This is a genomic window from Staphylococcus sp. SUC_1.2 (assembly GCF_026222585.1).
Window position 1 is genome coordinate 1 of sequence record NZ_JANJPM010000015.1, and the last position, 57,671, is coordinate 57,671.

Here is a 57,671-nt window from a genome sequence, read left to right on the forward strand (position 1 = left end):
ATGATTCATAGCATTTTGACCAGTTGCACCATCAATTTGTCTGTGGTCAAAGCTTAATGATAATGCTAATACTGGAGCTGCTACAATTTCACCATCTTTAACAATAGGTTTTTGAGCAATACGTCCAATACCTAAAATAGCTACTTCTGGGTGATTGATAACTGGAGTGAACCATTGTCCACCAGCTGAACCGATGTTACTAATTGTACATGTAGCACCGCTCATTTCTTGAGATGTTAATTTACCATCACGAGCTTTAACAGCTAATTCATTGATTTCATCTGAGATTTGGAAAATAGATTTACGATCTGCATTTTTAACTACAGGTACTAATAAACCTCTTTCAGTATCTGCAGCGATACCGATATTCCAGTAATGTTTGTGTACAATTTCACCAGCTTCTTCATTAAATGATGTATTAAGTGCTGGGTATTTTTTAAGTGCAGAAACAAGCGCTTTAACAACATATGGTAAGAATGTTAATTTAATACCTTGTTCAGCTGCAACTTCTTTGAATTTTTTACGGTGATCCCATAATTCTTGAACATCAATTTCATCCATTAATGTTACGTGTGGAGCAGTGTGTTTTGAGTTAACCATTGCTTTAGCAATTGCTTTACGCATAGCAGGGATTTTTTCTGTAGTTTCAGGGAAGTCTCCTTCAGGTACTGATTGAGTTTGAACTGCAGAAGTATCTTCTGATGTTGAAGCAGCTGCACTTTCATTTGAAGCTGTTGCTGCTTGAGCACCGCCACCATTTAAGTGGTTATCGATGTCTTCTTTAGTAATACGTCCATTTTTACCTGAACCAGAAACTGCTTTAATGTTCACGCCTTTTTCACGTGCATATTTACGTACAGATGGCATTGCTTTAATTCGTCTATTTTCGTCTACTTTTTCATCTTGTGATGTTGAAGCTGCTGGAGTTTCTTCAGTTTTAGCTTCTTCTTTTGCAGGTTCTTCTTCTTTAGATGAAGCATCGTCATCATCATGACCTTTAAATTGCATTTCTTCTGCATCTGGTGCGTCAATTTTAACAATGACATCACCTACAACTGCTACAGTGCCTTCTTCAACTACTACTTCTTCAATTGTACCGCTTACAGGAGATGGGATTTCTACTACAGATTTATCATTTTGAACCTCTGCTAATACGTCATCCTCTTCAATTGTATCTCCGGCTGAAACAAACCACTTAACGATTTCACCTTCGTGGATACCTTCACCAATGTCGGGTAGTCTAAATTCAAATGCCACGTTCTTATCCTCCTAAGATTTAAATATTTATTATTTAAAATAAATTTATAACATAGAGGAAGGACAGAATAATATGTCATGCCTGTCAACACTTTATCATTTTGTCCTACGTCTCTAGTTTACAATTAATTATATATACATAAAATAAATAGAAAGTACCTATTTTAAATATATAGATTCATATATAGCTTACTGTTTTGTATATACTATTAAAATTCTAAAGTAGCTTTAGCTTGTTCAATAATATCATTTTTATTTGGTAACCAAACATTTTCAGCTTGAGTAAATGGATATACAGTATCAGCAGCAGCAACACGTGCAATTGGAGCTTCTAATGAAAGAATAGCACGTTCAGCTAATTCAGCTGCTACAGTAGCACCAACACCAGCTTGACGTTGCGCTTCTTGAACAACTACTGCACGACCAGTTTTTTCAACTGATGCAACTAATGTATCAATATCGATTGGTTGAACTGTACGTAAATCGATAACTTCTACAGAGTAACCTTCTTTTTCAAGTTCTTCTGCAGCTTTTTCAGATTCTTGTACCATTGCACCGTATGCAATTAATGTAATGTCATTACCTTCTTTTTTGACATTTGCTTTACCAATTTCAATTGTATATTCTTCTTCAGGAACTTCTTCACGGAATGAACGATATAATTTCATGTGCTCTAAATATACAACTGGATCGTTTGATCTAATTGATGAAAGTAATAAACCTTTAGCATCATAAGGACCAGATGGAATAACTACTTTAATACCTGGTGATTGAGCTAAAATACCTTCTAAGTTATCTGCGTGTAATTCTGGAGTGTGTACCCCACCACCAAATGGTGTACGAATTGTTACAGGAGCAGTTTTAGAACCACCTGAACGGAAACGCGTACGAGCGATTTGACCAGCAACTTCGTCAAACACTTCAAATACGAATCCTAAGAATTGAATTTCCATTACAGGACGGAAACCTTCTACAGTTAAACCAAGAGCTAAACCACCAATACCAGATTCAGCTAATGGTGTGTCGAATACACGGTCTTCACCGAATTCTTTTTGTAAACCTTCAGTAACACGGAATACACCGCCGTTAACACCAACGTCTTCACCGAAAATTAAAACGTTTTCGTCATTTTGCAATTCAGTTTTAAGCGCATTGTTAATCGCTTGAACCATTGTCATTTGTGCCATGGCTTATTTCGACTCCTTCTCTTTGTAAATTTCATATTGTTCAGCTAAATTTTGAGGCATATCTTCATACATGATATCCATTAAATCAAGAACAGTTTGTTTTGGAGTATTGTCAGCCTCTTTAATTGCTTTCTTGATGTCGTCTTTAGCACGTTCAATAACTTCGTTTTCTTTCTCTTCGTTCCATAATCCTTTATTTTCTAAGAATTTTCTGAAACGAACTAATGGGTCTTTTTTCTCCCAATCTGCATCTTCATCTGAAGTTCTGTAACGAGTTGGATCATCTCCAGCCATTGTATGTGGACCATAACGATAAGTCATAGTTTCGATTAATGTTGGACCTTCACCATTAATTGCGCGATCACGAGCTTCTTTAGTAGCTTGATATACAGCTAATGCATCCATACCATCAACTTGGATACCAGGGATACCTACTGCAATTGCTTTTTGAGCTAATGTAGTAGCAGCTGTTTGTTTACTACGTGGAGTAGAAATAGCATAGTTATTGTTTTGGATAACAAAGATTGCTGGTGCTTTATAAGCAGAAGCAAAGTTAATACCTTCGTAGAAATCACCTTGTGAAGAACCACCATCACCAGTGTAAGTGATAGCAACTGCTTTTTTACCACGTTTTTTAATACCGAATGCCACACCAGCTGTTTGGATGTATTGTGCACCGATAATGATTTGTGGACTGAATGCGTTTACGCCTTCAGGGAATTGGTTACCTTTAAAGTGACCTCTTGAGAATAAGAAAGCATCAGTTAACGGTAAACCGTGCCAAATAAGTTGTGGTACATCACGGTAACCAGGTAAAATGAAGTCTTCTTTTTCTAAAGCATATTGAGAAGCTAATTGAGATGCTTCTTGTCCTGCTGTTGGAGCATAGAAACCTAAACGACCTTGTCTATTTAAAGAAATAGAACGTTGGTCAAGAATACGTGTCCACACCATTCTTTCCATTAATTCTACTAATTGTTCATCAGTTAAATCAGGTACTAAGTCTTCATTTACGACATTACCATCTACGTCCAAAATTTGAACCATTTCAAATTTCGACTGAGTATCATTTAATACTTTTACTGCATCGAATTGGGCTTGTAACTTAGGAGCCATTCAATTCACCATACCTTTCCCATATAATAGAAATTCATTTTATCCACTCATAGTGTACCACAATTATTTTAGACTGTTAAACATTTTCATAAAGTTCTGTATTACTAAAAAAAGATACAGTCTGAGAAACTGTATCAATGTAACAATTAACACTGTATTAGTGATGTTAAGAGATTAAATGATCGACGTCTTGTTTTTCTTTATTAACTGTATTCATTGCCTTAGCATAAGCCTGGAATTTTTTCTTAAAGTTTTCTTGAGCTTTATTAAGCGCATTGTTTTTTTCGTCTACTTGAGATTGCGTTACTCCATCTTGTTTGACTAATTCAAATAAATCTTTTTCTTTACTTAATACATTTCTATAAGCCTTAGCATAGTCGTCATGTGTTTTATATTTGTTTTTTATAGCATCATCAAGTTGTTTAACTTCTTTTCTTTTATTATCATTTTTAATATCGTTAATATGAGAATCGCCTTTTTTAAATTGCTTTTCGGAATTTTTTAAAATTGAAACTTCCTTATCAAAGGTTTTTTCTCGTTTATCAATATTATCAAGTACATCGTCAGCTGCTTTACTACGTGTATTACTGTCATTACTATTTGCTTTTTTATACAAACCTTGTTTCTTTTCTTCAAGTGAATTTAGTTTTTTACTAACCTCATTTATAGATTGTTCTTTATCAAATGCTTTTTGAACATTCTCGTCATAAGCTTTTACCTCTTTTTTATCAGTTGTACAACCAGCTAATAAAAGTGTAGAGGCAGCTGCAACAACTATGGTTTTACGTAATTTCATTAATGTCATTCCTCCTCATAGTGTTTCGATTGTAATATTATATAAAGATAGTTTATAAATCAAATGAAACTATATAATGTACGTAAATGTATATTATCTGTTATATTTTATATTATATAAGGAAGGTGTATAACATGTTAACAATGAAAGATATTATTAGAGATGGACATCCTACGTTACGCGAAAAAGCAAAAGACGTGAATTTACCTCTTTCTGAAGAAGACAAAAATACTTTGCGTGATATGCGTGAATTTTTAATTAATAGTCAAGATGATGAAATTGCTAAAAAATATGGTCTACGCTCTGGAGTAGGTTTAGCTGCACCACAAATTAATATTTCAAAAAAAATGATAGCTGTGTATTTACCTGACGATGGGGAAGGTAAATCTTACGACTATATGTTGGTCAATCCTAAAGTAATTAGTCATAGTGTTCAACACGCTTATTTACCTACTGGTGAGGGTTGTTTAAGTGTAGATGAAAATATACCTGGTTTAGTTCATCGTCATTATAGAACAACAATTAAAGCTTATGATATTGATGGTAATGAAGTTAAATTACGTTTAAAAGGTTATCCAGCAATTGTATTTCAACATGAAATTGATCATTTAAATGGTATTATGTTCTACGATTATATCGATAAAGATCATCCTCTTACTCCATTACCAGACTCAGTTGAAGTCTAATATTCAAGCCTAATGCATTTTTACATTATTGTAATAAATGTGTTAGGTTTTTCTTTTTTTATTCAATTTCCTCCTACTTTTACTACATATAAACTGCTTTATTTATTCTGATACATAAGGTAAAATAAAAATTAACTGAAATCATAGTAAATTACTATCTTTCAAAAAATGAACGACATGTATGATTTGCCTTTAAGCACAGTAAAATAAATATTATTTTATATTAAAAATTTAAAATACCTGTTATGTAGCATTCACGTTAGATGTGAAAATAAATAAACATGTATATTTTATTTATTTTCTACTTGTGCTCATAAGACAATAAATAAACATTTATTTAGGAGGAAATATATATCATGGCAGTATTTAAAGTATTTTTTCAACATAATAAAGACGAAGTAATTGTTCGTGAGAACACAAATACAATTTATGTTGAAGGTGAAACTGAAGAACAAGTAAGACGTTATTTAAAAGATCGCAATTATAATATCGAGTTTATTACTAAATTAGAGGGCGCACATTTAGAATATGAAAAAGAACATTCTGATCACTTTAATGTGGAGAACGCTCAATAATGAAACAATTACATTCTAATGAAGTAGGTGTATATGCTCTAGGCGGCTTAGGTGAGGTTGGTAAAAACACTTATGCTGTGGAGTATAAAGATGAAATTGTTATCATTGATGCTGGAATTAAATTCCCTGATGATAATTTATTAGGTATAGACTACGTTATTCCTGATTATACCTACTTAGAACAAAATCAAGATAAAATTGTTGGTTTGTTTATTACTCATGGACATGAAGACCATATAGGTGGTGTGCCCTACCTATTAAAGCAAATTAATGTGCCTATTTATGGTGGCCCTTTAGCTTTAGGTTTAATACGCAATAAATTAGAAGAACACAATTTACTGCGTAATGCTAGTTTAAATGAAATTACAGAAGATAGTGTTATAAAATCTAAACATTTTGAAATTTCTTTTTACTTAACTACGCATAGTATCCCGGAAGCATATGGTGTTGTTGTTGACACACCTGAAGGTAAAATTGTCCATACTGGTGACTTCAAATTTGATTTTACCCCTGTTGGTGCGCCTGCAAATATCGCAAAAATGGCAGAGCTTGGTAAAGAAGGCGTATTATGCTTGTTATCTGACTCTACAAATGCGCTAGTTCCTGATTTCACATTAAGTGAACGTGAAGTTGGACAAAATGTCGATAAAATTTTCCGTAACTGTAAAGGTCGTATTATTTTCGCAACCTTTGCATCAAACATCTATCGTGTTCAACAAGCGGTGGAAGCAGCAATTAAATATAATCGTAAAATTGTAACTTTTGGTCGTTCAATGGAAAATAATATTAAGATTGGTATGGAGCTTGGTTATATCAAAGCACCCCCCGAAACATTTGTTGAGCCTAACAAAATTAATAATATTCCTAAACACGAGTTACTTATTTTATGCACTGGCTCTCAAGGTGAACCAATGGCTGCACTTTCGCGTATCGCTAATGGTACACACAAACAAATTAAAATTATACCTGATGATACTGTAGTATTCAGTTCTTCTCCTATTCCAGGGAATACTAAAAGCATCAATCGTACAATTAACGCATTATATAAAGCTGGTGCTGATGTTATTCACAGTAAGATTTCTAACATTCATACATCAGGACATGGTTCCCAAGGCGACCAACAGTTAATGCTTCGTTTAATTCAACCTAAATACTTCTTACCTATTCATGGTGAGTATCGCATGCTAAAAGCTCATGGTCAAACAGGTATTGATTGTGGTGTTAAAGAAGAAAATGTCTTTATTTTTGATATTGGTGATGTCTTAGCTTTAACACACGATTCTGCGCGTAAAGCTGGTCGAATTCCATCTGGTAATGTATTAGTTGATGGAAGTGGCATCGGTGATATTGGTAATGTTGTCATTCGGGATCGTAAATTATTATCTGAAGAAGGATTGGTTATTGTTGTAGTAAGTATTGATTTTAATACAAATAAACTTCTTTCAGGTCCAGATATTATTTCACGTGGTTTTGTTTACATGCGTGAATCTGGCCAATTAATTTATGATGCACAACGAAAAATTAAAACGGATGTTATTTCAAAACTAAATTCAAATGATGATATTCAATGGCATCAAATTAAATCTTCAATCATTGAAACGTTACAGCCGTATTTATATGAAAAAACAGCTCGTCGTCCAATGATTTTACCAGTAATTATGAAAGTAAATGAAGAATAAACACACACGGTATTTCTTAAGAAATACCGTGTGTTTTACTATCTTACTATTTTTTTCTCAAAACGATTTAAATCATTATCGTGGCCGATCATTATCATAATATCTCCAATTTCAATATTCATGTTTGGATCTGGTGACACAATGATTTCTCGTCCTCTTTTTATTGCAATAATATTAATACCGAATTGTGCTCGAATATCTAAATCTCTGATTGTTTGACCAGTCAATTTTTCACTTACTTTTAACTCTACTAATGAATGCTCATCTGCGAGTTCAAGGTAGTCTAGTACACTTGCACTTGCTACATTATGTGCAATACGACGACCCATATCTCTTTCTGGATGTACCACAGTGTCAGCACCAATTTTATTCAAAATCTTTGCATGATAATCGTTTTGTGCTTTGGCCGTAACTTTTTTAACACCTAATTCTTTCAATATTAAAGTTGTTAATGTACTAGATTGAATATTCTCACCTATTGCCACAATGACATGATCAAAATTTCGTATACCTAAACTTTTCATTACCGCTTCATCTGTAGTGTCAGCTACAACAGCATGTGTCGCAATTTCACTATATTCATTTACTCGAGCTTCATCTCTATCAATAGCCATAACATCCATATCTAAAGCGTTTAACTCTCTTACAATACTTCCTCCAAAACGACCTAATCCTATTACTACATACTCTTTCTCCATGAATTCTGGAACTCCCATCTAAAAAATAAGAGCTAAAATGATAAGTTCATTTATATACTAGAAACTTATTCAAAGTTCTATAAATATAAATCACTCTCATTTCAGCTCCTCTCTTAATTTAAATTACTTTTTACCTTCCACATATTGTTTATCAAAAACGAATAATCTCAATAACAATATTAACGATGGAAGTAATAAAAGTAAACCTAAAATAAAGACGATCGTTAATGCTAAGCCCATTGATGAGTTTACACCTGAATCTGAAATTTTAATATATGGATAAAGAATATAAGGTAACTTACTCATACCGTAGCCGTAAAAAGCGAAAGCCATTTGTAAAATCACCATAATAAATGCTAAACCATGATACTTTTTAATCATATTTAAAATTCCTGCAATTAAGAAGAAAATAAAACTAATTGCAAACATCCACCAATAATGCGTAATTGCATTATAAAAGTGATTAGAGTTTTGTATTCTTAATGATAAGAATACAAATAATGAAATAATAATCATCGGTGGACCCCAGAACATAAACCATTGACGCATAAATTTATAAGCCACTTTATCTTTTGCTTTAGAAGCGTAATATGTTAAAAACCCTGATGATATATATAACACACTTACAATTGCTAAAAATACAACTGACCATGCAAAAGGACTTAATAGTAATTGTACCCAATCCAAATCAAAATGATTGCCTTGTTCATTAATGTATCCGCCTTCTGAGATAGTCAATACAGTTGCGAGTGCTGCGGGTATTAAAAGCCCAGTAATACCATATAAAAATATCCAAGGCAGTTTATTATCTTGTCCATAATGTTCAAAAGCATAAAAACTACTTCTAATAGAAATAAGAATTAAAGCGATTGAACCAGGAACTAATAACACTGTCCCTAAATAAAGAGCTGAATCTGGGAAAAATCCGACAAAACCTACAAAGAAAAATACAAAAAATACATTTGTTACTTCCCATACAGGATTTAAATATCTTTCTATAAGATGATTAATCTTTTTTTCTTCTCCCGTTAATTTTGTATGCAAAGTTAAAAATCCAGCACCAAAATCAATAGACGCTACGATAATATAACAAAATAGGAAAGTCCATAATACTGTAATACCTATGCCAGTATAATCCATTATTCTTGACCTCCAATCACTTTATCAATATCCTCGCGAGCTGGTTTATTTCTAAACATTCTCAATAATACATAAGCAGATGTAAAGAGAAGTACAAAATAAAGTAAACCGAATAAAATTGTTACTAATGTAATTCCTCCTGCCTGTGTAGCAGCTTGGCTAACACGCATGTAACCTCTAACAATCCATGGTTGACGTCCCATTTCAGTTAAGAACCAACCAAACTCTATAGCAAGCATTGAAGCAGGTCCTGTTAAAAGTACTGCATAAAGCATTACTTTTTTAGTTATAATAGGACGTAGTTTTTTTATCAATAATGCTAATATAAAAATGCCTGATACGATAAAACAAAAGATTCCCATAGCTACCATTAAATCAAAGAAATAATGAACGATTAATGGAGGTAAATCATTTTTAGGAAATTCATTTAAACCTTTTACTTTAGTATTAATATTATTATCAGCTAAAAAGCTCAGTAATCCAGGAATTTTTATAGCTCCTGAAACTTCTTGAGTGTTTTCATTTAAGACACCAAAAAATACTAAATCTGCTTTGGAACGTGTATCAAAATGCCACTCATATGCAGCTAATTTTTCTGGTTGTACTTTATGAAGAAACTTAGCAGACAAATCTCCCGCTAACATTGATAATAATGTTTGAATAAATCCAAGAATCATAGTCATTTTTAACGCTTTTTTATGATATGGCGCATCTTCACTATATTTATTTTTCAATAATTTAAATGCAGCAATTGCTGCCAAAATAAACGCCATCGTCATACCAGCTGTTGCAACAACATGAAATGCTCTAACTAAAAATGAAGAATTGAACATTGCTTCAAATGGTTGAACATTCACCATTTTACCTTTTTTCATTTCAAAACCTGCTGGAGTATTCATAAATGAGTTCACTGAAGTAATAAAGAACGCTGAGAATGAACCACCAATAATAACAGGTAAACTAATTAAAAAATGTATCCATTGATTTTTAAAACGATTCCATGTATACAGATAAATACTTAAAAAGATTGCTTCAAAGAAGAAAGCAAATGTTTCCATGAAAAGAGGAAGCGCGATAACATGGCCACCCATTTTCATAAACGTAGGCCAAACAAGTGAAAGTTGTAATCCAATAATTGTTCCAGTTACAACCCCAACTGCAACTGTAATCGTATACCCTTTTGACCAACGTTTTGCTAATGCTATATATTTAGGATCTTTCTTTTTGATCCCTAAAAACTCTGCGATTGCAAACATTAATGGCATTCCTACTCCAATAGTAGCAAAAATAATATGAACGCCTAATGTCATCCCTGTCAAAAAACGACTAATTTCGACAGAATTCATACTTAACCACCTTTTCTATAATTTAAAATTTAATCCTATATATTTAAATTATATACCTAAACATTAGTAACTAAAATTTTTTTGTTTACTTTTTAATAGATAATTTAAATGGAATTCACATAAAATTCAAAATTTGCATTTTTTAATTACCTTATATATAGTAAGAAAAGTATAATTAAAAGGAGAATATGATTTATGTCTAAAATAATTATCTATACACAAGATGATTGTCCACCTTGTAATTTTATAAAAAATTATTTAACGGAACATCATATTAATTTTATTGAAAAAAATATTAAGCATCCTTCTTATCGTAATGAAATGTTAGAATATGATGCATTCTCTACACCATTTATCTTATTAAATGAGGAGCCTATGTATCATGTAGATTTAGAAAAAATCAACAGAATATTTGATATCCAACTGTAATACATAAAAAAAGAACCTGAGACATCATAAGTTGTCTCAGGTATTTTTAATATTATTTAGAAATGCGATGAACAAGTTCTTTAACTTCATCTTGTGTTGCACAATTAATGGCACGATTTGCTAATTCCGCCATTTCGTTTTTACTTAAACCATTAATTTGTCTTCTAGCTTTAAGAATAGAGGTTGCACTCATAGAGAACTCATCTAATCCTAAACCTAATAATAATGGAATTGCTGTTTCATCGCCAGCCATTTCACCACACATACCAGTCCATTTACCTTCTTTATGAGAAGCTTCAATGACCTGTTTAACTAAACGTAAAATTGCTGGGTTATATGGTTGATATAAATATGAAACACGTTCAGACATACGGTCAGCTGCCATAGTATATTGAATTAAGTCATTAGTTCCTATACTAAAGAAATCTACTTCTTTAGCAAAGATATCAGCTAACGCAGCAGTAGAAGGAATCTCTACCATGATACCTACTTCGATATCATCAGCAACTTCTTGTCCTTCGCTAGTTAATTTATCTTTTTCTTCTAAAAGAATAGCTTTAGCATCTCTAAACTCTTTAATAGTGGCTACCATTGGGAACATAATATTTAATTTACCATAAGCAGATGCGCGTAATAACGCACGTAATTGTGTTCTGAAGATGTCTTGTTGATCTAAGCACAAACGAATTGCACGATAACCTAAGAATGGATTCATTTCTTTAGGTAAATTTAAATATGGTAATTCTTTATCTCCACCAATATCTAAAGTACGTACAACAACGCGTTTATCTTTCATAGTTTCTAACACTTTTTTATACGCTTCAAATTGTTCGTCTTCAGTTGGCATTTGATCTCTACCCATATATAAAAATTCTGTTCTATAAAGACCAATTCCTTCAGCGCCATTTTCCATAACACCATATAAATCATCAGGTGTACCAATATTAGCAGCTAATTCTGCATGTTCACCGTCAACAGTTACAGTTTCGGCATCACGAAGTTTTTGTAATTCTTTTTTATCTTCAAAGAAACGCTCACGTTTATTTTGATAAGCAATGAGTTCGTCTTCAGTTGGATCTATGATAACGTCACCAGTAATACCGTCAACAATAACCATATCTCCTTGTTTTACTTCATGAGTAATCGATTTAGTACCAACCACGGCTGCAATTTCTAATGAACGGCTCATAATTGCAGAATGACTTGTACGTCCACCAATATTTGTAACAAAACCTTGAACAAACTCTTTGTTTAATTGTGCAGTATCAGATGGTGTTAAATCGTTTCCTATAATAACTACACTTTCATCAATCATACTAGGATTTGGTAACTCCACGCCTAAAAGATGAGCAAGTACACGCTTAGAAACGTCACGAATATCTGCTGCACGTTCTCTCATATATTCATTATCCATAGATTCAAAAATAGTAATGAATTGAGTCGTAACTTCATTTAATGCTTCTGGAGCATTGACTTTCTCATTCGCAATTTTATCTTCAATTGGCTGAATTAATTCTGGGTCATCAAGTACAAGTAAATGTGCATCAAAAATAGCAGCTTTATCTGCACCTAATGATTTTTCAGCATTATTTCTAATTTTTGTTAATTCAATTTTGGAAGCTTCTAAAGCATTTCTGAACTTTTTAATTTCAGCATCAGTATCAGTAATTTTCTCATTTGTAAATGATAAATCAGGTTCTACTAGTAAATATGCTTTGGCAATTGCAACTCCATCAGAAGCTGCAATACCTTTAATTAATTTAGACATAATTACTCTGTTAAACCTTCTTTTGATAAAACTTCACTGATAGCTTGAAGTGCATCTTGTTCATCGCTTCCATCAGCATAGATAGTGATTTCAGCATCTTTACCTACACCTAAACTCATAACGCCCATAATTGATTTTAAATTTACTTTTTTACCGTTATATTCTAATTGAATATCTGAATCAAATTTAGATGCAGTTTGCACTAACATTGTAGCTGGGCGTGCATGAATTCCAGTTTCGTCAACAATTACATATGATTTTTGTTCCATAATCTATTTCTCCTCCGTAAGTTAGAAAATTAATTTTCTTATTATCTAACATAAAAATTTATACCCTAACACTACCAAAATATATAACTGAATTCAATTCTTATATAATTGAATTATTATAGAAAAATACACTTATATTAATAAAGTAGCAATCATTATATAAGTAATCAAACAAAGTTTGATTACTTATAATAGGTATAGCGTTATGTTAGTCAATTTTCTAATGTTATATATAAATTTCTTCCCTTTTATTATACTACATTTTTAAAAAATTAAATAATATCACGTAAAACTTTTTCACATTTTTCTATATGATCTTGACCTAATTTATTCATAAAGTAGTAACTAATTGAAGCTGAAACAGCTTGTCCCACTATTGGGAACCATTTTGTTTGTTTTGCTGCTGTACGTTTAGCAACATCTCTAATGATTAGTTTCAAAGCACCACTAGTTACTTTTTCACCAATAATTGAACTACCTTGAATTGCTGCTGCTGATAAAATACGTTCTTTAACATCTTCACCAAGAGAATTGACTTGTTTTTGATCAAGACCATAAATTTTATTAATATCTTCAATAATATCTTTCATCAATTTGATATCTACACCAAAGTCTAATCCTGGAATTGGCACAACACTCATCCCTGAAGATAATAAAGATTTTTTCTTAACAACAGCTTTAGCTTTTTCTCTACGTTGTGCAATTTCTTCTTCATTTTTAGGTAAGATATCTTTTTCGTTAATTTCTTCTATATCTAAGACCTTTTTACTAACTTTATCAGTAACTCCATTTGTAATTTTATTAATAATACCCACTTACTGACTCACCTTTCGTTTTTCATAATATTTTCAATATACATTTAATACCCTATTTCAGTACTTTAATGCTTAATATTTATGAATACAGCTTTTAAATATTTAGAAGGTTTATAATGTGGATGTGTTTTAAAGTCTTTTGGTAATCCCATGACTTCTTCTATTTCATATTCTACGTTAGCTTGTTCCAATGTTTTCTTAATTACATTTTTAAATGCTTTTAAAGAAAAAGCACTTGAATTTGTACATAGTAGCAATGTACCATCTGGTGCTAAAACATCTAAAACACCATTAATTAAATCATCATAATTTTTTTGCACTGAAAAAGTTTTCTTTTTATTACGCGCAAAACTAGGTGGATCAATGACTATTGTGTCATATTGTTTTCCATGACGTGCTGCATAATTATAAAAATCAAATGTATCCATGACATAGATATATTGACTTTTAGGGTCTACACCATTTAACCCAAAATTTTCTTCAGTTAATGTACGAGAACGATTAGCTAAATCTACACTTGTTGTAACTTTAGCATTTTTAGATGCTACCACTGAAAACGCGCCCGTATAACTAAATAAATTTAAAATACTTCTATTTTCGGCAAAATAATCACGTAATTTTTTACGAACTTCTTTTTGATCTAAAAATATTCCTGTCATTAATCCATCGTTTAAATCAACATTGTAAAATGTAAAATTTTCTTCAATAACTATTGGAAATTCCGGAGTTTCTCCAAGTACATGTCCTCCTGTATACTCCGTATCTTTAAAGCGCATTTTTTCAAAAACTGATTCAAATTTAAATACTTTTTTTATTGCTTCAATAATTATATAACGAAACTTGTAAATTCCTTTTGAATACCATTGAATAAGTAGATGTCCATTGTAATTATCAATAGTTAAACCTCCAACGCCATCTCCCTCAGCGTTAAATAGTCTAAAAGCATTAGTTCCTTCTATATTATAGTAATACTCTCTTTCTTCTAGCGCTTTTTTAAATAAATTTTCAAAGAAAGTAATATTGATATCTTCTTCTTGGCTATATGTGATTACCCATCCTAATCCTTTATGTTGACGTCCTACATAAGCTGTTGCAATATATTGGTTATTTTCAGTAACTATATTAAACAAGTCACCTTCTTTTAAATGATCGTGTTGAAAAATATCTTCTTCTTCAACTAAAGGATATTGATTTAAATATTTAGTTTCTTTGCCTTTATTTAAAGTTGCTATTTTCATTTTAATTTCTCCTATTTTAATTTTTGTAACGAATCTATTGTAATCTACTCTACTATTTTAACAAATTTAAAATTCTTCACCTAAATATTAAATTAAAAAAAGAAGTGGAACACTGAATTCAAAAATGAATTCTGTTCCACTCCCTTACTCAGATTATGGTTTTTCTTTTAATTGCAACGAAAATGCTATAATTACAGGTATTAACATAATAATTAATGTAGGTGTAATAAATATTGAAAGTAATAGACCATGAATCATTATATTAATAAATTCAGTAAGCAATTTGAAGAATAGAATACTAATCATAAACAACTGTAAATAGTAAAATTTGCCTCTTAAAAAATGAGTAAATGTCGTCGCAATGTAAATGATAATAATAAAGAGTAATATTAACAGTGTAATCCATTCAATCACGTATTGAGTTTGTGATAATTCCCATTCTCCAGATACAAATAGAGCATTTCTATTATTAAATTCTATAAATGTAAATAAGAATAAGATAAAACCACAGAAAATTTCCACATATGCTGGTTTAATCCATTTAGGACGTCTCATCCACTTAGGAATATCATCTTCTTCTATATCTACGATATTTTTAAATTTACTTTTAAATTTATCGCGTTTAGATCTAATTTTATCTAAATCTACACTTCTTCTTGTCTTACGTGCATATTCTGATGTTTTATCTTGAAGTTGTTTAAAATGAACTTTTGATTGAGTCGAAACGTTTCCTTTTTGAGTTCTTGATAATTCAGGCTCTTCTTCCCCTAATTCTTCTTTTGTTAAAGGTAACGCACGGCGTAAGAATAAGAAATTCCAAATTGCCGCTTGAGCTAATAACCACATAATGATGAAGAATGTATTTACACTTAAAATATCAATAGGCTCAATCTCATTTGCATCGATTTTGCCATACAATGACAGTTGAGTAATCAAGTAACTTATTCCATATGAAATAATAATCCATAAATAATGAACTTTTCTATTTTCTTGATACAATTCATCTTTATAAACAATATATCCTGTATGAATCACAAATGGAATAATGAATATAATTGCCCAAAAACCATATACTTGAGTCATCAATGTAATTGTAATGAGGAAGTATAAAATACCAATAACTAAAAAGAAAATTGAGATGTCGTAATCGTATTTGGTTGTTCTAAATAACGTATATCCAATCAATATGACTAGAATACCAAATAGAATAATTATGACTGCACTTACAACTGGAAAGTTGCCTATGAATCTACTCATCACTCTAATTATTTCACTAAAAAATGCATTAAGAAAGTCCCATATATTATGTATTTTTAAATCAATTTTATCTTTATCTTTTAGTTTATGGATTAAAGGCAAATTGATTAAGATAATGAGACCTGTGAAGAGTGAAACGATACCGATCAAGTAACTATAGATAATCTCGGCGTGTTTCTTAAGAAAAGACATACAGTTCACCTCAAAATTAATTATATATGAACTTTCTATTCTTGTCTTTAATAAAAAATAAAATACTTCTCTAGACTGAGATGAAGTTTATTCTTTTATTAATTGGGTATATTAATTTTGTAAAGTAATCTATGAAAAAGGAGAGTTGTCCTATGACACATGAAGATGCAAAAAAAGCAAAAGAATATGAAGAAAAATTAAAAGAACAAAAAGAAGAAAAAACTGATGATATTGAACAAACTAAACAAGATGTTCAAAATACATTAGACTAATTTTCTTATTTATGTCATCATTAAGAATATTTAATGAATAAGCCTGAGACATACAAGCTGTCTCAGGTATTTTTAATATATTGGCTATCGATGGCTGAGTTGGAAATAAATCTATCCTACTTTCTTTCATTATTTTTAGAACTAATTACATTTTAATTGTTAAATATGTAAACTGTTTAATTATAATTTATTTTTAATTAAATATAGATTAAAAGCATCTTGACATCTACTATTAAAAGTCATACATTTAAAATAAATAAAATATAAATGCACTAGGGGTGTATAGCACTGAGATGAGGCTTAACCTCAAACCCTTTGAACCTGATCTAGTTAAAAACTAGCGTAGGAAAGTGTTAACTTAAATAAATCATGTTTTTAATAATCAATAGCATTTTTATTTAAATTTACGCACAACTTTTCTACGAAGGGTTGTGCGTTTTTTTAGGAGGAACTATTTTATGTCTAAAGGTTTAAAACTTTCAGAAATTCTAGTTACGGTGCTGATTGCTGTTATTTTTGCAATCATTTATAACTTATGGTGGTTGCCATATAATTTAGCTCAAGTAGCTGGTATACATCTAGAGCAACTTACATACGGTATTTGGTTTATGGCTGCTATTGTGGCTTACTTAATTATTCCTAAACCAGGTATTGCATTAATTGCTGAATTTGCTGCTGGTGCAGGTGAAACTATTGTTATGGGGAAATTTGATATTCCTACTATAGTATATGCCATTTTACAAGGTCTAGCATGTGAAGTTGTGTTTGCTATCTTTAAATACAAATCACGTTCTTTAATGGTAGCAATGTTAGCTGGTTTAGTAACAGCATTAGTATCTTTCCCTGTAGATTATTTTTACGGCTATCTAAACGAAGTTGCGGGTTGGAACTTACTACTTTTCATCATTTTCCGTGCTATTAGTGGTATTGTACTGTCTGGTATACTCTCTTATTTAATTGTAAAAGCCTTAGATCAAACTGGAGTAACTAAATTATTCCGTCCTGCCTCTCAAAAAGATTACGACAACTTATAAGGGGAAATGATTGTGTTAAAAGTCAAAAATTTACGTCTAAAATATCCAAATGGTGATCGAAAAATTTTCGATAATCTAAATATAGAAATTAAAGATAAAGAAAAAGTGCTTTTACTAGGTCCTTCAGGATCTGGTAAAAGCACATTGCTTAATGTCCTTAGTGGCATTGTTCCTAATCTTATAGAATTACCGATGAAATATGATGAACTAGACATTGATCCTAATTCGGGGGTTATTTTTCAAGACCCAGATACACAATTTTGTATGCCAAAAGTTTACGAAGAATTAGCTTTCGTCTTAGAAAATCAAAAAGTGCCAAGAGAAGACATGGATGAACAAATTAAAAAAGCACTTGCGTCTGTAGATTTAGATGTGGATAATTCAACTTTCGTAAATAATTTAAGTGGTGGTATGAAACAAAAGCTTGCTATCGTTGAAACGATTTTACAGAAAGCTGATACACTCTTTTTAGATGAACCTACAGCTATGTTAGATGTACAAGCAACTGCTGACTTATGGCAACGATTAATTCACTTATGGACTGATCAAACGGTATTAATTGTAGAACATAAAGTGGAACATATTTGGCATCATGTAGATCGAGTCATATTAATGAACTATGATGGAGAAATTATAGCTGATAATACACCTGAATACATACTCAAACATTGTGAATCGTTACTCACTGAATTTGGCGTATGGCATCCTCATGCTTGGGATTATGCACCTATTCGAAAAGATTTAACTCCCCAATATTCCAATACACTTTTTAAATTTCAAAACGGACAAATAATTCGTAGTAAAAATACACTATTTGAAGTTTCAGAACTAAATATTCATCCTGGAGAATGGATTACAATTACTGGAAAAAATGGAGCTGGTAAAACTACTTTACTCGAATCTATGATGCAATTAGTGAAATACAACGGTACAATGTTTTATGAGAAGCGATTACTGAAGAAAATTAAAGATGCTGCTCAAAATATGTATCTTGTATACCAAAATCCTGAACTTCAATTTATTACAAATTCAGTTTATGACGAAATTAATATTCATTATAATCATCTTGATAAAGCAAAATCGAAAGAAGAAACTGAGCATCTTTTGAAACTTTTACATTTAGAAAAAGTTAAACATCATCATCCTTTTGAAATATCTACAGGTCAAAAACGTCGATTAAGCGTAGCAACTGCTTTAAGTTCAAAAGCTGAAATTGTTTTACTAGATGAGCCAACATTTGGACTTGATAGTCATAATACATTTCAATTGATTAAGCTATTTGAAGAACGTGTAAAACAAGGACAAACTATCGTAATGGTGACGCATGACCCTGAAATTATTCATCGTTATCCAACACGTCGACTTGTCGTAGAAAATCATAAGCTTTTAGAAATGGCAGGTGAATCAAATGTTTGAACGTTGGAAAAAGCGTCATACACTTGTAGATGATGTAAATATTATTACGAAATTAATTCTTGGAGTTTTATTATTTATTTTTATCATTTTTGTGCATAATTTTGATTACATGATTTATATTACTTTATTAATGTTTATATTTTTATTATCTTTTAATGGTACAGCTTTTAAAGTCATTGCTGCATTTTTATCAGCAACCATTCTCTTTGCCTTGCTATCATCATTATTCATGATTTTATATGGTGATGGTACACATATGTTATTTGAATGGGGAATTATTCATATTAGTACTGAGAGCATTGTAAGAGGTCTTCACTTATCTTTAAGAACAATTACTGTTTCAATGTTTGGTGTGTTAATTGCATTAACATCGCAAATTGTAATGATTTTCTATAGTTTAATGCAACATTTAAAAGTAAAACCTAAAATCGCCTATGCATTTATGGCTGCTATTCGTATGGTACCACTTATTTTTACATCATTTATTCAATTAAGACGTTCTTTAAAAATGCGTTACCAAATGATTGACGCATCAAATTATAGAGGTCTTAAACACTTAAAACATTTACTCATTCCAGTGTTAAGTCAAAATATAAGACGTGCATATCAATTATCTGTAGCAATGGAATCCAAAGGCTTTAAAGACGGTCCTCGGACTTATTATTACAAAACACCATTTTCTTATAGAGACTTAATATTTATCGTTTGTATTATAGCCATTTTAATTATATCTTATTATTTTGCTCAATTTTTCCCAATTACTGGCATTACAGACGTTAGAAAATCACAATTATAATAGAAAGGACGTACTCTCATTATATAGAGATACGTCCTTTTTAGTTTATTTGAGTGCTTTATTTCCAATATCTTTACGATAAAATAGTTGATCACTCTTAATTTTTTCTACATTTCCATAAGCATCTTTTTGTGCTTGTTGAATAGTTTTTCCTTTTCCAATGGCTAATACAACTCGTCCGCCAGATGTAAGAAATGTATCATTTTCTTTTTTCAAACCACTAACGAAATAATGGTTATTTAATTCAAAGCCTGAAACCTCTGCACCTTTATCATATGACCCAGGATAGCCTTTCGAAGCAAGCATTACTCCTACCACATAATCGTTAATCCATTGAAAACGAATAGGTTCTTTACGGTCTAGAGCAACGATTTGTGCCATCAAGTCACTTTCTAGACGACTTAACAATACTTGCGCTTCTGGATCACCAAATCGTGCATTAAATTCAATAACTTTAGGACCTTCCTTAGTTAAAATTGCACCTATATAAAGTAAACCAAAATAGTCATAACCCTCTTCTTTTAACGCTCTAGCAATTGGTTGAGCAATATCTTTGTTTGTACGTTCTAAAACGTCATTTGAAATATGAGGAACAGGACAATAAGCGCCCATCCCACCAGTATTAGGACCTTCGTCATTATCATAGGCACGTTTATGATCTTGAGCAATACAGTCAAAAGGAACTGCATAATCACCATTAATGAATGTCATTAATGAGAATTCTTCTCCTTCAAGAAATTGTTCAAAGACAACTTTTCCATCTTCTTGTGGATATAGCACTTCTACCGCTTCAATTGCTTCATCTCGTGTATTAGCAATAATTACGCCTTTACCAGCAGCTAACCCATCCTTTTTGACTACAATAGGTAATTCGCATTCATTTACATAATTAAGTGCTTCAGTTTTATTGTCTATTTCTTTATAATCAGCAGTTGGAATATCATATTTTTCCATTAACCTTTTAGCAAAAGATTTAGAACCCTCAATTTGGGCTGCTTCTTTGTTAGGACCAAAGACTTTAACATGATTGTCTCTCAATTTATTAGATAAACCATCTATCAATGGTTGTTCTGGACCAATAATCACCCATTCTATATGATGTTGGTGGACAAATTGTAAAATAGCCTCATGGTCGGTTTCAGCAATTTCAGTGTGTATTTCAGCTAAATGAGTCATTGCATCATTTCCAGGAATAGCATAAAGTTTTTCAATAAGTGGCGACTGATGTAATTTTGATACTAATGCATGTTCACGACCGCCTGCACCTATAACTAAAACATTCATTTCTTTTCTCCCTCTATTCTCTCAATTATTTTAAATTAGTGTTTAAAATGACGCATACCAGTAGTAACCATAGCAATACCATGTTTGTTAGCCATATCAATCGAATCTTGGTCTTTAATTGAACCGCCTGGTTGAATAATAGCTTTAATACCATGTTTTGCAGCAAGTTCAACAGTATCATCCATTGGGAAGAAGCCATCAGAAATCATTACTACATTGTCATTTATTTCAATTGCGCGCTCTAATGCAATCTTAGCTGCACCTACTCTATTCATTTGTCCTGCACCAATTCCAACTGTCTGTTTATTATTACTTAAAATGATTGCATTACTTTTCACTGATGGAATAACTTTCCATCCTAGAAGCATTGCCTCCCACTGAGCATCGGTAGGTTCAACGTCTGTAACAACCTTCATTTCTTCTTTAGACACTTCGTAATTATCTTTATCTTGAACCAAATATCCACCTGAGACTGAAACAAATTCTTCTTCACGATTATCAATTGTCATATCAATTTCTAATAAGCGAATATTTTTCTTTTGAGTTAAAATATCTAAAGCTTCTTTATCAAATTTTGGTGCAATGACAACTTCTAAGAAAATAGAATGTAACGTTTCCGCTAAATCTTTGGTAACTGTTCTATTGAGTGCAATGATCCCACCAAAGATAGACTGATTATCTGCATCATACGCATGTTTAAATGCAGTTTCAATATCAGTGCCAATACCTACACCACATGGATTCATGTGTTTAACTGCAACGGCAGCTGGTTCTTTAAATTTTTTCACTAATGCTAATGCTGAATCTGCATCTTTAATATTATTAAAACTCAATGCCTTACCATGTAATTGTTTCGCACCAGCAATAGTATGTTTACTATTAGAAGTACGAACAAAACGTGCTGATTGTTGAGGATTCTCACCATATCGTAATTCTTCACTATCTCCTTTGAAGAAACTTACAATTGCATGATCATATTCATTTGTATGTTCAAATACTTTAATCATTAATGACTTACGGTATGATTCATCAAGTCGATGTTCTTTAATTCGTTGAATGACTTCATTATAATCAGATGGATGGACAATGGTTGTTACATGTTTAAAATTTTTGGCTGCAGCACGTAACATAGTTGGACCACCAATATCGATATTTTCAATTGCATCATCTTCAGTTACATCTGGATTAGCTACAGTTTGTTGGAAAGGATATAAGTTGACCACAACCATATCAATTAAATCAATGTGTTGTTCTGATAATTGTTCTAAATGTTCAGGTTTATTACGATCTGCTAAAATACCACCGTGTACTGCTGGATGTAACGTTTTTACACGACCATCCATAATTTCAGGGAATTGCGTCAACTCTGATACAGATTTAACAGTTACATTAGCTTCTTCTAAAGCACGTTTTGTACCGCCCGTTGAATATAATTCATAATCTAATTGCGTTAATGATTTAGCAAATTCCACGACTCCACTTTTATTTGAAACACTAATAATTGCTTTTTTCATGATTAACTATGCTCCTTATTTAATAACTTTAGCTATTACACTTGGATAAAGTTCATATTCTAATTGTTTCACACGTTCTTCTAACGCTTCTTTTGTATCGTCCGGTTTTATATCACATTTTCGTTGTTCAATTATTTCTCCCGTATCCATTCCACTATCTACATAGTGAACTGTTGAACCTGTTTCCTTATCCCCACTATTAAATGCTTGACCAATTGCATCTTTCCCCTTGTACTTTGGTAATAATGAAGGATGAATATTCAATATTTTACCTTCATAAGCATTTAATAAGTCTGGTCCCACTAATCTCATATAACCTGCTAAGATAATCCACTCCACCTCTTCACTATGAAGAAGTTGAATTAATTTTTGTTCATATTCTGCTTTGTTTTCAAAGTCTTTAGGTTCATTAATATGAACCATCACTTTCAACTGTTTTGCACGCTCAATGCAATAAGCATCGTGATGATCTGTATATAAAGAAGTAATTTCTATATTATTAAGGTGCCCCTTATCAACTTTAGATACAATATTTTCGAAGTTACTTCCTGATCCAGAGGCAAATATAGCCACCTTAGTCATATCTATACCCCCTCAAGATAAATCGGTTCATCATTACTTTTAACAATTTCCCCTATTTGATATGCAGCAATATCTTGTTCTTTTAAGATATCAAGTGCTTTAGATACATCTTCTTTATTTACAATGACAGTATAGCCTATGCCCATATTAAAAACGTTATACATTTCACTCGTTTCAATGTCAGCTTGTTGTTGTAACCATTCAAATACTTTTGGTGTTGGGAAGGATTGTGTATCAATTTTAGCTGCTAACCCGTTAGGTAAGCCTCTAGGTATATTTTCATAAAATCCGCCACCAGTAATATGATTCATGCCTTTGATTTTAACTTTTTCTTTTAAAGTTAAAATAGGTTTCACATACAATTGAGTCGGAGCTAAAAATGTATCAAGATAAGTACTTCCATCAAATGAATCATTCAAATTAATTCCGGATTCTTGAATTAACTTTCTTACTAAACTATACCCATTAGAATGAATTCCATTAGAAGCTAAACCAATGATAATTTGTCCCTCTTCTACTTCAGATCCATCAATATATTCATCTTTTTCGACTGCCCCTACAGCAAAACCTGCTAAGTCATATTCTCCTTCGTGATACATTTCACCCATCTCGGCTGTTTCTCCACCAATAAGAGCAGTATGAGTAGCTTCACAACCATCACTCACACCTTTTACAATTTGCTCTATCACTTCCGGAACAACTTTATTTGTTGCTATATAATCTAAAAAATATAGCGGTTCTGCGCCCGTTGTAAGAATATCATTTACACACATGGCAACTGCATCAATACCAATCGTGTCATGCTTATTATTATCAATGGCAAGCTTTAATTTTGTTCCTACACCATCTGTACCAGAGACTAATACTGGCGCTTTCATATTAAGCTGGGATAAATCAAAAGTCGCACCAAATCCACCTAATCCACCAAGTACTTCTTTACGCATTGTACGTTGAACATGACTAGACATTCTTTCTACCGCTTCATAACCTGCATGAATATCAACACCTGATTGTTCATAAGCTTTAGACATGTATATTTCCCTCTCTATCAAAATAATGTTTATGATTATCAATATATTCTTTTTGACGTGTACTTAAATTATTTAAATAGTTTTCTTCATAGTCAAATAGACCTGCTGGATAATCTCCTGTAAAACTTTCTACACATAATCCACTATATGGTGCATCAAAATCTAATCCAATTGATTCTATAAGACCTTCAACACTTAAATATGCAAGAGAATCTGCACCAATATACTCACAAATTTCTTCTGGAGATTTACTAGCAGAAATCAATTCAGCAGTAGTAGACACATCAATTCCATAAAAACTAGGGAACATAAATTCTGGAGAAGCTATACGTACATGTATTTTATTTGCTCCAGCATCTTTAAGCATTCTGACAATACGTTTACTTGTTGTTCCTCTTACAATAGAGTCATCAACTAAAATAATGTCTTTACCTTCTACAATATCTTTCACTGCCGATAGCTTAACGCGTACTCCTTGTTCACGTAATTCTTGTGTAGGTTGAATAAAAGTTCGTGCGACATATTGGTTTTTTACAAGTCCCATTTCATAAGGTAATTGAATCTCTTCAGCATAGCCACTAGCTGCAGATAATGATGAGTTTGGAACACCGATAACCATATCTGCTTGAGCCGGACTTTCTTGAGCTAATTTTTCACCAGAAACTTTACGAACTGCATGCACATTTTTTCCAGCAATGGTTGAATCTGGACGCGCAAAGTAAATATATTCCATTGCTGAAATAGCTGTGTTAGTGTGACTTGTATATGATTTTACTTCAATGCCATTGTGATTAATGACAACATACTCTCCAGCATGAATATCTTGGACATATTCTGCTCCTAGCACATCTATGGCACATGTTTCACTAGCTAAAATGTATGTTCCATCTTGCATCTTACCAACTACTAGAGGACGAATCGCATTTGGATCAACAGCACCATACAAAGCGTCTTTAGTCAATATCGCGAAAGTAAATCCACCTTTAATTTGTCGTAAACTTTCTTTTAGCGCCTCTTCAAATGTAGGAGCTTTACTACGACGAATTAAATGCATAATCACTTCAGTATCAGAAGATGAGTGGAAAATGGCACCATGTTTTTCAAGGTATTGTCTTAAAGTTTGTGCATTAATTAAATTACCATTATGACAAATTGCGACACTCATATCGTAGAAATGATATAAAAATGGTTGGATATTTTCGATACCTTTATTTCCTGATGTCGCATAACGAACATGTCCAATAGCATGATTGCCATCTTTTAGTTTATTAAGTTGTGGTTCTTTAATGGCTTCAGTAAGTAAACCTAAACCACGTTCACCCTTTAGAGTATCTTCATCAGAAACTACAATCCCTGCACCTTCTTGCCCTCTATGTTGTAAACTATGCAATCCCATATAAGTTAACTGAGCTGCTTCTGAATGATTCCAAATGCCAAAGACACCGCATTCTTCGTTTAATCCACTGTAGTTAAACATTCTGAAATAGCTCCTTCCCAAATTGCTTTAATATCTGAGACTTTTTCTGTAATTGTAGATGTAGTATTAGATACTTTAAATTCATCAACATCTGTTAATTCACCAATTTTAATAGCTCCATCTACATCTAGTGTTTGTCCTTCTTTGACTGCAACGACATAACGTCCTTGTGTTTCACTAAATAATTGTGCATCAGAGAGTTCTACTTTTGCTTCTAATCCTAAATTATAATAAGCACTTATTTTAGCAAGCGTAATAAGTAAACCGCCTTTACCTACAGTTTGTACATGAGAAGCAATTCCATTTCTAATAGATGTTTTTATTGCTTCGCCTTTTGCCACTTCATCACCTAAATCAATTTCTTCATACTCATGATTGACTTTACTATATAAAAGTTTTTCAATTTGACTTCCACCAAAATCATTTCTTGTTTCTCCTACAAGATATAATGTATGCCCTGTTTCTGGATGGAAATCATTTAAATATTGAATATCTTCAATGAGTCCTACCATTCCTACTACTGGTGTAGGGAAAATAGAAGTTCCTCTAGTTTCGTTATATAAAGAAACGTTTCCTGATACTACCGGTGTTTTTAATACTTCACAAGCTTCTGCCATACCTTTTGTAGAATCAATTAATTGTTGGTAAATTTCTTTCTTTTCTGGAGAACCATAATTTAAACAGTCTGTCATAGCTAATGGTGTTGCGCCTACAGCAATTAAATTTCTATAAGCTTCTGCCACAACCATTTTTCCACCTTCGTAAGGTTGATTAAATACATATCGAGCTTCACCATCAATGGTTGAAGCAATGGCTTTATTTGTTCCTTCAACTCTTACTACAGATGATTGTAGTCCAGGTTTAATAATGGTATTAGCACCTACTTGTTGATCGTATTGTTCATATAAATAATGTTTCGAAGCAATTGTTGGATGCTTTAATAATTTCTTAAATACATCTTGTACATTGATCTCACTATAATCATTTTTTGAGGTATTATATTCTTTTTCTTCACCTTCTAAAATATAGACAGGTGCTTCATCAGCTAGTGCATCAACAGGAATATCTGCATACACTTCATCTTCGTATTTAAGAACGAAGCGGTCAGTATCCGTTACTTCACCAATTACTGCACTATCAAGTTCATGTTTATCAAATAAGTCCAAGAACTTTTGTTCTGTTCCTTTTTCAACAACAAGTAACATTCTTTCTTGTGTTTCAGATAACATCATTTCATATGGTGAGATTCCTGGTTCACGTGTTGGGACTTGATCTAGATACAGTACTAATCCACTACCGCCTTTAGCAGCCATTTCTGATGAAGAAGAGGTAAGACCTGCTGCTCCCATATCTTGGATACCTACAAGTTCATCAAATGTGATTGCTTCAAGTGTGGCTTCCATTAATTTTTTACCTACAAATGGGTCACCAATTTGTACTGAAGGTCGTTTACTTTCACTTTCTTCAGTTAATTCTTCAGATGCAAATGTGGCACCATGAATACCATCACGTCCAGTTTTAAGGCCTACATAAATGACTGAATTTCCTTCACCTTTAGCAGTACCTTTTTGTACCATATCGTGATCGATAACACCTACACACATTGCATTGACAAGCGGATTTCCATCGTAACGTTCATCGAATTCGATTTCTCCTGCTGTAGTTGGTATACCAATACAATTACCGTAACCACCAATACCACGGACAACGCCTTTTAATAAACGTTGATTTTGTTTTACTGATAATTCACCGAATCGCAAACTATTTAGTAGGTTAATGGGTCTTGCTCCAATCGATACGATATCTCTGATGATACCTCCTACACCAGTAGCTGCACCTTGATAAGGTTCGATTGCTGAAGGATGATTGTGAGATTCTACTTTGAAAACTACCGCTTGATTATCACCAATATCTACAACTCCAGCACCTTCACCTGGTCCCATAAGGACATGCTCGCCAGTTGTCGGGAATTGCTTTAAGAAAGGTTTAGAATGTTTATAAGAGCAATGTTCACTCCACATGACTGAGAAAATACCTACTTCTGTAAAGTTAGGCTCTCTTCCTAAAATCTCACGTACCTTATTATATTCTTCATCACTTAAACCCATGTCTTGATATAGTTTTTCAAGTTTAATTTCTTCAATACTAGGTTCGATAAACTTAGACATTTTGTTCCCTCCAACTATTTACCATTGCTTCGAATAATTTAACACCACTGTCTGTACCAAGAAGTGTTTCAAGTGCTCTTTCAGGATGAGGCATCATTCCACATACATTGCCTGCTTTATTTACAATACCTGCAATATGTTCATGAGACCCATTCGGGTTATCTTCATATGTTAAAATAATTTGATTATTTTCAACTAATTCATTGTACATATCATCTGTACAATAATAATGTCCTTCTCCATGTGCTACAGGATAAACAACAATTTCATTTTCTCCATATAAATTAGTAAAAGGAGTTTGATTATTAACAATTTTCAGTTTTTCATTTCTGCTAATAAATAGATGTGAATCATTATGTAATAAGGCGCCGGGTAATAGTCCTATCTCAGTTAAGATCTGGAATCCATTACATACACCTAAAACGGGCTTACCTTCACTGGCAAAACGTTTCACTTCGCTAATAATTGGAGCGACACTTGCCATAGCCCCTGAACGTAAATAGTCACCAAATGAAAAACCACCTGGAATTAATACCCCGTCAAAACCTTTTAAAGATGTTTCACGATAATCTACATATTCAGCTTCTGCACCTGTTTTAATAGCTGCATTATACATATCTCTATCACAGTTAGATCCTGGAAAAACGAGAACTGCAAATTTCATATTATGCATTCTCCTTTTCATCAACAATTTTATAACTATATTCTTCAATAACCGTATTAGCAAATAACTTTTCGCTTAATGTCGTAATAATATTATTTACTGCTTCATCTGTAGCTTCATCAACAGTCATATATAATACTTTACCTACTCTAATGTCATTAACTTGTTTATAACCTAAGTCATGCACAGCACGATTTAATGCTTGACCTTGTGTATCCAATACCTGTGGTTGTAATGTAATGTGAAGTTCAATTGTTTTCATTATTTTAGTTCCTCCAATTTATCCAAAAATGTTTGATACGTATCTATTAAAGAACCAGTATCATTTCTATATACATCTTTATCGAAATTCGTATCTGAATATTTATCCCAAATACGACAAGTATCTGGTGAAATTTCATCCGCTAATAAAATATCACCATTTTCTGTTTTTCCAAATTCAACTTTAAAATCTACTAATCTTAAATCCATTTCATTCATTAATTGAATTAATACTTTATTAATATTTTTAGCCATATCTTTTAATGTCTTAATTTCCTCATCATTAGCAATATGAAGTAATTTGACATGATCATCAGTAATCAATGGATCATTTAAATCATCATTTTTATAAAAGAACTCTACAAGTGGTTCATCAAATACATGGCCTTTTTCAAAACCTAAACGTTTCGTAATAGAACCTGTCGCAATATTTCTTACAACTACTTCTAGTGGTATAATCTTTACTTCTTTAACTAATTGCTCAGTTTCAGAAAGCTGTTTAATAAAATGGCTTTCAAGGCCATGTTTATTTAAATATTCGAAAATAATTGAAGTAATTCGATTATTTAAACGTCCTTTCCCTTGCATCTTATCCTTTTTGGCGCCGTTACCTGCTGTGACTTCATCTTTGTATTCAACTCTCAACTGATGTACTGTTTCAGTTGAAAATACTCTTTTTGCTTTACCTTCATAAAGTAATGACATTGATTATTCTCTCCCTTTAAATTGTTTCAACATTTCATTTTCAGTTTCATTAACATTATTTGTAAGAATGGTCATATGCCCCATTTTTCTATCCGGTTTTCGTTCTGTTTTTCCATAGATGTGGACATGCCATTCAGGATGATCTCCAAATTTATCTTCTAATAAGTCTAAATCGCGTCCTAGTAAATTCATCATCACAGCTGGTTTTAAAATTTCAATCTCTTGAGGTAAATCTTGACCAGTTACTGCTAAGATATGTGTATCAAATTGAGAATAATCACATGCTTCAATCGTATAATGTCCAGAGTTATGTGGTCTCGGTGCAATTTCATTTACATATAAGTGATTTGATTTATCAATAAAGAATTCCACGGTAAAAGTACCAACAAAGTGAACTTTTTCGATTATTTTATTTACTTCTTTTCTCGCTTCTTGCTCTTTATCGCATCTAGCTGGAATAATAGTTTTAAATAGTATTTGATTACGATGCTCGTTTTCTTGTAGTGGGAAATAAGCAATTTGTTTTTGATTACCAATCGTTACAGTTAAAGATACTTCTCGATCGAGATCTAAAAATTTTTCTGCCACACATTCATGTTTTGAAACAAGTACTTTAGCTTCTTCAACATTGGAATCATTTTTCACTAAAATTTGTCCTTTACCATCATATCCACCAAAACGTGTTTTTACGATAAATGGATAACTTAATGTTTCAATTGCTTGATTCAAATCTTTTTCATCTTTTAAAGATACATAAGGAACAATTTTCGTACCTGCAGATTCTAATGTTTGTTTTTCAGTTAAACGATCTTGTAATAATTCAATTGCTTGATAACTTTGAGGAATGTTAAATTGTTGAGTTAGTTGCTTAAGTTGTTGAGCAGATATATTTTCAAATTCATAAGTAATCACATCTGATTGTTGACCCAATTTGTTTAAGGCTTCTTCATCATCATACTCTGCCGTGATAAAAACATCTGCTACTGATTTACATGGACTATCTGGATTAGGATCTAAACACGCTACATTAAAGCCCATTTTTTGGGCAGATTGTGCCATCATCTTACCTAATTGTCCTCCACCAATAATACCAATTGTTGCTCCGAACTTTAATCTATTGAAGTTCATCTTGCATTTCGCCTACCTTATCTACTAAAGATTGTTCATATTGTTCAAGATGTTTACGAACTGAATCATTTCCAATACTTAAAATTCTCGCTGCTAAAATACCAGCATTTTTAGCCCCAGATTTACCGATTGCCGTTGTAGCAACAGGAATTCCACCAGGCATTTGAACAATAGACAATAGTGAATCTAGTCCTTTTAAACTTTTAGATTCAATAGGTACACCGATAACAGGTAACGTTGTCATTGAAGCAACCATCCCAGGTAAATGTGCTGCACCACCAGCGCCAGCAATAATAACGTCATAACCGTTTGTACGTGCTTCACTTGCAAAATCAAACATTAACTTTGGCGTACGATGTGCTGACACTACTTTCTTTTCATATGGTATTTCAAATTGTTCTAACATTGCACAACTTTCTTGCATAATCTTCCAGTCTGAGGAACTACCCATAATGACTGCTACTTTCACTTTGTACACCCTTTCAAAGTTTAAAATATAAATCTTATTAGTTGTATATTACACGTATAGCATACCAAGTATAAGAGTTAATTTCAATCAAAAATCGAACTTTATCTATGTTTCTTAACTTAATTTACGCTTTTTAGCTAAAATTTGACGTTTTTATACCTTTAAAGTTAATCTATAGACAGATGTTTAATAAACAAGGAGGAATTTTTTGTGGTTGCAAAAATTTTAGATGGGAAACATATTGCAAAAGATTATAGACAAGGGTTGCAAGACCAAGTTGAAATTTTAAAAGAAAAGGGATATACACCAAAATTATCCGTTATTTTAGTTGGGAATGATGGTGCAAGTCAAAGCTATGTTAATTCTAAAAAGAAAGCTGCTGAAAAAATAGGGATGATATCTGAAATTGTTCATTTAGCTGAAGATACTTCTGAAGAAGACGTATTAAAAGAACTAGATCGTTTAAATAATGATGATTCGGTAAGTGGCATTTTAGTCCAAGTACCTCTTCCTAAACAAGTTAGCGAACAAAAAATTTTAGAAGCAATTAATCCAGAAAAAGACGTTGATGGTTTCCACCCATCAAACATTGGTAAATTATACATTGATGAACAAACGTTTGTCCCTTGTACACCATTAGGAATTATGGAAATTTTAAAACATGCAGATATCGATTTAGAAGGTAAAAATGCTGTCGTAATTGGCCGAAGTCACATTGTAGGTCAACCCGTGTCTAAGTTATTATTACAAGCAAATGCGACAGTAACAATCTTACATTCACGTACTAAAGATATGCATAGCCATTTAAAACATGCAGATGTTATCGTCAGTGCAGTAGGTAAACCTGGATTAGTTACTAAAGACGATGTAAAAGAAGGCGCAGTGATTGTGGATGTAGGTAATACTCCTGATGAAAATGGCAAACTAAAAGGTGACGTTGAATTTGAAGAAGTAAAAGAAATTGCAGGTGCTATTACTCCAGTACCAGGCGGTGTAGGTCCTTTAACTATTACGATGGTTTTAAATAATACATTATTAGCTGAAAAAATGCGTAGAGGCATTGAATAATTTAAATTCAAACGTTTATTATTAAAAAAGAGAGAGACATAATTTCAAATTAATTATGCCTCTCTCTTTTTTTAATAATATATTACATTTATACTGAAACACTTAATTTTGGAACAAATGTTTCATAATGAATATGTTCTTGGCTTACGCCTATTTCTTTTAATACTTCAATCACTGATTGAATAAATTTAGCACTTCCACAAACATATACTTCACTATCATTATTCACATAATTTTCAAGAGTTTCTTTAGTTAAATAACCTTTAGCTTGTCTATCATATAATTCATATTTCGCGTTGTCGTAGCGTTTTGAAATATCTTTTAAATGAGAAGTGAATGGTGTATCGTTAACGTCTCCAGTTACTTGAATAAACTGTGCATGACTTCCATTTTCAGCTACTTTATCAAACATTGAAACAAGTGGTGTGACACCAATACCCGCACCAATAAATACTTGTGGTTGATTTTGGTTAACCACACCAAATGGACCTACTGGAGCTGATAAGTTAATATCATTTCCTTCTTTTAATTCATCATGTAAAATAGTTGAAACTTCACCTTCATGGTCTGTAGATACATCACGTTTGACAGCAAAAGTTAAATGATTGTTATCGCCACTAACAATTGAATAGTGACGTTTTGCACGATAAGGCATTTTTTCACTACTTACATCAACTGTAATATATTCTCCTGGTGTAAATTGACTTAAATCATATTTATCTGATACTACAGTAAAGGATTTAATATCAGATGAAAGTTGGTCAATTTTTTCTATTTTAAATGGTTGGAAACCTTCCCATAACATTTTACTATAAATATCTTTTTCAACTTGAATAAATACATCAGCAATTTCTTGATATGCTTTTTTCCAAGTTTGAATAATAGGATGACTATCTTCTAATCCTAAAACAGCTTTAATTGCTTCAATTAAGTTTTCTCCTACGATATCATATCCAGCTGGTGGTACTTGCAACGCACAATGTTTATATGCAATTTCTTTAACAACTGGCAAAATATTTTCTAAATGCTCAATATTAACTGCAGCTGCTAATACACTTTGAGCTAAAGCAGTAGATTGGAATCCTTTTTGTTGGTTAGTTTGGTTAAACATATTTTTTAACTCTGGATGTTGTTGAAACATTCTATTGTAAAAATAAGAAGTGATCTCTGTTCCTCTTTCTTGTAATACTGGAACAGTTTCTTTTACAATTCCTTTTTCTTGTTCTGTTAACATTCAAATCCACTCCTACTTAAAATTATATGTGTAAAATATATTTATTTACTACAAATATATTTTAGTACAATACTTATTATAATGTAATATAGATTTTTTTAAATTCACAGAACTTTCATTTTACATAAATTTAATATTTATTTATCTTAAGTTCATTTAAATTTAATCTTGAATAAGCTATATTAAGACTATAGTATGATGTTAAAAATCAGAAATTAAAGTATAGTTAAATTATTCAAATGACTTATTACATTCGGAGGTTAACGTAATGAATAAACTCATACAATCTCTTTCAGCTCTCGGTGTCTCCGCTACTCTTGTGACTCCAAATTTAAGTGCAGAAGCTACTTCAAATCATACTCCACAGCTTAAAGGAGTAAACGATATTGTTATTGAAAAAGGTCAAGATTATAATGTATTAAATGGAATTAGTGCCTATGATAAAGAAGATGGTGATTTAACACATAAAATTACAGTTGATGGTCACGTAGATACGTCAAAAGTAGGTACTTATAAAGTAAGATATAATGTCATCGACTCAGAGGGAGCCGAAGAATCATCAACACGTTACATAAAAGTTAAATAAATGTGTCAATTTTCTGAAAAAGACGAGATGAATATCTCGTCTTTTTTATTTAATTTTTATTGTAAACGCTAGAATTGATAATGTTTCTCAAATGTAACGAACAATTTTCTATTTTTGACATTTTTCACAGAATAGACACATAATTTTAACAAACCTTACATTCCCCGTCATTCCTATTGTTACTAGTTTTTTCCTATTTATTATTGTAATTTTTTTCTAATAAGGTCTTGTAAATATCGCGTAATGAACTAAAATTAATGGTAAGCCCTACATTTGTAGTATTAGGAGGTCAAAAAAGTGTCAAAATTTAAGTCGTTGCTTCTTATGTTTGGCACACTAATTTTACTTAGTGGTTGTTCAAACATAGAAGTGTTTAATGCAAAAGGGCCAGTAGCAAGTAGTCAGAAGTTCTTGATTATTTACTCAATCATCTTCATGCTTGTTATTGTTGCTGTTGTACTTACTATGTTCGCTGTTTTTATTTTCAAGTATAGTTACAATAAAAATGACGAATCTGGTAAGATGCACCACAATTCTTTAATTGAAACAATTTGGTTTGTGGTACCAATCTTAATCGTAATTGCTTTAGCTATTCCAACAGTTAAAACATTATACGATTACGAGAAACCACCTGAAAGTAAAGAAGACCCATTAGTTGTCTATGCAGTTAGTGCCGGATATAAATGGTTCTTTGCTTATCCAGAACAAAAGGTTGAAACAGTGAATACATTAACTATTCCTAAAAACCGTCCAGTTGTATTTAAATTACAATCTATGGATACAATGACTAGTTTCTGGATTCCTCAATTAGGTGGTCAAAAATATGCCATGACTGGCATGACAATGAATTGGACTTTAACAGCCGATCAAACTGGTACATTCAGAGGACGTAACTCTAACTTCAATGGTGAAGGTTTCTCTCGCCAAACATTTAAAGTTCACTCTGTAAACCAAAAAGATTTCGATGCTTGGGTTAAAGATGCTAAAAGTAAGAAAACTATTAGCCAAGATGAGTTTGATAAACAAATCTTACCAAGTACTCCAAATAAAGAATTAACATTTAGTGGTACTCACATGGCATTTGTCGATCCTGCAGCTGATCCAGAGTATATCTTCTATGCATATAAACGTTACAACTATACTCAAAAAGATCCTAACTTCGTTGCTGAAAAAGATCTTTACAAAGATGTAACAGATAAACCTCAAAAACCAGCTCGTAAGGTAACAGTTACAAATGTCAACTATCCTCGTCATGGTATGAAGCCAATGATTTTAGGCAACGATGACCCTTACGATAGTGAGTTCAAAGATGAAGAAACTCACAACGCTAAGGAAATGGAAAAAATCAATAAAGGAGCTAAAGACGAGAATGCGTCTAAAGCAGATAATGATCATGGAGGTGAACATTAATGAATTTTCCATGGGATGAATTACTCGTTAAAGGTAACTGGATGATTACTATGGCCCAAATTGGTGCCCCATTCTTAGTTATCGGTTTAATCGCAGTAATTACTTATTTCAAATTATGGAAATATCTATACAAAGAATGGTTCACATCCGTAGACCATAAAAAAATCGGTTTAATGTACTTAATTTGTGCAGTATTAATGTTCGTTCGTGGTGGTATTGATGCGTTATTACTTCGTACTCAATTAACTATTCCGGATAATACTTTCTTGGAATCAAATCACTATAACGAAATTTTTAGTACGCACGGCGTTATCATGATTATCTTTATGGCTATGCCATTCGTTTTCGGTTTATGGAACGTTGTTGTTCCTTTACAAATTGGGGCTCGTGATGTGGCATTCCCTGTAATGAACAACATCAGCTTCTGGTTATTCTTTGTTGGTATGATTTTATTTAACCTATCATTTATCGTAGGTGGATCACCAGCAGCTGGTTGGACAAACTATGCTCCACTAGCAGGAGAATTTAGTCCTGGTCCAGGAGTTAACTACTACTTAGTAGCAATTCAAATTTCAGGTATCGGTACTTTAATGACAGGTATTAACTTCTTTGTAACAATACTTAGATGTAAAACACCTACTATGAAGTTTATGCAAATGCCTATGTTTACTGTAACTACTTTTATTACGACATTAATCGTAATTTTAGCATTCCCAGTATTCACAGTTGTTCTTGCTTTAATGACAGCTGATAGAGTATTCGGAACTCATTTCTTTACAGTAGCAGATGGCGGTATGCCAATGTTATGGGCAAACTTCTTCTGGGTATGGGGGCACCCTGAAGTTTATATCGTTATCTTGCCTGCATTTGGTATTTATTCAGAAATTATTCCAACATTTGCTCGTAAACGTTTATTCGGTCACCAAAGTATGGTGTGGGCAACTGCTGGTATCGCGTTCTTAAGTTTCTTAGTTTGGGTTCACCATTTCTTCACAATGGGTAATGGTGCTTTAATTAACTCATTCTTCTCAATCTCAACAATGTTAATCGGTGTACCTACCGGAGTTAAATTATTTAACTGGTTATTAACATTATATAAAGGACGTATTACTTTTGAGTCACCAATGTTATTCTCATTAGCCTTTATCCCTAACTTCTTATTAGGTGGGGTTACTGGTGTAATGTTAGCAATGGCATCAGCTGACTATCAATATCACAACACTTATTTCTTAGTAGCTCACTTCCACTATACATTGGTTACTGGTGTAGTATTTGCCTGTCTAGCTGGTTTAATCTTCTGGTATCCTAAAATGATGGGTTACAAATTAAATGAAAAATTAAATAAATGGGCATTCTGGTTATTCATGATTGGATTTAACGTATGTTTCTTACCACAATTCATTCTTGGTTTAGACGGTATGCCACGTCGTTTATACACTTATATGCCATCTGATGGTTGGTGGTTATTAAACTTCATCTCAACTATCGGTGCATTAATGATGGCAGTCGGCTTCCTATTCTTAGTAGCAAGCATTATCTACAGCCACATTAAATCTCCACGTGAAGCAACTGGAGATAACTGGGATGGTTTAGGTCGTACTTTAGAGTGGTCAACAGCTTCTGCTATTCCACCTAAATACAACTTCGCAATCACTCCAGATTGGAATGACTATGATACATTTGTTGATATGAAAGAACATGGTCGTCATTTCTTAGACAATCATAACTACAAAGACATTCATATGCCTAACAACACACATACTGGTGTATTTATGGGTATATTCATGTTAGTTGGTGGTTTCTTCTTAATCTTCGAATCTATCATTCCATTCCTAATTTGTGTAGCTGGTATCTTCGGAACTATGATTTATCAAAGTTTCGTACAAGATCACGGTTATCATATTCCAGCTTCTGAAGTTGCTGAAAACGAAGCACGTTTAAGAGAAGCACGTATTAAAGAAAGGGAGGCTGTAGGTCATGAGTCATGATACAAACACTATTGATTCACGTACGCATGAAGGTCAATTGAATAAACTTGGCTTCTGGATTTTCCTTACAGCCGAATTTGCATTATTCGGTACCCTATTTGCAGCGTTATTAACGTTGCAACATGGGGGCGGTTACGGTGGTAAATTGACAACTGAATTGTTTGAATTACCACTTGTCCTAATCATGACATTTGCCTTATTAATCAGTTCTTATACTTGTGGTATTTCAATTTACTACTTACGTAAAGAAGAAAAAGGTAAAATGATGTTTTGGATGATTTTAACAGTAATCCTTGGCTTAGTATTTGTCGGATTCGAAATTTATGAATTTGCACATTATGCTTCTGAAGGTGTAACACCTAAAGTAGGCTCTTACTGGTCAAGTTTCTTCATCCTATTAGGTACACATGGCGCCCATGTTTCATTAGGTATCGGTTGGATTATTTGTTTATTAATCCAAGTAGCAACACGTGGATTAAATAAATTTAATGCTCCAAAATTATTTATAGTAAGTTTATACTGGCACTTCTTAGATGTTGTATGGATCTTCATCTTTACTGCCGTATATATGATAGGGATGGTGTATAGCGGATGAACACAATCGTAAAACATACAGTTGGCTTTATTGCTTCAATCGTTTTAACGTTATTAGCAGTTTTTGTAACTCTATACACAAACATGACATTCCATGCTAAAACAACAATTATCTTTGGTTTTGCTTTCATCCAAGCTGCATTACAATTATTAATGTTCATGCACTTAACTGAAGGTAAAGATGGACGTTTACAATCTGCCAAAGTTATCTTTGCGATTATTATTACTTTAATCACAGTTATTGGTACTTATTGGGTTATGCAAGGTGGACATTCTAGTCACTTATAATTCAATTTCTACCTTTCTTAAAAAGCCTGTACGAGTTTTTTAACTTGTACAGGCTTTTTGTTTTGTTTATATTAATTACTTCTTTGTGTATGATAGATATAAGAAAAAGTAAAAATCTTTGGAGGTGTATTCATGTCATTACCTATTATTATTGATACTGATCCAGGTATAGATGATGCAGCAGCAATTGCTCTTGCATTATCTCATACAAAATTTGATGTCAAAATGATTTCTACTGTAAATGGAAATGTAGGTGTTGAGAAAACCACAGCGAATGCTTTAAAATTAAAAGCCTTTTTCAACAGTGAGGTCCCTATTCATAGAGGAGCTTCTCAACCATTAATAAGTGAAATACAAGATGCTAGTCATATTCATGGAGAAAGTGGTATGGATGGCTATCAATTCCCTACAATTTCTACTTCAGATTTAGCGTCTTCTCATGCTGTAGAAGCTATGAATGAGATATTAAGTCATTCTAATGAACCTATTACTCTTGTAACTTTAGGCCCTTTAACAAATATAGCTCTACTTTTTAATACGTATCCTGAATGCAAAAACCATGTTAAAGAAATTATTATGATGGGTGGTAGTACTGGAAGAGGTAATGTTACTCCCCTAGCTGAATTTAATATTTATTGTGATCCTGAAGCAGCTCATATCGTTTTTAATGCTGGTTTACCTTTAACGATGATTGGCTTAGATTTAGCGCGTCAATCATTATTTACTCATTCTTATTTAGACACTCTTAAAGATAAAAACAACACAACACAAATGTTGTATCATATTTTCCAACACTATCGCGGTGAAGATTTTAAAGAAGGAATAAAACTATATGATGCATTTACGATTCTTTATTTACTTGATCCTAAGAGTTATGAAATTAAAGAAGCAGATGTGCAAATTGAATTACAAGGGTCACTGACTCGTGGTGCTACTGTAGTTGATTTTGAATCTTCCTATCCTAATTGTTCTGTAGTCGTATCAAGTATAAATGAACATTATAAAACAATATTTTTAAATACTTTAAAAAATTAAAGGTCGAAACAATTAATGTTCCGACCTTTTAATATTTAATTTTACTCTTATTGATAATAAGATTGTTGATTTAGTATTTTATGATAAATATATGAGATGCGATTTTCATTTGTTACTTTAGAATTATCACCTATATTTGAAGCAAGTACGATGACATAATGTTGATTGAAATAGACGGTAAATATTTGTCCATAGAATACACCATTAATTCTGTTATATTGCGGTGTAACATAAAATCCGTAACGATAAGATTCAGGATATGCTGTTGTTCCTAATTGCTGAGTCAGTGGTATTGACACTGATTCACTAAAAATATTATTATTTTTTAAATTATTTACTAAATGAGCCATATCATATGTTGTCATATATAAATTACCCGCTCCATAATATTGAGCTAATATATTTGGTTTCATAGCAGTTAATTTACCGTCAATCATTTTATATCCTGTAGCCATATATTTTTTATATGGTTTTTCATTAAAGAACGCACTATGTTGTAAACTAAATGGTTGTGCTAAATCATCATAATAATTCGCAGCATAGGATTTATGTGTGACTACTTCTATTACTTGAGCAAGCACTAAGTAATTAGCATCATTATATAAATGTTTATGATAAAATTTTTCATCAATTCCCCTTGCTTGTATTGCATGTACTGCACCATCAAGACTTTTAGTTTTAGGAGAAGCTTCAAATTTATATAGCCCACTTCTATGTAACATTAGATCTTTTAAAGTTATCTTTTTTGTCGTTTCAAACCAAGGTAAATATTTAGTGACAGAATCATTTATATTCACTTTATTTTCATTTTCTAATTTTTTTAGAATTAATCCAGTTGTAAATTTCTGTGCGGAACCAATTAAATACATTGTATTTGGTGAGTTTTTAGTTTTATGATGAAAATTTTGATAACCGTATCCTTTATTCAACTTTAATTTACCATTTTCAAGAACTGTAACTGCCCCATTAAAATGAATTGCTTTTAAATATTCATCAATATTTTTGATATGTGGTTCTTCGACTTCAATTGTCTTTAAATGTGGCAATTTCGATACATGATAATCTCTTTTTTGTAAATACGTTTTATTATCATTAATTTTGTTATATTCTGTATCTTTATGATTTGTTTTATATACTTTCATTAAGAATATAACGAATAATGTTACTAAGATGATTAAAACTATGATTAATGTTATTATTTCTATTCTTTTTTTCATTTGCTGCCTCATTACAATTTAATAAAAACTATTAACTCTACACTATTTTATTAATTTTTTATTCTTTCAATAAATTATATTATATATTATTCCCCCTAAAATATCATCTTTAATATATCTTACTCCGACTATTTTTTATTACATCATTCTTTAGACCGATAAAGTAAATTTTCAAGCCTGCTTCATTGTAAATAAAAGTTTTTAAACATTATCTTTTTATATTAAAATTAAGTTGTAATTTTAGCTAATTAGTAATACAATTTATGGCTATGGGAGTAATAATTATTATTCTTTTATATTAAAATGGTATGATTAAATTATTAACTTATTTTTTTAATAAATACGTATAGGAGCACATAATTATGAATCGTTTTTTAAAATATTTTATGATGCTATTAACATTATTACTTATTGTTGTTCCTGTCATTTTTATTGTCAATTTATATCATCATTCTGAGAATGCTTTGCAATCTTCATATAATAAATCTGATGCAAAACGTCATTCTACTTTAAGAAATAGCAAAATAAATCCTTCTAAAAACGCTATATCAATATTATTTCTTGGGATAGACGATAATGAAGGTAGACGTAAAAATGGTCAAACGACTGAACATTCAAGAACTGATTCAATGATTTTAGCAACACTTAGTCCAAATAAACAACAAATCCGTTTATTAAGTATTCCTCGTGATACAATCAGTTATATTCCTAAAGTAGGTTATTACGATAAAATCACACACGCACATGCCTATGGAGGTCCTATTGCTACTATGGATACTGTTGAAGCCACACTTAATGTCCCTGTCGACTATTATGTTCGAATTAATATGGATGCCTTTGTTCAAGCGGTAGATAAATTAGGTGGTATTTATTACGATGTACCTTATGATTTAGATGAACCTAACACAGATGATACTGGAAGAATCAAAGTTAAAAAAGGGTATCACAAATTAAATGGTGATGAAGCTTTGGCTGTAGCACGCACGCGTCATCACGATTCAGATTTAAAACGTGGCGAGAGACAAATGGATTTAATCAAAATTTTATTTCAGAAAGCAAAAAATTTAGATTCATATGACAGACTAGATGAACTCGTTCAAATAGTAGGTAAAAATGCTAAACATAACCTAACAACAGAAGAAATTAAATCGATAGCTTCAATTTATTTATCTGATAATATAGACTTTAAAAAGTCTCAACTTAAAGGTGACAATGATTATTTAAATGGTATCTACTATTATCACCCTAGCATTAAGAGCATATTAAAATATTCAAATTTATTGCGTTCTGATTTAGGACTATCTAAAATAACAGATAAGAATGATTTATTGGATGAAAGAGTCATTAAATATTATGGCAATCTAGTACCGTTAACACCTATTGATTCGTTTCTGTTAGAAAATAATCAAAAAGATACCACAACAGATGAAAACTCTATTCAAAATAATGATACTAACCCTTCTACGCAATCACAATCAGAACAAAATCCATCTGATAGTACTATGGTTCAGCAAGATCAAACGAGTAATCAAGTCAATAGCAACAATCCAGACAACTCAAACGACTTCAACAATCAAAATGAAATAAATCAATTATATTAATTTGAGAGGAGCACGTAGAATGTCACGCAAAACATATGAAAAAATTGCTAATATTAACGGTATGTTTAACGTATTAGAACAACAAATTATTCATAGTCAAGACATGGCTTTATTTAGAAGTGAATTCTTTTATGTTAATCATGAACATCGTGAAAACTATGAGGCATTATTAGTATACTATGGTGAAAATTCAGTGAATCCAATTGTAAATGGAGCTTGTTACATTGTTGCTTTACCTGAAATTTTTAATAAAGTAGATGTATTTGAATCTGATTTACCCTTTTCTTGGGTATATGATGAAAATGGAATTACAGAAACAATGCAAAGCATTAGTATTCCTTTGCAATATTTAATTGCAGCTGCTTTAGAGGTGACAGACGTTAATCTTTTTAGACCTTCAGGTTTCACTATGGGTATGAATAACTGGAACATCGCACAATTAAGGATCTTTTGGCAATATTGCGCAATTGTTCGCCAAGAAGCATTATAATTTATTACTCCTTTTTACTTTTTAGTAAAAGGAGTTTTTTTTCTATATTTAAATAATATAAAATGATTCTATACAATGATTGAGTTTATTTAATTTAAGAGAGTAGGTAAATGTCACATGTTTAGAGAAGTAATTAATCAATCTATGCTTTCTGACTGTTTTGAAATTAGAAAGTCAGTTTTTGTAGAAGAGCAAGGGGTTCCATTAGAAAACGAATTAGATGCATTTGAAAATACTTCTACTCATATTATTGGATATCACGATAATCATCCATTTGCTTGTGCACGATTTCGTCCATATGAAGATGGTATAAAAGTAGAACGTGTAGCAATTTTAAAACCTTATCGCAATAAAGGATTCGGTAAAACATTAATGAACACGATTGAAAGTATTGCAAAACGAAAACATCATCATAAACTTATTTTAAACGCACAACTACAAGCTAAACCGTTCTATGAAAAACTAGGTTATGTTAGTATTGGTCTTCCTTTTCAAGAAGAAAATATTGTTCATATTAAAATGTATAAAATAATTTAAATTATATTTTTCGATACTTGAATTCCATTTACACCAGCTAGATATTTTTTAAAAACAAAATTAAATTTAGTTTACAAATTAGTTAAAAATAATTACTCTTACTTTTCTTGACGTTATAATAAAAAAGTAAATTAAAAAAGGAGCAACTATTATGTCGAAAAAATTTAGCTTTAAATTCCCATCAATGATCGCCCTTACTTTATTTGGTGCAGCATTTACTACACATCATGCTGAAGCCTCTGAAAACAAACAAGAGGCTGCTAATAATGTAATCGATGATCAACAAAATATTGAAAATGCCAATGTAGCTAAACATCAAGTCAGTAATGCAGCTCAAAATATCTCTGGGGTGCAAACTTACCAAGACCCTACATTAGTAAAATCAAATACTACTAATAATACATACACATATGATGCAAAATTAGATCACTTAAATCAATCAGCGTCATCTCAAAATAACTCAACGCGTTCTAATACTAATGATACACTTAAAAACAATGATACAATTTCAAATTATCAATCTGATAATACAAAACATAATAATAATGAAGTAGCTACTACCTCTACTACTTCAACTGATTCAACTAAATTAGTTACATCAGCAGAGTCTAATAATAAAATAAATTCAAATCATGTAACTACTGAAACACAACCAACTCATAATGAAAGTGCTCAAGTTTCAAATACACAAAAGTTAAATACAGATGAGCCTAAAACAACATTAAATAACGTAGATAGTCAAAACAATAGCATATCAAAAACTCAATCAAGCACTACTTTCGTTAATAATAAGCAACAAAAAGTAGATGATGATACGACAACGACAAATAATGACAATAATAAAGTATCAACATCTTCTACTTCTACTACTGAAAGTGACAGTACGTCTAACAATTTATCAAATAAATCAGACAACACTACAGTTAACAATGAAGATACTACTCTTCAAAATAATAATACTCAAACTTCACCAATGCATAATACTTTAAAAGTACGTGCATACAGTGCAGCTTTAAATAATACTAATGTTAATAATAAAACTACAACTTCAACTCAATCAAATGATGCATCTGTCTCTGACTCTACATCATCAGTGTATAAAGGTATCGGTGGAAAAGGTGGTCCAGCTACAGTAAGTACATATTCAACTACTTCTTCACTACCAAAATATGTACCACAAGTTAAATCTTCAATTAATAATTATATTCGCTCAAATAATTTGAAAGCTCCTTCGATTGAAGAACATTATACATCTTACTTCCCTAAATATGGGTATCGAAATGGAGTAGGAAAACCTGAAGGCATCGTCGTGCATGATACTGCAAATGACAATTCAACGATTGAAGGCGAAATTAATTATATGAGAAATAATTATACAAATGCGTTTGTACATGCATTTGTAGATGGAAATCGTATTATTGAAACTGCCCCTACTGATTATTTATCTTGGGGAGCTGGACCATATGGAAATAATCGTTTTATTAATGTTGAAATTGTTCATACACATGATTATGCTTCATTTGCACGTTCAATGAATAACTATGCAGATTACGCTGCTACACAATTACAATATTATGGATTAAAACCAGATAGTGCTGAATATGATGCTAAAGGAACAGTATGGACTCATTATGCTATTAGTCGTTATCTTGGAGGTACAGATCACGCTGATCCACATGCCTACTTGAGTAATCATAATTATAGTTATGATGAATTATATGATTTAATTAACGAAAAATATTTAATTAAAATGGGTAAAGTTGCACCATGGGGTACAACATCTACAAATAATTCAACTCCTACTACTAAACCAAGTGTAAATAATAAAAAATTAACAGTAACATCTAATAATGGCTTAGCTCAAATTAAATCAGATAATAGCGGTCTTTATACTACTGTATATGATTCTAAGGGAAAAACAACGAATCAAGTTCATAATACTTTAACAGTTACAAAATCTGCACAGCTTGGTAAAGATAAATATTACCTAGTATCCGATTATAATAGTGGAAAATTATATGGATGGGTTAAACAAAGTGAAACGATTTATAATACTACTACTTCTAAAACAAAAGTAAATAAATCGTATACTATTAAACCTGGAACGACACTATACACGGTTCCATGGGGTAATTATAATCAAATTGCTGGAACAGTATCTAAATCAAATCAATCTCCATTTAAAGCGAGTGCATCACAACAAGTAGGTAAATCAACTTATGTATATGGTTCAGTAAATGGTTTAACTGGTTGGGTAAGTAAATATTATTTAAATGATATTCAAAACAAAGCGGATACAACTAATGTACTTAATGTTTCTCAATTAAATAACACTTTAGGACAAGTAGCTAAAAAAAATAGTGGTGCTTACACAACAGTATATGACTCATCAGGAAAAATAAATCCTTCTATTAACGGTAATACTTATCGTGTAACTAAAAAAGCGACATTAAATAATAAAAACTTTTATTTGATTTCTGACTTTAATGGTAATCAATCACACGGTTGGATTCCTTCATCAGAAATTAATATTCAAACTACAACACCTATAAATGATGGTATTAAAAATTACAATATCAAAGGAAATAGTAATATATATGAAACACCTTGGGGCAGTTCGTCTCAAATTAAAGCAACTGTTCCTTCAAAGGGAGATGTTCTAAAATCTATAGACGCTTTAAAAGTAGGCTCAAATACGTATCTTCACGGTGTTATCAATAATGTTTGGGGCTGGATTTTATCAGACGATGTTCAAACTGTAAAAACGAGTCAAAAAACAAGTAGTGTTCAAACTGTTTCAAAAATTGCTCAAGTAAATTCAACAAATGATGGTATACGTTCAAGTATTTACGATGCAAGTGGTAAGCATGCAAAGCAATATGCTAACAAAACATATGTTGTAACTAAAGAAAAAAAATTAGATGATAATACATATGTTTTATTATCTAGTACTTCTGGAAATACCCCATTAGGTTGGTATAATGTTAAAGACTTAAATATTAAAAATTTAGATAAAGAACAAAAAGTGAAAGGTACTTATACTGTCAATCAAAATAATAAGGGCTTGTATACGATTGCTTGGGGCACTAATCAACAACGATTAGATAAAAACAACATTGCTAATCAAACTTTCACAGCTTCTAAATCGACAATTGTTGATGGTAAAACGTATTTATACGGTACAGTTAATAATCAAACAGGTTGGATTGCACTAAATGATTTAACTAACGCTTCATCTTTCGATACAGTAGAAGACTATAACGATGATTTAGTTATAACTAATGGTAATAGTTTTTACTATGACGACCCTACTTCAGCTAAAGGGTACTTACTCAAGCCATTTAATGAACAAATTTTTCAAGTTACAAAACGAAAAGTAGTAAATGGTATCACTTGGTATTATGGTAAATTAAGTAATGGTAAATCAGTATGGATTAAGAAAAGCGATTTACAACAACAATTAGTTAAACTATCTAAAAACTATAGAACACTTGATGATGTCACTAAAATTCAACAAAATGTTTACGGTGCACCACCACAAGTTCAACGTAATAATAGCGGTTGGTCAAATGCAACGTATAGTGAAATTAAAAATGCGATGAACGCGAAAACACTTGCTAAACATCCAACTTTAAAATATCAATTTTTACGTTTAGATCGCCCACAATCATTATCTGTAGATCGTTTAAATCGACTACTTAAAGGTAAGGGAATGTTAGAAAACCAAGGTCAAGCATTTGCTAATGCTGCAAAATTGACAGGTGTTAATGAAATTTACTTAATTGCTCATGCCCTACTTGAAACGGGTAATGGCCAATCTAAACTTGCTAAAGGTGCAAATTTGGTTAATAATCAAGTCGTTTCTAATTCCCCTATTAAATACTATAATGTATATGGTATTGGTGCTTATGATTATGCACCACTTGTAAATGGAATTAATTACGCAAAACGATCTGGCTGGAATAGTATTTCTAAAGCTATTATTGATGGAGCTAAATTTATTGCTCAAGATTATATTAAATCTGGTCAAAATACACTTTATAAAATGCGTTGGAATCCTGATCAACCTGGTACACATCAATATGCTACTGATATTAATTGGGCAAATGTGAATGCTGAAGGTTTAAAATACTTATACGATCAAATTAATTCAGTTGGTAAATATTTTGAAATACCAGTATTTAATCAATAATACTACTTGGGAGTGAGACTGAATTCAGTTGCCCTTCAGTTATCGCCTATCCATACTTAAAAGAATCTGAGACACTTATTTCTGTCTCAGATTCTTTTTTGCTCTAAATTTTATATTTCATACAAGCACCCATCTTATTGGACTATGTTATAAAGAACAATAAGATGGGTGCTATGTTAGATATAAAGATGACGACTATTAAGTTTATTTAAAAGATGATTCAAATTATTGATTTCCTCTTCTGTTAAACATTGACATCTCGCTTCGATTAATTCACATCTTGCTATATTGATTTGTTTAATTAAATCTCTAGCTTCAGTTGTTAAACATAAATCCTTACAACGTAAATCTTCGTGTGACTGTTGACTTGTAATATAACCTTTATGAACTAATTTCTTTATCCAACGAGATACAATGGACTGCTCTCTACTAATCTTCATTGTTAAATCATATTGTGATAATCGATCATAGTTATAAAGAATTCTTAATAATTCCAGTTGGTCATTTGTTATATCAGTCCGTTGGCCAAAGCGTCTATTTACTAAATTAAGATCATTGTTTGTTAGGGTAATAAGTTTTTCTAGTTGATTATACATAGCTGTTCTACTCCACTCTAGTAATTGTTTATATTATAAAGTTAATTTTATAATTAGACAATACTATTCAATAAATTGACTAAATTCATTTTAATAATATGATATTATCTATTCATTATACACGATTTCTAATTTTTCTATTTAAATTGAGAGAAAATGAGATTTTATTAATTAAATATTATAAATAAAAATATGATATGATAATTATATTCTATTTCAAAGTAATGAGGTCATAATACTTTGAATGATTATATTTAGAGGTGTAAATATGAAATTAACTTTAAATTCAAATTCTAAGTTTTTAAGAGCGCCAAGTATCCGACAGTTTTCAAGTCGAATAAAAAATATTGACGACTGTGTTAATTTAACTATTGGCCAACCTGATTTTCCAATGCCTGATGTGGTTAAGCAAGCATATATTAATGCAATAAGTGAAGATAAAACAAGTTATTCACATAACAAAGGTCTTACTGAAACGCGTCAAGCGATTAGTCAATATTTTAAACGTAGATATGGATTTTTTTATAGCGAAGAAGAAATTATTGTTACAAACGGTGCAAGTGAAGCGTTAGATACATCGCTAAGAAGTATAATCGAACCTGGAGATGAAATTTTAATCCCTGGTCCTATTTATGCCGGATATATTCCATTAGTTGAAACTTTAGGTGGTAAACCTATTTATATTGATACCACACATTCTGACTTTAAGGTAACACCTGAGCTAATTGAAACTTACTTTACTAATCAAACTAAAGCAATTTTATTAAATTACCCTACTAATCCAACTGGTGTTATATTAGAGCGCTCAGAAGTTGAAGCCCTTGTACATTATTTAAAAACTAAAGAAATATTTATTATCAGTGATGAAATATATGCTGAAAATACGTTTACAGGAACACATACTTCTTTCGCAGAATATGAAGAGATACGTGACCAACTATTACTCATTGGTGGCTTAAGTAAATCACATTCAGCTACAGGCATCCGTATCGGTTTTTTAATCGGTCCTGAATATTTAATTGAAAAATTAACTTTCATGCATGCATATAACTGTATTTGTGCTAATGTTCCTGCTCAAATTGCTTGTATCACTGCATTAAATGAGGGCTTAGAAGCACCAAAATATATGAACGAAGCTTATATTGAACGCCGTGATTATTTAAAAGCTAAATTGTTATCTCTAGGATTCGAACTTGAAGCTCAACCTGAAGGTGCATTTTATATTTTCCCAAGTATTAAACGATTCACTAATAATGATTTTGACTTTTGTGTCAATGTACTGGAAGAGGCACATGTTGCGATGGTGCCAGGCTCTTCTTTCACAGATATAGGAAAAGGCTATATTCGTATTTCTTATGCTTATGAAATGAACGTCTTAAAAGAAGGTATGCGTCGTTTAGAATTATATTTAAAAGAACACTATCCTAACGTGTTAGATAATTAAAAAAAACGCAAGATTGACTAAGTCAATTTTGCGTTTTTTTATTACTATTGTTTATGGGAATTTAGGGAATTGATCAAAATCAGGATCGCGTTTTTCTTTAAATGCGTCACGACCTTCTTTTGCTTCATCAGTAGTATAATACAGTAATGTAGCATCTCCAGCCATTTGTTGTAAACCAGCTAAACCATCTGTATCTGCATTCATTGCAGCTTTTAAGAAACGTAATGCTGTTGGTGAATGTTTCATAATGTCTTTACACCAAGCTACTGTTTCATCTTCTACTTTATCTAAAGGTACTACAGTATTAACTAAGCCCATTTCTAATGCCTCTTGAGCATTGTATTGACGACATAAGTACCAAATTTCACGTGCTTTTTTGTGGCCTACGATACGAGCTAAGTATCCTGAACCATAACCAGCATCAAATGAACCTACTTTAGGTCCAGTTTGACCAAAGATTGCATTATCTGCAGCAATTGTTAAGTCACATACTACATTTAATACGTTACCTCCACCAATTGCATAACCTCTAACCATTGCAATAACTGGTTTAGGAATAACACGAATTAAACGTTGTAAATCCAATACATTTAAACGAGGAATTTGGTCTTCACCAACATAACCACCATGTCCACGTTTCTTTTGATCTCCGCCTGAACAAAACGCTTTATCGCCTTCACCTGTTAAGATAATAACAGAAACATTTTGATCATCACGTGCTCTAGTAAATGCATCAATCATTTCAGCTACTGTTTTAGGTGTAAATGCATTACGTACTTCTGGTCGGTTAATTGTTACTTTTGCAATTCCTTCGAAGAATTCATATTTAATTTCATCATATTCTTTTAGTGTTTCCCACTGTCTAGTCATTTTGCTCCTCCTTTAAAAAGCCTAATACTATTGTATCAAATTCCGCTTCATCTTCCACATGAATTGTGTGACCTACATTTTTTAAAATACGGATTTGATAGTTTTTAATTTCTTGTGCCATTTTTTTAGCAGTATTAACGAATTTTTCATCTAATTCTCCTGCTAGAATAAGGCAATCACTTTTTATACGCTTAATATCTCCCCATAAATTAGGCATATGTCCAGTCCCATAATCTCTTAAAGCTTTCGCTAATTTATTAGGATCCTGCGAAAGTCGCATACGACGCATTGCCTGTTTTTTATTATCATCTAATAGATATTGTGTTTGAAATAAAGGGAGTTTTTCCCAATCATTTACAAACACTTCAATTCCAGCTATTTCTAATACACGTCCACGTGCTTGATCGATAGCCTGTCGTTCTTTACGTAAGGCTTCGTCAGCAATGCCTGGCGATGTACTTTCTAATATTAATTGTTTGATTTCATATTGACCATATATTGCATAGTAAAGTGCTACGCGCCCACCCATTGAATAGCCTAATAAACTGAATTTATATTTCTCAAATTGAGATAAAACTCGATTTATTTGTTCCGTTATATACGGAAAGTTCCATGTTTGATCTATAGGTGAGTCATCTTTGCCATGTCCAGGTAAATCAATAGTTAAAATATTACATTGAGTAAGAAACGCCTCTATATGATTCATATACGTTTGACTATCACTAATAAAACCATGAAGTAAAATTAATAATTGATTGCTTGGATGATCAGATTTATAAAAATTATAATGTAACATTTAAAATCTCACTCAATTTCTTATATAAAAGTTGATGTTGTTCTAAGTTATCTTCACGATTTGTAATCATTTCATATATATATGAATTCATATTTGAAAAGGATACTTGAGAAAAATCGGTAATATTATTCAAACGTTTAAATGAAAAATCATATAACATGGCAGTATACTCAAAATTTAGTCCAGTTGGTGTACCAAATAGACGTTCAAAGTATTGCTCTGCTGCTGTTTTTTGAGGCAAATAAGAAAATATACCTCCACCATCGTTGTTAAGTATAACAATATTAATATGAATATCGTTTAATTTAGCCATTAATAATCCATTCATATCATGATAAAAAGCTAAATCTCCAATCAGTAATGTCACTCTTTTATGTACCGCCATACCTAAAGCAGTAGAAATAACGCCATCAATACCATTTGCACCTCGATTAGCATACACTTCTACTTCACTATCAAATAATAAATTATCTACATCACGAATAGGCATACTATTACTTACAAATAATGCATCATCTTTAGTGAGTTTTTGAATCAGTGTACTTACAAATGCTGATTCATCTGTCGCTTGAGACATATGTTGAGTGATTGCTTTACGAGATTGTGCTTCTATAGATTGCCAACGTTCAATCCAATCCTTACGATTTACTGTTGGTTCATTCACTAAACTTCTGAAGAAATCATTTGCTGATATTTCATATGAGATGTGTGGCGGTGTTGGAAATACATCAATTTTATCATTATTTTGAACTAATATTTGAAATGCATTTGTGCGTGTAAGCCATTGATTTAATTTTTTAGAAATAACTGGTTTACCTACACGTATAATAAAATCAGCATCAATATTTAAATGAGAACGGTATAATAAATCATATGTTGTAATAACATTAGGATGGTTAAACTTGCGTAATTGACTAAGTGGATCTGCAAGAATTGGTAAATCATGAATTGTAGCGTAAGTTAAAATTTGATCGACTGCTTGGTGCTGCATATCCCCTACAATAATAAGACCTTTCTTATCTTTTAATACATTTTTTATATCTTGTATATCTATATTTTTTTGATAATGAGGCAATATTTTATGTTCAGATTTTAAATTCTCAGTCATTTCAAGATCTGGTGTTAACGGTTCTCTAAATGGTAAATTAAAATGTATTGGACCACGGTGTGGACCATATAAATATTGACTTGCAATTTGCATTTGATAATTGATAGTATTGAGCATTTCTTGACTGCCATCAGCTACAGGCATATCAAATTGGAAGTTAATATAATTTGCAAACATATTGACTTGGTTAATCGCTTGTGGTGCGCCTACACTTCTAAGTTCGTGTGGACGATCGCTAGTTAATACTATAAGCGGTATACGGCTGATTTGACTTTCGGCTATAGCTGGCGTGTAATTAGCAGCCGCTGTTCCAGAAGTACATAAAATCGCAACTGGACGTTCGCTTCCTTTAATTAATCCTAAAGCAAAAAAAGCTGCGCTACGTTCATCAGGATGTATCCAAGTTTTTATATTTGGATGCGCTTCAAATGCAATCGCTAAAGGAGTCGAACGTGAGCCCGGACTAATAACGACTTCTCGCACACCATAGGCATATAACTCTGATGCAAATGTATAAACTTGTTTAGTTAAAGCTTCTTTATGATTCATTCTCATTCACTACTCCTAAAGCATTCATCATTGGTGAAAATTTCACCGACGTTTCTTCAACTTCACTTTCAGCATTAGAATCTTTTACGATACCACAACCTGCAAATAAAGTAGTTTGATTTTGTTTAATTAACATAGAACGAATAGCCACAATAAATTCACAATCATCATCTACATCGATATATCCAACTGGAGACCCATATAATCCTCGTGTGCCAAACTCATTTTTTTCAATATAATCAACTGCTTCTTTCTTAGGATAACCACCTAAGGCAGGTGTAGGATGCAACTCATCAATTAAACTAATATACGAATGATTCAATAATGTTCCTTTTATTTCAGTATACAAATGATACATATGATCATTTTTTAAAATATTAGGTTTTTGATTGTATTCTACATTTTCTACATAAGGTTCAATATCATTTAAAATACTTCTAACGACAAATTGATGTTCACCTAGATTTTTACTGTCTTGTAGAAATGCTTGAACATTTTTTTCATCTTTTTCAGCATCTTGTGTTCGAGGAATGGTTCCTGCTACAGCCTTCGTAGATAATACACCGTCTTCAACTTTTAATAATTGCTCTGGTGTTTGAGAGAAGAATACAGATTGGTTAGACTCTAGAATAAATAAGTAACTATTTTTCTCATTGTTTAACGCACGATTAAGTACATAAGGAATACTAATTGGCTTATCAAACTTAATTAAACGACGTCTCGCAAGCACTACTTTTTGATCTTTATCAAGTTGTTCAATCGTATGACTTACAAGATCTTTCCACTCATCAACATAAATATCTTCCATGCGTGTTACATTGCCTAAAGCTGTCTCTCGTTCTGTCGTATCGACTTGAGTATTTTCAAAATAATTAATAATTTGATTTAATTTTTCCATTTCAAATTGAGCTTTTTCAACTGTATATGTCAAAATGGTTTGATTGTTAACTGAAGAAATAAGTACTTCAGGTACCACAAAATGATTAATCCCAAATTCACGCCACTCATCATCAGACTTATGATTTGAAAATTGGAATCCCCCTACTATTTTAAGGTGATGCTTTTGCGTATTAACATGAATTAGTTCTACATCGTTTTTAAATTTTTCCCATTCCCGAAAGATAGATTGTTTATTTTCAAAGTTATTCTTAAATCTTTGAATTGCATGATAGCCGAAAAATGAAGACATATTATCGTTTAATCGCAAATAAAATCGATCTCCAGCTTGTTTTTCAGTTAAATTAAATAATTCACTTGGTGTTAAAGATTTATTTAACACGACTTCAACAGAAACCCAGTTTTTATTGCTTTCATATATAGATTCCATAATTTTGTCTTCCATTAGGTTGGCAGCCATTCATTTCACTTCTTTCATTATCTTTTTTTACTCATTAAAGTATTGTAACATTTTTCGTTATTCATCGTATCATAATTGCTTAATCAATTTAGAGAAATATTTCACGTTGATTGACCTTTCTTACCTATTCCTATAAAATACATATGTTAAAACTTTATATTATAAGAGGTAGATTACATTATGGCAGATCAATATCAACAATATTCAACTGTTAGAAAATATTGGCATTTAATGAGACCTCATACTTTAACCGCGTCTATTGTCCCTGTATTAGTAGGAACAGCGACAGCTAAACTTTTCTTACTGGGCAGTCAAGATCATATTAAATTCAGCCTATTCTTAGCAATGTTAATCGCATGCCTTTTAATTCAAGCAGCGACTAATATGTTTAATGAATATTATGATTTTAAAAAAGGATTAGACGATCATACATCTGTAGGCATCGGTGGCGCGATTGTTCGAAATGGTATGAGTCCAAAACTTGTCATGAATCTAGCAATTGCTTTTTATATTATTGCCGCTTTACTTGGTATATATCTAGCTGTTAATAGTTCATTTTGGATTATTCCAGTTGGTATTGTATGTATGGCAATTGGTTATTTATATACTGGTGGACCTATTCCTATTTCATGGACGCCATTTGGTGAATTATTCTCCGGATTATTTATGGGTATGATTATCATTTTACTTGCATTCTTTATTCAAACAGGTAATGTGAATGGTTTTATTGTTTGGATTAGCTTACCTATTGTCATTACAATCGGGTTAATTAATATGGCTAATAACATTCGTGACCGTGTTAAAGATAAAGCAAGTGGTCGTAAAACCTTATCTATTTTATTAGGTAAAAAAGCTTCTATTACGTTTATGGCAGCAATGTATATCTTAGCTTACTTAATCGTAATATTTACTGCTTTATTCAAATCAGGCGGCTCATTATTCTACTTGTTAGTATTATTCTCATTCCCAATGCCAATCAAAGCAATTCGTCGTTTTAATAAAAATGATACACCAGCAAGCATGATGCCAGCGATGGCAGCGACTGGCAAAACGAATACAGTCTTTGGTATTTTGTACGCTTTGGGTATTTATATCAGCGCACTTTTAGGTGGAATCTAATTTGTTTTAACTAGCATTGTGTTTTAACAATGCTAGTTTTTTTATTATTATATATATATCATATGTAGATAATCATGGCCATATAAATTAATATCTTCAACCCATTTGAAACCTAGTTGTTTATAAAGTTTAAGTGCTTTCTCATTATTATAATCACAATTTAAACTCCATTTTTTATTAAAACTTGTGGTGATCAAGTGTTCCAACAATTGTGTCGCAATACCTTGTCCTCTATAATCAGGCGATGTGACCACTGCTTCAATATACCACTCATCATTTTTAGCTTCTTTTATAGGTAAAGGTGTTCCAACTAATCTGATATCTTCTTCAAGAGGCAGTTGGTTCCATTGTTCTTCGTACTCCATTTCTTTTGAACCATCATAAGCGATAATACAACCGGCCACTTCATTATTCTTTTCATATACCCATATATTTTTATAATAGGTACGATAATGTACATTAACTATACTAAGTTCAAGCAAATTAATCATACGTTTTTTAGAAATTTCCTTTACAATGTCAAGTTCCATATCTTTCCATATTAAATAATAAAGTTTTGCAATTTGCTTATTATCACTTGGTGTCGCTTTTCTAATCATATTTATCCCTCCATCTACATCATACTCATCTTCTTACCAGAAATTAAATATTATAGTAAGTATAAACTGATTCTTTTATAAGTGACATTCTTGATTTTAGTCATAAATTACTTACAATATAAAAATAAGGAGGCATCCATAATATGAGAGTAAACAAAACATTATATGTATTATGTGCATTGTTCTTAGGTGGTGTTGGGATTCACAAGTTCTATGCAGATAAAGTTGGACAAGGTGTATTACATTTGGTCTTCTTTTGGACACTTATTCCAACAATTGTTTCGATTATTCATGGCATTATCATTATCTTTACTACTAAAGCTGATAATAATGGATATATTTTTATACCCAGATAAAAACAAGCGAAAGTTTTTAAACTTTCTTCTTTAAATTAAAGAAAATGGGGTATAAATTAATAATAGTTTTAAAAAGGAGAATGTGACTATGAAAAACTTTATTAAACGTATTGTGAGAACAATTATTACAGGCTATGTCTTAAAATGGATTAAAAATAAAATAGAAGGAAATTCAAAAAGAAAATAATTTAAAAAGGTCTATTCACTTTATTTTAGAGAATAGACCTTTTTATAGTGATTCATTGGAACCGGATTTACTCATTGAGAAATGCCTCCAAATGTTTTAATTCAGTAGTATATTGATTAAAATCATCTTCATTTCTATTAACCAAAGCTTCATCAATTAATGTTACAAGTTGTTTCTTTCTTTCTAAACGTAACGCTTCGTCAATCACAAGTTCTACACCTAAATCATTCACCGTCGTTACAAATTCTTCTAGTGTGGTATGTTTAACATTTGTATTGTAATACATAAGATTCACTACCTTTCTATTAATTTAAAAATAGTATACAAGCTTTTTATTTTGAAATCAATGAATATTCAGACTTTTCTAAATAAATTAGTGTAATTTTATTTTTAAATAACAACTTGACAACATATACTTTTTTTATATAATAATTTTATATTATTAATCACTCTTCGTGTTTAATAATAAATAATTAAATAAGGAGCTGATCTTATGACTCAGTTCAATAAACCTCCTAATACGATTTATGTCATACGTAAAGGTGATATGGTGATTAGACCTACATTTGACGATCATCAACAACCGAACGGCTCAGAAATCCTCAAATTCGATACCTCACGAGAAATAAGTCCTTTTAAAACTCAAAAAATTATTGAACGATCTTGTAGATTTTATGGCAATAACTACTTAAGCAAGAAAGCTGAAACTCAACGCATTGCTGGAATAACTAGTAAACCTCCCATCCTTCTCACACCATTGTTTCCAACTTACTTTTTCCCAACACATTCAGACCGTTTAGAAGAAAATATATGGATTAATATGCATTATATTTCTGATATTAAGCCATTAAAAAACAGAAAGAGTAAAATTATCTTTGCAAATCAAGAAGCACTAACATTAAATGTATCTTTTCATAGTTTATGGCATCAATATTCTAATTCTATTTTCTATTACTATATGATTGATAAACAAGCAAGAATGAAATCTAATAATCCAGATATGCCAATCGATTATGAAAAAACATCTTTAAATATTTTTGAGGCACTTTCACACTATTCTTTATTAGAAGATAAATAGCTGTATGTTTATTTTTAAAATATACGGAACGATTATATTAATTTAGTGTAAATGTTCCGTATATTTTTTAAAGATAATCTCTTGCAAATTTTAAGATTATTGATATAATTGTATTTGTATTGA

56 protein-coding genes and 1 riboswitch are annotated in these 57,671 nt (G+C 31.6%); of the genes, 24 read left to right on the top strand and 32 right to left on the bottom strand.

Annotated elements, in window-relative coordinates; all coding sequences use genetic code 11:
• The 4 genes from NR218_RS06545 to NR218_RS06560 all read right to left on the bottom strand — a co-directional run.
• Positions 1 to 1,257 (bottom strand): dihydrolipoamide acetyltransferase family protein (locus tag NR218_RS06545; RefSeq protein ID WP_265883285.1); only part of this gene is annotated, 1,257 nt, incomplete at its 3' end.
• A gap of 209 nt (positions 1,258 to 1,466) precedes the next feature.
• The gene (locus NR218_RS06550; RefSeq protein ID WP_002448131.1) at positions 1,467 to 2,444 is read right to left on the bottom strand and encodes an alpha-ketoacid dehydrogenase subunit beta; all 978 of its coding nucleotides are present in this window, start codon (positions 2,442 to 2,444) and stop codon (positions 1,467 to 1,469) included.
• A 3-nt stretch (positions 2,445 to 2,447) separates the two neighbouring features.
• Positions 2,448 to 3,560 (bottom strand): pyruvate dehydrogenase (acetyl-transferring) E1 component subunit alpha, encoded by a 1,113-nt coding sequence (gene pdhA / locus NR218_RS06555; RefSeq protein ID WP_070813312.1) that lies wholly within the window; start codon positions 3,558 to 3,560, stop codon positions 2,448 to 2,450.
• Positions 3,561 to 3,726: 166 nt separating this feature from the next.
• Positions 3,727 to 4,356: a YkyA family protein gene (locus NR218_RS06560; RefSeq protein WP_017175751.1), complete on the bottom strand. Its 630-nt coding sequence runs from the start codon at positions 4,354 to 4,356 to the stop codon at positions 3,727 to 3,729.
• A 134-nt stretch (positions 4,357 to 4,490) separates the two neighbouring features.
• Here NR218_RS06560 and def point away from each other — a divergent pair, with 134 nt between their 5' ends.
• From def to rnjA, 3 genes are all read left to right on the top strand, one after another.
• Positions 4,491 to 5,042, top strand: coding sequence for a peptide deformylase (gene def, locus NR218_RS06565; protein ID WP_002448106.1), 552 nt, complete (start codon positions 4,491 to 4,493; stop codon positions 5,040 to 5,042).
• A gap of 356 nt (positions 5,043 to 5,398) precedes the next feature.
• Positions 5,399 to 5,617 (top strand): DNA-dependent RNA polymerase subunit epsilon, encoded by a 219-nt coding sequence (locus NR218_RS06570; protein WP_002448185.1) that lies wholly within the window; start codon positions 5,399 to 5,401, stop codon positions 5,615 to 5,617.
• The gene (gene rnjA, locus NR218_RS06575) at positions 5,617 to 7,296 is read left to right on the top strand and encodes a ribonuclease J1 (RefSeq protein ID WP_002448244.1); all 1,680 of its coding nucleotides are present in this window, start codon (positions 5,617 to 5,619) and stop codon (positions 7,294 to 7,296) included. The genes NR218_RS06570 and rnjA overlap by 1 nt, the downstream gene beginning before the upstream one ends.
• A gap of 38 nt (positions 7,297 to 7,334) precedes the next feature.
• Here the strand turns inward: rnjA and NR218_RS06580 are convergent, their stop codons facing one another.
• From NR218_RS06580 to NR218_RS06590, 3 genes are all read right to left on the bottom strand, one after another.
• Positions 7,335 to 7,994 (bottom strand): potassium channel family protein, encoded by a 660-nt coding sequence (locus tag NR218_RS06580; RefSeq protein ID WP_002448135.1) that lies wholly within the window; start codon positions 7,992 to 7,994, stop codon positions 7,335 to 7,337.
• 123 nt (positions 7,995 to 8,117) lie between these two features.
• Entirely contained in the window at positions 8,118 to 9,134 is a 1,017-nt protein-coding gene (locus NR218_RS06585) for a cytochrome d ubiquinol oxidase subunit II (RefSeq protein WP_017175752.1), read from the bottom strand.
• Entirely contained in the window at positions 9,134 to 10,480 is a 1,347-nt protein-coding gene (locus tag NR218_RS06590) for a cytochrome ubiquinol oxidase subunit I (protein ID WP_049420040.1), read from the bottom strand. Before NR218_RS06590 ends, NR218_RS06585 begins: the two co-directional genes overlap by 1 nt.
• Before the next feature lie 195 nt (positions 10,481 to 10,675).
• Here NR218_RS06590 and NR218_RS06595 point away from each other — a divergent pair, with 195 nt between their 5' ends.
• Positions 10,676 to 10,909 carry a glutaredoxin family protein gene (locus NR218_RS06595; RefSeq protein WP_049382531.1) on the top strand — a complete coding sequence of 78 codons (234 nt, stop codon included), beginning with the start codon at positions 10,676 to 10,678 and terminating at the stop codon, positions 10,907 to 10,909.
• Between the two features lie 52 nt (positions 10,910 to 10,961).
• Here the strand turns inward: NR218_RS06595 and ptsP are convergent, their stop codons facing one another.
• The 5 genes from ptsP to auxA all read right to left on the bottom strand — a co-directional run bounded on the left by ptsP (position 10,962) and on the right by auxA (position 16,448).
• Positions 10,962 to 12,677 (bottom strand): phosphoenolpyruvate--protein phosphotransferase, encoded by a 1,716-nt coding sequence (gene ptsP, locus NR218_RS06600; protein WP_049416172.1) that lies wholly within the window; start codon positions 12,675 to 12,677, stop codon positions 10,962 to 10,964.
• Between the two features lie 2 nt (positions 12,678 to 12,679).
• Complete coding sequence (locus NR218_RS06605) at positions 12,680 to 12,946, bottom strand: phosphocarrier protein HPr (protein WP_232133053.1); 267 nt, start codon at positions 12,944 to 12,946, stop codon at positions 12,680 to 12,682.
• A gap of 272 nt (positions 12,947 to 13,218) precedes the next feature.
• Positions 13,219 to 13,761: a DUF697 domain-containing protein gene (locus tag NR218_RS06610; RefSeq protein ID WP_019835359.1), complete on the bottom strand. Its 543-nt coding sequence runs from the start codon at positions 13,759 to 13,761 to the stop codon at positions 13,219 to 13,221.
• Positions 13,762 to 13,826: 65 nt separating this feature from the next.
• Positions 13,827 to 14,999, bottom strand: a complete 1,173-nt coding sequence (locus NR218_RS06615) for a class I SAM-dependent rRNA methyltransferase (RefSeq protein ID WP_265883286.1) — start codon at positions 14,997 to 14,999, stop codon at positions 13,827 to 13,829.
• Positions 15,000 to 15,152: 153 nt separating this feature from the next.
• Positions 15,153 to 16,448: a lipoteichoic acid stability factor AuxA gene (gene auxA / locus NR218_RS06620; protein WP_019835357.1), complete on the bottom strand. Its 1,296-nt coding sequence runs from the start codon at positions 16,446 to 16,448 to the stop codon at positions 15,153 to 15,155.
• A 152-nt stretch (positions 16,449 to 16,600) separates the two neighbouring features.
• Here auxA and graF point away from each other — a divergent pair, with 152 nt between their 5' ends.
• The 4 genes from graF to NR218_RS06640 all read left to right on the top strand — a co-directional run bounded on the left by graF (position 16,601) and on the right by NR218_RS06640 (position 19,966).
• Complete coding sequence (gene graF / locus NR218_RS06625; protein WP_002448238.1) at positions 16,601 to 16,720, top strand: glycopeptide resistance-associated protein GraF; 120 nt, start codon at positions 16,601 to 16,603, stop codon at positions 16,718 to 16,720.
• 264 nt (positions 16,721 to 16,984) lie between these two features.
• Positions 16,985 to 17,086: riboswitch (TPP riboswitch) on the top strand.
• Between the two features lie 92 nt (positions 17,087 to 17,178).
• Positions 17,179 to 17,754 carry an ECF transporter S component gene (locus NR218_RS06630; RefSeq protein ID WP_002448226.1) on the top strand — a complete coding sequence of 192 codons (576 nt, stop codon included), beginning with the start codon at positions 17,179 to 17,181 and terminating at the stop codon, positions 17,752 to 17,754.
• A 12-nt stretch (positions 17,755 to 17,766) separates the two neighbouring features.
• Positions 17,767 to 19,170 carry an ABC transporter ATP-binding protein gene (locus NR218_RS06635; protein WP_017175760.1) on the top strand — a complete coding sequence of 468 codons (1,404 nt, stop codon included), beginning with the start codon at positions 17,767 to 17,769 and terminating at the stop codon, positions 19,168 to 19,170.
• On the top strand, positions 19,163 to 19,966 hold the full coding sequence (locus NR218_RS06640) for an energy-coupling factor transporter transmembrane component T family protein (RefSeq protein WP_019835356.1): 804 nt from the start codon (positions 19,163 to 19,165) through the stop codon (positions 19,964 to 19,966). Before NR218_RS06635 ends, NR218_RS06640 begins: the two co-directional genes overlap by 8 nt.
• A 45-nt stretch (positions 19,967 to 20,011) precedes the next feature.
• Here the strand turns inward: NR218_RS06640 and purD are convergent, their stop codons facing one another.
• From purD to purE, 11 genes are read right to left on the bottom strand one after another with little or no spacing between them, the layout of a single operon-like run.
• Positions 20,012 to 21,250 carry a phosphoribosylamine--glycine ligase gene (gene purD / locus NR218_RS06645; RefSeq protein WP_019835355.1) on the bottom strand — a complete coding sequence of 413 codons (1,239 nt, stop codon included), beginning with the start codon at positions 21,248 to 21,250 and terminating at the stop codon, positions 20,012 to 20,014.
• Positions 21,251 to 21,285: 35 nt separating this feature from the next.
• Complete coding sequence (gene purH / locus NR218_RS06650; protein ID WP_017175765.1) at positions 21,286 to 22,764, bottom strand: bifunctional phosphoribosylaminoimidazolecarboxamide formyltransferase/IMP cyclohydrolase; 1,479 nt, start codon at positions 22,762 to 22,764, stop codon at positions 21,286 to 21,288.
• Positions 22,765 to 22,779: 15 nt separating this feature from the next.
• Complete coding sequence (purN, locus tag NR218_RS06655) at positions 22,780 to 23,346, bottom strand: phosphoribosylglycinamide formyltransferase (RefSeq protein WP_017175766.1); 567 nt, start codon at positions 23,344 to 23,346, stop codon at positions 22,780 to 22,782.
• Positions 23,347 to 23,348: 2 nt separating this feature from the next.
• On the bottom strand, positions 23,349 to 24,377 hold the full coding sequence (gene purM / locus NR218_RS06660) for a phosphoribosylformylglycinamidine cyclo-ligase (protein WP_019835354.1): 1,029 nt from the start codon (positions 24,375 to 24,377) through the stop codon (positions 23,349 to 23,351).
• On the bottom strand, positions 24,370 to 25,854 hold the full coding sequence (gene purF, locus NR218_RS06665; protein ID WP_048762470.1) for an amidophosphoribosyltransferase: 1,485 nt from the start codon (positions 25,852 to 25,854) through the stop codon (positions 24,370 to 24,372). Before purF ends, purM begins: the two co-directional genes overlap by 8 nt.
• Positions 25,833 to 28,022, bottom strand: a complete 2,190-nt coding sequence (gene purL, locus NR218_RS06670) for a phosphoribosylformylglycinamidine synthase subunit PurL (RefSeq protein WP_017175769.1) — start codon at positions 28,020 to 28,022, stop codon at positions 25,833 to 25,835. Before purL ends, purF begins: the two co-directional genes overlap by 22 nt.
• On the bottom strand, positions 28,015 to 28,686 hold the full coding sequence (gene purQ, locus NR218_RS06675; protein ID WP_017175770.1) for a phosphoribosylformylglycinamidine synthase subunit PurQ: 672 nt from the start codon (positions 28,684 to 28,686) through the stop codon (positions 28,015 to 28,017). Before purQ ends, purL begins: the two co-directional genes overlap by 8 nt.
• 1 nt (position 28,687) lies before the next feature.
• Positions 28,688 to 28,948: a phosphoribosylformylglycinamidine synthase subunit PurS gene (gene purS / locus NR218_RS06680; protein ID WP_002448160.1), complete on the bottom strand. Its 261-nt coding sequence runs from the start codon at positions 28,946 to 28,948 to the stop codon at positions 28,688 to 28,690.
• Positions 28,948 to 29,652 carry a phosphoribosylaminoimidazolesuccinocarboxamide synthase gene (gene purC / locus NR218_RS06685; RefSeq protein WP_019835351.1) on the bottom strand — a complete coding sequence of 235 codons (705 nt, stop codon included), beginning with the start codon at positions 29,650 to 29,652 and terminating at the stop codon, positions 28,948 to 28,950. The genes purS and purC overlap by 1 nt, the downstream gene beginning before the upstream one ends.
• Before the next feature lie 3 nt (positions 29,653 to 29,655).
• A complete protein-coding gene (gene purK, locus NR218_RS06690; protein WP_019835350.1) occupies positions 29,656 to 30,780 on the bottom strand; it encodes a 5-(carboxyamino)imidazole ribonucleotide synthase in 1,125 nt (374 codons plus the stop codon).
• Positions 30,767 to 31,249 (bottom strand): 5-(carboxyamino)imidazole ribonucleotide mutase, encoded by a 483-nt coding sequence (gene purE, locus NR218_RS06695; RefSeq protein WP_002448044.1) that lies wholly within the window; start codon positions 31,247 to 31,249, stop codon positions 30,767 to 30,769. Before purE ends, purK begins: the two co-directional genes overlap by 14 nt.
• 210 nt (positions 31,250 to 31,459) lie before the next feature.
• Here purE and folD point away from each other — a divergent pair, with 210 nt between their 5' ends.
• Positions 31,460 to 32,317 carry a bifunctional methylenetetrahydrofolate dehydrogenase/methenyltetrahydrofolate cyclohydrolase FolD gene (folD, locus tag NR218_RS06700; protein WP_049415319.1) on the top strand — a complete coding sequence of 286 codons (858 nt, stop codon included), beginning with the start codon at positions 31,460 to 31,462 and terminating at the stop codon, positions 32,315 to 32,317.
• 88 nt (positions 32,318 to 32,405) lie between these two features.
• On the opposite strand, the gene NR218_RS06705 is transcribed toward folD, so the two are convergent.
• Positions 32,406 to 33,551 carry a globin domain-containing protein gene (locus tag NR218_RS06705; RefSeq protein WP_017175774.1) on the bottom strand — a complete coding sequence of 382 codons (1,146 nt, stop codon included), beginning with the start codon at positions 33,549 to 33,551 and terminating at the stop codon, positions 32,406 to 32,408.
• A 268-nt stretch (positions 33,552 to 33,819) separates the two neighbouring features.
• Here NR218_RS06705 and NR218_RS06710 point away from each other — a divergent pair, with 268 nt between their 5' ends.
• From NR218_RS06710 to rihC, 6 genes are all read left to right on the top strand, one after another.
• Positions 33,820 to 34,137 carry a DUF5011 domain-containing protein gene (locus NR218_RS06710; RefSeq protein WP_017175775.1) on the top strand — a complete coding sequence of 106 codons (318 nt, stop codon included), beginning with the start codon at positions 33,820 to 33,822 and terminating at the stop codon, positions 34,135 to 34,137.
• Positions 34,138 to 34,434: 297 nt separating this feature from the next.
• Positions 34,435 to 35,547 carry a cytochrome aa3 quinol oxidase subunit II gene (qoxA, locus tag NR218_RS06715; RefSeq protein ID WP_017175776.1) on the top strand — a complete coding sequence of 371 codons (1,113 nt, stop codon included), beginning with the start codon at positions 34,435 to 34,437 and terminating at the stop codon, positions 35,545 to 35,547.
• Positions 35,547 to 37,535, top strand: a complete 1,989-nt coding sequence (gene qoxB, locus NR218_RS06720) for a cytochrome aa3 quinol oxidase subunit I (protein ID WP_017175777.1) — start codon at positions 35,547 to 35,549, stop codon at positions 37,533 to 37,535. The genes qoxA and qoxB overlap by 1 nt, the downstream gene beginning before the upstream one ends.
• Positions 37,525 to 38,130, top strand: a complete 606-nt coding sequence (gene qoxC / locus NR218_RS06725; protein ID WP_017175778.1) for a cytochrome aa3 quinol oxidase subunit III — start codon at positions 37,525 to 37,527, stop codon at positions 38,128 to 38,130. The genes qoxB and qoxC overlap by 11 nt, the downstream gene beginning before the upstream one ends.
• Positions 38,127 to 38,417: a cytochrome aa3 quinol oxidase subunit IV gene (gene qoxD, locus NR218_RS06730; protein WP_002448242.1), complete on the top strand. Its 291-nt coding sequence runs from the start codon at positions 38,127 to 38,129 to the stop codon at positions 38,415 to 38,417. The genes qoxC and qoxD overlap by 4 nt, the downstream gene beginning before the upstream one ends.
• A gap of 132 nt (positions 38,418 to 38,549) precedes the next feature.
• A complete protein-coding gene (gene rihC / locus NR218_RS06735) occupies positions 38,550 to 39,452 on the top strand; it encodes a ribonucleoside hydrolase RihC (RefSeq protein ID WP_017175779.1) in 903 nt (300 codons plus the stop codon).
• 47 nt (positions 39,453 to 39,499) lie between these two features.
• Here rihC and NR218_RS06740 read toward each other — a convergent pair whose 3' ends face one another.
• Positions 39,500 to 40,669 carry a serine hydrolase domain-containing protein gene (locus tag NR218_RS06740; RefSeq protein WP_235063137.1) on the bottom strand — a complete coding sequence of 390 codons (1,170 nt, stop codon included), beginning with the start codon at positions 40,667 to 40,669 and terminating at the stop codon, positions 39,500 to 39,502.
• 362 nt (positions 40,670 to 41,031) lie between these two features.
• Here NR218_RS06740 and NR218_RS06745 point away from each other — a divergent pair, with 362 nt between their 5' ends.
• The 4 genes from NR218_RS06745 to NR218_RS06760 all read left to right on the top strand — a co-directional run bounded on the left by NR218_RS06745 (position 41,032) and on the right by NR218_RS06760 (position 47,489).
• The gene (locus NR218_RS06745) at positions 41,032 to 42,270 is read left to right on the top strand and encodes an LCP family protein (RefSeq protein WP_235063138.1); all 1,239 of its coding nucleotides are present in this window, start codon (positions 41,032 to 41,034) and stop codon (positions 42,268 to 42,270) included.
• 19 nt (positions 42,271 to 42,289) lie between these two features.
• Complete coding sequence (locus NR218_RS06750) at positions 42,290 to 42,760, top strand: DUF2538 family protein (protein ID WP_002448219.1); 471 nt, start codon at positions 42,290 to 42,292, stop codon at positions 42,758 to 42,760.
• 117 nt (positions 42,761 to 42,877) lie between these two features.
• On the top strand, positions 42,878 to 43,297 hold the full coding sequence (locus NR218_RS06755; protein ID WP_017175782.1) for a GNAT family N-acetyltransferase: 420 nt from the start codon (positions 42,878 to 42,880) through the stop codon (positions 43,295 to 43,297).
• 151 nt (positions 43,298 to 43,448) lie between these two features.
• Positions 43,449 to 47,489 (top strand): glucosaminidase domain-containing protein, encoded by a 4,041-nt coding sequence (locus tag NR218_RS06760; protein WP_137689663.1) that lies wholly within the window; start codon positions 43,449 to 43,451, stop codon positions 47,487 to 47,489.
• Between the two features lie 176 nt (positions 47,490 to 47,665).
• On the opposite strand, the gene NR218_RS06765 is transcribed toward NR218_RS06760, so the two are convergent.
• Positions 47,666 to 48,085: a MarR family transcriptional regulator gene (locus NR218_RS06765; RefSeq protein ID WP_002448073.1), complete on the bottom strand. Its 420-nt coding sequence runs from the start codon at positions 48,083 to 48,085 to the stop codon at positions 47,666 to 47,668.
• Between the two features lie 268 nt (positions 48,086 to 48,353).
• Between NR218_RS06765 and NR218_RS06770 the strand changes: the two genes are divergently transcribed.
• Complete coding sequence (locus tag NR218_RS06770; RefSeq protein ID WP_019835348.1) at positions 48,354 to 49,529, top strand: aminotransferase class I/II-fold pyridoxal phosphate-dependent enzyme; 1,176 nt, start codon at positions 48,354 to 48,356, stop codon at positions 49,527 to 49,529.
• Positions 49,530 to 49,580: 51 nt separating this feature from the next.
• On the opposite strand, the gene menB is transcribed toward NR218_RS06770, so the two are convergent.
• The 4 genes from menB to NR218_RS06790 are packed head-to-tail and all read right to left on the bottom strand — an operon-like array spanning position 49,581 to position 54,209.
• A complete protein-coding gene (gene menB / locus NR218_RS06775; RefSeq protein ID WP_002448062.1) occupies positions 49,581 to 50,399 on the bottom strand; it encodes a 1,4-dihydroxy-2-naphthoyl-CoA synthase in 819 nt (272 codons plus the stop codon).
• The gene (gene menH, locus NR218_RS06780; RefSeq protein WP_070468618.1) at positions 50,392 to 51,195 is read right to left on the bottom strand and encodes a 2-succinyl-6-hydroxy-2,4-cyclohexadiene-1-carboxylate synthase; all 804 of its coding nucleotides are present in this window, start codon (positions 51,193 to 51,195) and stop codon (positions 50,392 to 50,394) included. Before menH ends, menB begins: the two co-directional genes overlap by 8 nt.
• A complete protein-coding gene (gene menD / locus NR218_RS06785; RefSeq protein ID WP_048762469.1) occupies positions 51,182 to 52,852 on the bottom strand; it encodes a 2-succinyl-5-enolpyruvyl-6-hydroxy-3-cyclohexene-1-carboxylic-acid synthase in 1,671 nt (556 codons plus the stop codon). Before menD ends, menH begins: the two co-directional genes overlap by 14 nt.
• The gene (locus NR218_RS06790) at positions 52,842 to 54,209 is read right to left on the bottom strand and encodes an isochorismate synthase (RefSeq protein ID WP_017175788.1); all 1,368 of its coding nucleotides are present in this window, start codon (positions 54,207 to 54,209) and stop codon (positions 52,842 to 52,844) included. Before NR218_RS06790 ends, menD begins: the two co-directional genes overlap by 11 nt.
• Positions 54,210 to 54,389: 180 nt before the next feature.
• Between NR218_RS06790 and NR218_RS06795 the strand changes: the two genes are divergently transcribed.
• The gene (locus tag NR218_RS06795; protein WP_049379560.1) at positions 54,390 to 55,328 is read left to right on the top strand and encodes a 1,4-dihydroxy-2-naphthoate polyprenyltransferase; all 939 of its coding nucleotides are present in this window, start codon (positions 54,390 to 54,392) and stop codon (positions 55,326 to 55,328) included.
• Between the two features lie 47 nt (positions 55,329 to 55,375).
• Here NR218_RS06795 and NR218_RS06800 read toward each other — a convergent pair whose 3' ends face one another.
• On the bottom strand, positions 55,376 to 55,927 hold the full coding sequence (locus NR218_RS06800) for a GNAT family N-acetyltransferase (RefSeq protein WP_017175790.1): 552 nt from the start codon (positions 55,925 to 55,927) through the stop codon (positions 55,376 to 55,378).
• 143 nt (positions 55,928 to 56,070) lie between these two features.
• Here NR218_RS06800 and NR218_RS06805 point away from each other — a divergent pair, with 143 nt between their 5' ends.
• Positions 56,071 to 56,283 (top strand): TM2 domain-containing protein, encoded by a 213-nt coding sequence (locus NR218_RS06805; protein ID WP_017175791.1) that lies wholly within the window; start codon positions 56,071 to 56,073, stop codon positions 56,281 to 56,283.
• 88 nt (positions 56,284 to 56,371) lie between these two features.
• On the top strand, positions 56,372 to 56,470 hold the full coding sequence (locus NR218_RS06810) for an SAR1012 family small protein (protein ID WP_017175792.1): 99 nt from the start codon (positions 56,372 to 56,374) through the stop codon (positions 56,468 to 56,470).
• 67 nt (positions 56,471 to 56,537) lie between these two features.
• Here the strand turns inward: NR218_RS06810 and NR218_RS06815 are convergent, their stop codons facing one another.
• The gene (locus tag NR218_RS06815; protein ID WP_002488353.1) at positions 56,538 to 56,756 is read right to left on the bottom strand and encodes an IDEAL domain-containing protein; all 219 of its coding nucleotides are present in this window, start codon (positions 56,754 to 56,756) and stop codon (positions 56,538 to 56,540) included.
• Positions 56,757 to 56,963: 207 nt separating this feature from the next.
• Here NR218_RS06815 and NR218_RS06820 point away from each other — a divergent pair, with 207 nt between their 5' ends.
• A complete protein-coding gene (locus NR218_RS06820; RefSeq protein ID WP_017175793.1) occupies positions 56,964 to 57,548 on the top strand; it encodes a competence protein ComK in 585 nt (194 codons plus the stop codon).
• Positions 57,549 to 57,671 lie beyond the last annotated feature (123 nt).

Bases quoted from the DNA above. Each gene is read 5' to 3' on its own strand.
- NR218_RS06550 (WP_002448131.1), bottom strand. From the start codon at position 2,444: ATGGCACAAATGACAATGGTTCAAGCGATTAACAATGCGCTTAAAACT.
- pdhA (WP_070813312.1), bottom strand. From the start codon at position 3,560: ATGGCTCCTAAGTTACAAGCCCAATTCGATGCAGTAAAAGTATTAAAT.
- NR218_RS06560 (WP_017175751.1), bottom strand. From the start codon at position 4,356: ATGAAATTACGTAAAACCATAGTTGTTGCAGCTGCCTCTACACTTTTA.
- def (WP_002448106.1), top strand. From the start codon at position 4,491: ATGTTAACAATGAAAGATATTATTAGAGATGGACATCCTACGTTACGC.
- NR218_RS06570 (WP_002448185.1), top strand. From the start codon at position 5,399: ATGGCAGTATTTAAAGTATTTTTTCAACATAATAAAGACGAAGTAATT.
- rnjA (WP_002448244.1), top strand. From the start codon at position 5,617: ATGAAACAATTACATTCTAATGAAGTAGGTGTATATGCTCTAGGCGGC.
- NR218_RS06580 (WP_002448135.1), bottom strand. From the start codon at position 7,994: ATGGAGAAAGAGTATGTAGTAATAGGATTAGGTCGTTTTGGAGGAAGT.
- NR218_RS06585 (WP_017175752.1), bottom strand. From the start codon at position 9,134: ATGGATTATACTGGCATAGGTATTACAGTATTATGGACTTTCCTATTT.
- NR218_RS06590 (WP_049420040.1), bottom strand. From the start codon at position 10,480: ATGAATTCTGTCGAAATTAGTCGTTTTTTGACAGGGATGACATTAGGC.
- NR218_RS06595 (WP_049382531.1), top strand. From the start codon at position 10,676: ATGTCTAAAATAATTATCTATACACAAGATGATTGTCCACCTTGTAAT.
- ptsP (WP_049416172.1), bottom strand. From the start codon at position 12,677: ATGTCTAAATTAATTAAAGGTATTGCAGCTTCTGATGGAGTTGCAATT.
- NR218_RS06605 (WP_232133053.1), bottom strand. From the start codon at position 12,946: ATGGAACAAAAATCATATGTAATTGTTGACGAAACTGGAATTCATGCA.
- NR218_RS06615 (WP_265883286.1), bottom strand. From the start codon at position 14,999: ATGAAAATAGCAACTTTAAATAAAGGCAAAGAAACTAAATATTTAAAT.
- auxA (WP_019835357.1), bottom strand. From the start codon at position 16,448: ATGTCTTTTCTTAAGAAACACGCCGAGATTATCTATAGTTACTTGATC.
- graF (WP_002448238.1), top strand. From the start codon at position 16,601: ATGACACATGAAGATGCAAAAAAAGCAAAAGAATATGAAGAAAAATTA.
- NR218_RS06630 (WP_002448226.1), top strand. From the start codon at position 17,179: ATGTCTAAAGGTTTAAAACTTTCAGAAATTCTAGTTACGGTGCTGATT.
- NR218_RS06640 (WP_019835356.1), top strand. From the start codon at position 19,163: ATGTTTGAACGTTGGAAAAAGCGTCATACACTTGTAGATGATGTAAAT.
- purD (WP_019835355.1), bottom strand. From the start codon at position 21,250: ATGAATGTTTTAGTTATAGGTGCAGGCGGTCGTGAACATGCATTAGTA.
- purH (WP_017175765.1), bottom strand. From the start codon at position 22,764: ATGAAAAAAGCAATTATTAGTGTTTCAAATAAAAGTGGAGTCGTGGAA.
- purN (WP_017175766.1), bottom strand. From the start codon at position 23,346: ATGACTAAGGTGGCTATATTTGCCTCTGGATCAGGAAGTAACTTCGAA.
- purM (WP_019835354.1), bottom strand. From the start codon at position 24,377: ATGTCTAAAGCTTATGAACAATCAGGTGTTGATATTCATGCAGGTTAT.
- purF (WP_048762470.1), bottom strand. From the start codon at position 25,854: ATGTTTAACTACAGTGGATTAAACGAAGAATGCGGTGTCTTTGGCATT.
- purL (WP_017175769.1), bottom strand. From the start codon at position 28,022: ATGTCTAAGTTTATCGAACCTAGTATTGAAGAAATTAAACTTGAAAAA.
- purQ (WP_017175770.1), bottom strand. From the start codon at position 28,686: ATGAAATTTGCAGTTCTCGTTTTTCCAGGATCTAACTGTGATAGAGAT.
- purS (WP_002448160.1), bottom strand. From the start codon at position 28,948: ATGAAAACAATTGAACTTCACATTACATTACAACCACAGGTATTGGAT.
- purC (WP_019835351.1), bottom strand. From the start codon at position 29,652: ATGTCATTACTTTATGAAGGTAAAGCAAAAAGAGTATTTTCAACTGAA.
- purK (WP_019835350.1), bottom strand. From the start codon at position 30,780: ATGAACTTCAATAGATTAAAGTTCGGAGCAACAATTGGTATTATTGGT.
- NR218_RS06705 (WP_017175774.1), bottom strand. From the start codon at position 33,551: ATGTTAACAGAACAAGAAAAAGGAATTGTAAAAGAAACTGTTCCAGTA.
- NR218_RS06710 (WP_017175775.1), top strand. From the start codon at position 33,820: ATGAATAAACTCATACAATCTCTTTCAGCTCTCGGTGTCTCCGCTACT.
- qoxB (WP_017175777.1), top strand. From the start codon at position 35,547: ATGAATTTTCCATGGGATGAATTACTCGTTAAAGGTAACTGGATGATT.
- qoxC (WP_017175778.1), top strand. From the start codon at position 37,525: ATGAGTCATGATACAAACACTATTGATTCACGTACGCATGAAGGTCAA.
- qoxD (WP_002448242.1), top strand. From the start codon at position 38,127: ATGAACACAATCGTAAAACATACAGTTGGCTTTATTGCTTCAATCGTT.
- rihC (WP_017175779.1), top strand. From the start codon at position 38,550: ATGTCATTACCTATTATTATTGATACTGATCCAGGTATAGATGATGCA.
- NR218_RS06740 (WP_235063137.1), bottom strand. From the start codon at position 40,669: ATGAAAAAAAGAATAGAAATAATAACATTAATCATAGTTTTAATCATC.
- NR218_RS06745 (WP_235063138.1), top strand. From the start codon at position 41,032: ATGAATCGTTTTTTAAAATATTTTATGATGCTATTAACATTATTACTT.
- NR218_RS06750 (WP_002448219.1), top strand. From the start codon at position 42,290: ATGTCACGCAAAACATATGAAAAAATTGCTAATATTAACGGTATGTTT.
- NR218_RS06755 (WP_017175782.1), top strand. From the start codon at position 42,878: ATGTTTAGAGAAGTAATTAATCAATCTATGCTTTCTGACTGTTTTGAA.
- NR218_RS06760 (WP_137689663.1), top strand. From the start codon at position 43,449: ATGTCGAAAAAATTTAGCTTTAAATTCCCATCAATGATCGCCCTTACT.
- NR218_RS06765 (WP_002448073.1), bottom strand. From the start codon at position 48,085: ATGTATAATCAACTAGAAAAACTTATTACCCTAACAAACAATGATCTT.
- NR218_RS06770 (WP_019835348.1), top strand. From the start codon at position 48,354: ATGAAATTAACTTTAAATTCAAATTCTAAGTTTTTAAGAGCGCCAAGT.
- menB (WP_002448062.1), bottom strand. From the start codon at position 50,399: ATGACTAGACAGTGGGAAACACTAAAAGAATATGATGAAATTAAATAT.
- menH (WP_070468618.1), bottom strand. From the start codon at position 51,195: ATGTTACATTATAATTTTTATAAATCTGATCATCCAAGCAATCAATTA.
- menD (WP_048762469.1), bottom strand. From the start codon at position 52,852: ATGAATCATAAAGAAGCTTTAACTAAACAAGTTTATACATTTGCATCA.
- NR218_RS06790 (WP_017175788.1), bottom strand. From the start codon at position 54,209: ATGGCTGCCAACCTAATGGAAGACAAAATTATGGAATCTATATATGAA.
- NR218_RS06795 (WP_049379560.1), top strand. From the start codon at position 54,390: ATGGCAGATCAATATCAACAATATTCAACTGTTAGAAAATATTGGCAT.
- NR218_RS06800 (WP_017175790.1), bottom strand. From the start codon at position 55,927: ATGATTAGAAAAGCGACACCAAGTGATAATAAGCAAATTGCAAAACTT.
- NR218_RS06805 (WP_017175791.1), top strand. From the start codon at position 56,071: ATGAGAGTAAACAAAACATTATATGTATTATGTGCATTGTTCTTAGGT.
- NR218_RS06810 (WP_017175792.1), top strand. From the start codon at position 56,372: ATGAAAAACTTTATTAAACGTATTGTGAGAACAATTATTACAGGCTAT.
- NR218_RS06815 (WP_002488353.1), bottom strand. From the start codon at position 56,756: ATGTATTACAATACAAATGTTAAACATACCACACTAGAAGAATTTGTA.
- NR218_RS06820 (WP_017175793.1), top strand. From the start codon at position 56,964: ATGACTCAGTTCAATAAACCTCCTAATACGATTTATGTCATACGTAAA.